The following is a 44,776-nucleotide window of genomic DNA, read 5'->3' on the forward strand; positions in this document are numbered from 1 at the left end:
TGAGAAAGCGTTGCTGAAATCGTTGATGGCGCCAGAGATTTTAAGCGAGTCCAAGGTAGTTAGTTTTGAGGTCGTTGTGAGCCATGTTCATTTAAACCAGTTGGTTCGGGATACAGTATTCGGACCCGCCCATTACTTTGGGCTGGGACCATTCCGCTATGTACGCAATTTCCACCAGTTGGTTTTACCATTCAAGGATCAGGAGATTTTAGTTAAGCGAACCCCGACTGATGAGGAATTAAATACAGTTTTTGAAGATATTTGTTGGCAAGTTGAGAATTACTTCGCTGTATTCGATATTAATGGGTTTCGTAATGCCTTGAAAAAATCAATCGATAAGTTTGAACAATTACCGATTGAAAATGTTTTTAAAGACAAAAAACTAGTCACACAAGGAAAAAAAGAAGTCTTGGCGTTTGTAATGCAGGGACTGCACGCAAATGCAAGTTATCGGAATCTAAAGGTGTCATTAGGTATTAAGACACCGTTGGGCCAACTACAATTAACAAAATTCATGTTATCAAGGGATGCTGAGTTAATTGATGAATCACCGACGGGCTTGTTTCGGCGAATTCGGCGTCTAAAGGATTTGTAAACATATAGTTAATAAAAATAAAGGAAAACATTGTTAAATGTTTTCCTTTATTTTTATTGGCTGGTTATGGGATAATAAAAACGGCCCTTCCACATGACTGGAAGGGCCGACTATGTATGGCTCGATACCGGGCTCAAAAAGTAAAACTTGGCACAAGGCCTTGCTTGATTTTAACTTTCAGTGACAAATCAATAGAGTCAAGCGTGTCTACCTGACTTCTTAAGATTAACATGCTAGTTTTCAGAAAGCAAGGAGGAATAGATTATGGGATGGCGGACTATTATGGTCAGTCAACATGCCAAGATTTCATTAACCACAGGGAATATTGTGATTCAAACGGATCGAGACAGGTATCACACGCCAGTCAGGGATATCAATGTTTTGCTGATCCAAACGTTGCAGGCTGTCATTACGACGGCTGCAGTCGCGGCACTTGCGGAGGTGCATGCGCGAATCATCTTTACGGGGAAGGATGGGCAACCAACTTGTGAGACGACAGGCTGTTATCCAAGGGCCAGAACGGCAGCATTGATTGAATCACAAGTTAATTGGGATGAAACCAGGAAAAGTCATCTTTGGACAAAAGTTGTTTCAGCTAAACTGGCTAACCAGGTGAAAGTAGCTCAATTATGTGGGGTGGATCCGTCTGGGATGGCTAATGAAATTGATAAGTTGGAACTGAACGATGTCACCAATCGGGAGGCAGTTGTGGCTAGACAATACTTTCCACTGATCTTTGGTGACGGTTTTTCTAGATCTGATTTGGTCCCTATGAATGCGGCTCTAAATTATGGTTACGCGTTATTGTTATCATTGATTGATCGTTCGGTAGTCAGTCACGGCTATTTAACCTGCTTTGGTATTCACCATGATAATGCCGAGAATGGATTCAATTTAGGCTCAGATCTAATGGAACCCTTTCGACCAATTGTAGATTATTGGGTTGCGCAGCATAAGATTAATGATTTGACGCCAGATATCAAGTTAGGATTGGCTAGATTGCTGGATTTAGAAATGAATTTTGATGGCCGAACTGAAATCCTCAGCCATGTCATTGAAAAACAAGTGGGCCAGTGCTTGAATTACTTGAATGGAGAGACTGATCAGATTCAAATTAAAGTGGAGGTTCCAGATGAGGTATCGAGTGATGCGATTAATGATTATGTTTGATCTACCAATGATAAGTAGTAGAGACCGTCGTAACTATCGCCGTTTTCGTAAACACCTGATTCAGGAGGGCTTCTTGATGATGCAGTTTTCGATTTATGTTCGGGTTTGCTCAAACACGCAAAGTGCCAAAGCGATTGAAAGAAGAGTCGCAGCTTTGACTCCAGAAGCGGGTCTGGTTCAGTCCGTCATGCTGACGGAAAAGCAATATCAGGCTATGCACTTTATTTCTGGTGAACCTAGTACAGATATCTTAAACTCGGCAGAGAGGACCATTATGATATGAATTTAACCTATTATGGTTTTGAACCCTTTGAAGTGGCAGCCAGTAAGATCACGGTGATGGATGTTGGGACGCCGAAACTTTATCGAGATTTAATTTTGGGGCTTCGCGATGGTGCAGATACAATTTCTCTCAGCAACGAAGACTTTGAATCTGTTTTATTGAGCAAGAGTATCCAATGGTACGGTGATCCGATGCTAACGGTAGATTTGAATGGTTTGTTTCAACGTAAGCTTCAAGCCCAACTCGAAAAACTTGTGGATGATGCGCAAGTTGTTAAAATATCCGATGACATTCGGGCTTTGATGACGGAGGTATTGAGTGCGAGTTATATGATGGATGTCCCATTGGAGTTACCTGAGATTCCAGAACTGAAGAAGTTAATCAAGTTTAGTGGAATTCAGTTGTCACCAGAGGTTGGTAATGATGCCTATGGTATAATTGAGGCACTGATTAAGGTCGTCATTGAACTCGGCGACCATCGAATGATTGTTTTAACAAACGTTAGTCATTATCTCAGTGTCAACCAGCTGCAATCACTGGTGCGATTGATGGCTACGGTAGATTTGCCATTACTTCTAATCGAATTTTCAGATAGTCATCGAGTTGAGTATTTCCAGGGATGTGAGTATCACTACATTGATAGGGACTTCGTCCTCTGGTAGGTATATAACAATGAGATTGTCGTGTGGAAATAACGGTTTTAGTTCAGTGACAAATCAATAGAGTTAAGAACAATATTTGGGTCTAAGTAACCGAGTCCGTAGTTTTAGTTCAGTGACAAATCAATAGAGTTAAGAACTACCCAGACGCTATACGTGGCCACAGTCACGTTTTAGTTCAGTGACAAATCAATAGAGTTAAGAACGGTAATTTCGGAAACAAGGAAGGCAAAGCTGTTTTAGTTCAGTGACAAATCAATAGAGTTAAGAACCCGGTCGGGGATAACGTCGCCGTTCACTTGGTTTTAGTTCAGTGACAAATCAATAGAGTTAAGAACTTTCGGCGTTGGCTACTCCCATTCGGTTAAGTTTTAGTTCAGTGACAAATCAATAGAGTTAAGAACTAACTATCGCCAGAAGCTCTTGCAGCTTGTGTTTTAGTTCAGTGACAAATCAATAGAGTTAAGAACAAAACTATTAAGATACCCAGTTCTTACTGTGTTTTAGTTCAGTGACAAATCAATAGAGTTAAGAACTAAGAATGAACAAATTCGTTCAGCATTCGCGTTTTAGTTCAGTGACAAATCAATAGAGTTAAGAACTCGTTGGAGGTATCTTTAGCTGGATTTCTCGTTTTAGTTCAGTGACAAATCAATAGAGTTAAGAACTTGAAATAGAACGGATGCTAACCGAAGCCCGTTTTAGTTCAGTGACAAATCAATAGAGTTAAGAACTACCAGTCATGGTACCGGCGTTAAGCAACCGTTTTAGTTCAGTGACAAATCAATAGAGTTAAGAACTGTTTGTACTTGCTGTCATTGCGGGCGCGTGTTTTAGTTCAGTGACAAATCAATAGAGTTAAGAACCTAAGTACCGCACTCACGTTGTTAAGTCTGGTTTTAGTTCAGTGACAAATCAATAGAGTTAAGAACGGGCCAACGTGACCCCAAAACAAATTACGAGTTTTAGTTCAGTGACAAATCAATAGAGTTAAGAACGCAGGATGTAGGTGCTTTACCTCACTTTGCGTTTTAGTTCAGTGACAAATCAATAGAGTTAAGAACAGCGGCAATATCGGAATTGTCGTTATCACCGTTTTAGTTCAGTGACAAATCAATAGAGTTAAGAACAGCTGATGGAGCCTCAACCACAGTCGTAATGTTTTAGTTCAGTGACAAATCAATAGAGTTAAGAACTAAAGGTATGTAGCAAAATTTAAAGAAACTTGTTTTAGTTCAGTGACAAATCAATAGAGTTAAGAACCGTCCACGGCGCAGCCAGGAAGCCGCCGCAGTTTTAGTTCAGTGACAAATCAATAGAGTTAAGAACGAAGTCGCGAGGACTTGATCAGAAAATATAGTTTTAGTTCAGTGACGAATCAATAGAGTTAAGAACCCAAAACATAATCAAATTTAGTTTCAGGTTGTTTTAGTTCAGTGACAAATCAATAGAGTTAAGAACAGAATGAAGAGAAGAAACCTAGTGTTGATGGTTTTAGTTCAGTGACAAATCAATAGAGTTAAGAACCAGGTTAAGGCCGAGGCAATGCAGGCCATCGTTTTAGTTCAGTGACAAATCAATAGAGTTAAGAACTCGGGCAACGACAGCGTTACAACTTCATCTGTTTTAGTCCAGTGACAAATCAATAGAGTTAAGAACCCATGGGTATTACAGTTCACCTTTCTACATAGTTTTAGTTCAGTGACAAATCAATAGAGTTAAGAACTTAAGAGATGACATTGGAATCAGTAAGGAGGTTTTAGTTCAGTGACAAATCAATAGAGTTAAGAACACCGACAATGTGAATGATGGAGCGTTAGCTGTTTTAGTTCAGTGACAAATCAATAGAGTTAAGAACCAATGTCACCCGGTATCGTGACAAGGGGTTGTTTTAGTTCAGTGACAAATCAATAGAGTTAAGAACATGAGTTTAGTCATGCTTGGAAGTAGGCGAGTTTTAGTTCAGTGACAAATCAATAGAGTTAAGAACTATGCTTCTCCTCAGTCGATTCAGCCACAGGTTTTAGTTCAGTGACAAATCAATAGAGTTAAGAACAAGACATCTTTATATCGCGTCTCCTTATCCGTTTTAGTTCAGTGACAAATCAATAGAGTTAAGAACAACAAATGCCATTCATTGACGATCCTGACAGTTTTAGTTCAGTGACAAATCAATAGAGTTAAGAACAAGAGGTCTGGCAAGCAGATTCTTCAGCTGGTTTTAGTTCAGTGGCAAATTAATAGCGTTAATCTACTAGTGTTTCCCAATATGACGATCAAACAGGGGAGAAGCAAATTGAAAAAAGACAATGACAATTACCATGGTGCCTTCGAGGGAGACCATTTCGGTTGTTTCGCGTTTCTAGTAGTGGGCACCGTTGCCATTATTGCCGCCGTACTATGGTTCGGCATGGTGACTTATTAGTCAGATCAAAGCACTAGGCAGTTTACATAAACGGTAATCCAAGGAAGCTATTCTCACGACTAGCTTCCTTTTGTTTCCCCTCACCAATGCCAGTTACAATTAGACAGATAACTTACAATTTCATCATTTGAAGGATCATCGCGTAAAGGACCGATAATAGCCAAAGATCCAGGAGGTCAAATACGGAGGTGATCGTGATGGAAATATTGAAAGCTATCAGTGCAACGTTTTCCAATGCAGCAATCATGAGTTCAATTACGTCTACGATCTTTATTATTCTGTTAGGTTTCTTCTTGCGGCGCAAAGGGATTCTGGGCGATAATGTTGGTAAGATTTTAACCAACGTGGCCCTAACCGTGGCCATTCCTGCCTTGGCATTCAATTCGTTCATGCAACCCATGAACGGGGATGCTTTTCAACAAGGGATGGGTGTCTTAGTCTGGGGGATTGTGATCTACATTCTTCTCATTTTCGTCACGCCGTTCATGTACCAACGTTACGTGAAGGGTGAACGCGAAGTCTTAGCCATTCTGACTACCTTTGGGTCCACGACATTCTTTGGAATTCCCATTGTTGGTGCGGTCTATGGAGTCAAAGGGGTTATGTACAGTTCCATCTTCAACATTGGTTACCGGATCTTCCTGTATTCATATGCCTACATCAAGATGTCTGGTCTGAAGATGGCCGGCAAGAATATTAAGAAGATGTTCCTGAACCCCATTGTCATTGCGACCTTCTTAGGTCTGTTTATGTGGCTTGGTCAACACCTAGTTCCCCAAGTCACCGTGCCCGTGGCGGTCAACGGGGTTGAAACGGCTAAGATGGCCTCGGTGGCCTTCTATCGGATTGACCAAACGGCACTGTGGTTGTACAAGCCACTGAGCTACCTGGCCAACTTGGCCTCACCACTCGCTTGGTTAGCCATTGGGACCACGCTGGGGTCCATCTCGATTAAGGATGCTGCGGCCGACAAAACGCCATGGTATTATTCTCTTAACAAGGTCATTATCGTGCCCCTGATTAACCTGATACTCCTGATTCTCTTGGACATGACTGGCCTGTTATCTCTGAACTACATTGCGGTTGCCACCATCGTTGTCATGATGGCGACGCCAACGGCAGCGGTGGTTTCCGCCTATGCCATTAGCTTCGACCGGGATGCCGTTATGGCTTCGAATGCGTCATTCATCTCTACCATTTCCGCCGTGGTGATGATGCCAATCTGGATTGCCATCATGGAAGTTATCAGTAGCTTAGGCATGTTGAAATAAAGAAGGAGTGACAACCTATGGTTAAAATTGCAGCTTATGGCGTTCGGCCACTCGAACGTCCCTACTTTGACCGTTTGAATAAATATAATTATGACTTAATTTATATCGAAGACTTATTAACGCATGACAATGCCGATTTGGCGAAAGACGCGGATGCCGTGCTGGTACGGGGCAACTGCCTCGTAGATCGTGACAACCTGGAAAGGTTTGCCAGCTGGGGGATCAAGTATGTCTTCACCAGAACCGTGGGCTATAACCACATCGACCTGGTTGCCGCCGCAGACCTGGATATTGCGGTGGCCCGGGTCCCGGGTTACTCGCCATACGCGGTGGCCGAATTGGCCTTCACCCTAGGGATGACGCTGTTCCGTCATGTGAACCTAGCCATCAATGACACACGCCGTGGTGATTTCCGCGTAACCGACGGGATGTTTAGTCACGAGATTCATCGCTCAACCGTGGGGATCGTGGGAGCTGGCCGGATTGGATTTACCGAAGCTAAGCTGTACCAAGGACTTGGTGCGGATGTCTTGGCCTATGATCCGTATCCTTCGCCGGCCGCCAAGGAAGCGCTGGAATTAGTCGATCTCCCAACGTTGTTAGCGACTAGTGACATCGTCTCAATTCACGTGCCTTATTTTCCCGGGAAAAATGAAGACCTGATCGATGCCGACTTCGTCCATCGTATGAAGGATGGGGCGGTCTTGGTCAACACGGCTCGGGGCGAATTGGCCAACGTTCCGGCCATCTTGGCGGGCATCGACAGTGGTCATCTCAGTGGCTATGGCGCCGACGTCATTGTGGACGAAGCCACGATTCTTGGCAAACACTTTGACGATGTGGCCGATGTTCCTAGTGCGCCGGTCCGCGACCTCTTGGCTGCCAATCCACGGGTCCTGATCACGCCCCACATTGGGTCCTATACGGAACCCGCACTGGAAGATATGATCAGCATCAGTTACGACAATTTCAATGAAATATTAACCACGGGCAGCACCAAGAATGCGATTCACGCCTGACAAAATAGCGTTCCGACAAGTTAACCGTCGGAACGCTATTTTTAATGGTTGTTAGTCGTCGTCTTTATCACGGTGAGTGTCTTTAATCGTGGTGGAGCCGGACACGCTGGTAATTTCGTAACTCAAGTTAGCAGAATTATCATGGCTGGTGTCCTTCATGTTGGCGGTGTACCGCAATGTTTGGATGTGATGGGTATCTTCGAGTTCGAAGTCGTACTCAACATCGAAGGTTACCACGCTGGTGCCATTTGGACCGGGCTTGATAGCTGCGATAGAAGTTGTCATCTCGGTACCGTAGATATCGTCGTCATCATAGTAACCAGAAGCCATCTTTTGGAGTTGATTGTAGAAACTACCCGTCGAGCCTTCGGAGAAGAAGTCGGACATGTCGTCCCCGTTGTCGTCGGTTTCGTCATCGTTCCCGTTGGCGACGGCCTGGACCGTTTCAAACAGGTTGGAATAGAAGTCATCGGCATCGCTATTACTGATCAAGTTCGGGAACTTCAGGTCGATGTTATTACCGTCATCGTTCTTTTGTAATTGGACGGCGTTGGACACGGCCTTGCCGGCGCTGGAAGTGTAGTGAGCGGAAACGGACATGTCGGAAGACCAAGGTTCATCCTTCAATTTGTAAGTCCCGGAATTGTCGACCGTTCCAATCTTCTTGCCGTTCAGGTAGATGTCGGAGCCGGGCACGGTGTTCAGGTTGGCGGAAATCGTGGTCAAGTCCAAGTCATAGGACTTACTACTGGTAATGTGGTAGTCACCACTGTTGACCAGGTTATGCTTGCCAATCTTGCCACTAGCCTTCAGGTGATATTGGCCAGGAGCCAAGGCGCTCAGCCGCTTAGAGTAGTTGTCGGACGTCGCCGTGGCGATTTGCTTGTTATCCAAGGTGATCTTGTTACCGGTATGATTGGTCGTGACGGTTGGGTATACTGGGCTCACGATGATTTGGTACTTCGGGAAGAATAGCATGTGCCGACCGTTCGTCCGGAAACTAAAGTTCCCATTATCGCTGCGACCGGAGGCGGCCAATTGGTCCTTCAGGCTGCTAAGGTCGCCGGCGTGGGCGCTGTAGTAACGGTTAATTGGCAAGAGTGAGCTCTTGGTAATCTTGAGATCGGGGCTGGAACTAGTGAAATCATTGGTCATATTCTGACCCTTTTGGATGTCCGTGATGGCCCGATCTAAAGTGACCTGCCGGGAATAGTGGTGAAAGCCCCAAACAAAGAAGATGATCAGGAGTAAAACGACCACGCCGATACTGGTCCACTTGCGCCGGTTCTTCTTAGATGCGGGTGATTGATTCTTGCCGCCTCGTAAGCGCTCACGCAGGGATGGCTTAGTCGTCGTTTGGTTGGTGGTAGGGGTTGGGGTAGTCGGTTGGACGGGAGCCGCTTGGCTACCGTCTAATTGGTACCCACAGTTAGGGCAAAAGGTATCACTAGCTGATAATGAATGCCCACAATTAGGGCAAAAATGGCTTTGGCCGCCGGGTTGATTATCGGCAGGCGCGGCAAAATGGGATAAGTGCATGTAGATTCCTCCAAGGATTATAGCTGATTATTAGGAACAAAGGCTTCACCGGTCAAGAATAGTTGTCCCGGTTGGGCTGGCTGCGGTTCAACACTGACACGAGCAACGCCAGCGTAATGTTTAGCTAACATGAGACCGTAAAGACGCTTCATGAGGTCTTCCCAGACAGGCTTCATGCCAGACTGAGCAGAGACACTACTTTCGGCGAAAACTAACCCAGCACTCCGGTAGCCGGTAGGGATGGTGTCAGATTTCGTGATCATGAAATCTTTCGTTTCGGCGAGCTCTTCGGGCGTCAGTTCCAAGTCGAAGAGGGGAAAGCTCTTGTCGGCGGCATAAGGCGTGAAAATGTAATCGTCATCGGTGGTTAGGGTCGTCCCACATTGGAGACAGAAGTTGGCATCTGCCGTGTTTTGGTGGCCGCACTTAGAACAGATGCGGTAGATATTTTGCTTCATAGGTCAAGTTCCTTTCTATTATGCCGGGTCGAATTTGCCCGTGTCGGTATTATATTCTGAGTAAACGTTGTGAATGTCATCGTAACGGTAAGTGCCAAAGAGAGAGTGATCGTTAGCATTGTCGTAGACCTTCACTTGGTAAACGTCGGTGTAGGGTTCGGAGACCTTGAAGTCAAAGTCATCCTCGGGATAATCGAATTCATCAGACACCGCATCGATGGCGTCTTGCTGATCGTCATCGACATCGTCTTGATCAGTATAATCCGAGGCCTTCGTATTATCACCGGTGGGTTGTTGAATCTGACTGTTGTTAGTGGCATTATCGTTGTTGCTGTCGCTGTCGTTGCTACTGGACTTCTCGGCCTTGAGCGACTTGGCAATCAAATCAATCTGGCGGTCATTGTCGCCATTAGAGATCAGGTTCACGGACTGGGAAGCCTTGGAACGACTCCCCGACAGTTTGAATTTGTAATGACCAGGGAAGAGTGGACCAGCCTTGTAGACATAATGGTCACTCTTTGAGGTCACGAGGTCAACGCCATTGGCAACGATCGTCGCGTTGTCTACGTTGGTGGCCACCGTAGGATGCAACGTGGTGACGCGTAACTTGTAGATTGGGAAGATTAGGAAGTTGTGGCCGTCGGTAACCAACTTGAAGATCTGATCCGTGGTTTCGCCGGATTGTTTGAGGCTGGCCTTCATGCTATCGATGTACTTCGGGTGAGTCCGGGCATATGTCAGAAATGGTTGGACGGTATCCCCATCAATTTTTAAATTGGGGTTGTCGCTCAGTAGGACCTTAGCTAAATCGTCACTTTGATTACCGGTAATCATGTCAGCCATATTATCGATTTGCTTATCCTTGCCAGCCTGTTTGTTGTAAAAAGACAGGGCTAGGATCAGGACGATTACGCCAGCAATGGCGATGACGCTCCAGATAATTCGCTTGAACCAGCGACCTTTTTTAGCGGGTTTACCCGTTTTCTTCTTGCGGAACTTTAACAGTTTCCGGCGGTTTCCCTTGCCGTTGCGACGCCGGTGTGGCTCAGCCGTTTCAGGCGTCGCGTCGGGTGCCACCGTGGACTGGGCCTGACGAAGATCGTAGCCACAGTGATCACAAAATGTACTTCCGGGGGTCACGGGTTGGTGACAATTGGGACATTCTTTCATTAGGTTCACTCCTCGAGGTGAGGTGGACGTAAAAAAGCTTCGACCGCACATCCTAAATGAACTGCTGGCGGCTGAAGCTGGTCTGATCAGATGACACTTTAATTATGTATGATGGTTAATGGCAATCGCGTAACGGATTGACATCCAGCACTCTACCTCAGTATTAAGTTTTAACTATGCCATCATTATACGCTAATACTCGATAAGTGGCCTAACAATTTTTAACTGATTATTTGACAAAAGGTGAGCATGACAGGATCTGTTGCTTCCTCGACTGTCCGTTTATACATTCTTTGGAGTCGGGGAATATGTTGGCGGAAGATTTTCGTTCGTTCTAGTGGTAGATTAGTGGTGATTTTCGTTCGCTGCGGTGCCCTTTGCGGGCTGGAACGTGGTGAACATGACTTCAAGCCCAAAGGCGGTTTTGAAGGTCAGCTCTGCCTAAGCGGAGTAGCCCGCTCCCCTAAGGCAGTTCCACGGCCGAGCCCCGGGCACCTCCGCTCACTAACGCCGGCCATTTTGTCGATATCAACTGGGTGGCAACTGTTCCTGGTCGCAGTGGTGCTAGTCTTGGTGGTATTAGGCGACAGCGGTAAATGACCTTGAGATAGTGATGGGTCCCGTTCTTCTGGCGGATTTGTCAGATGATGGAAATCCATTTTGACGACAAGTATCCAGTTTGATGAATGTTTGGCCATACATAAAAAGTACCAGCTCTTCTCTATAGAAGAAGCTGGTACTTGGTATTTGATTGGCATAGGTTTACTTGGTTGTTTTCTTTGGTTTGATGGGCTAAGTGATTGGCAATCTTTCCTGGATCTCAGTGACCGAAGGGACCCGGGATCCAACTGTGGGACCACCTTAGGCGAGTGGGTTTCTCGGTTTAGGTAGAACCGATTCTAGAGACCGCTCTTTGGCTCTAGATCGTGTTTACCGCGTTTCGGCCCATCAAGGGTCCCACAGGAAACGCCAGTTTTCACAGTTTAGGCTTTGGATCGGATTTTGATTTTGACCCTGCGGGTCGAAGAGATAGAAAACCTACTTCTTGTTGAAGTATTGTTGAACAGTGGCCAACATGTCGGCCGTCTGTTGATTTAACAGAGGTGGTAGGTCATCCAGTGGGAAGTATTTTAGATCAAGCGTTTCGTCGGTGGCTGACGCTAAGGTGTGACCACCGACGGGCTTGACCAAGTATAGTCGTGAAATCACTTGCGTGACGTCACCGTTAGGATACTCCGTGAAGCCTTGGTCGAAGAGGCCGAGTGGCTTGACGATTTCAACGTCTAGGCCGGCGTCCTCCTTATATTCACGAATCATAGCGGCATCATAGGTTTCACCATATTCAAGATAACCGCCTGGGAGACTCCAATTGTGGGTGTCCGTTCGAAGGTTCAGTAAGACCTCGTGATGCTCGTTGGCGACAATTCCGGCCGCAGCGTTTAGGATTAAAGGCTTATGGCCGACGAGTTCGCGAATTTCTTTAATATAATTTGCCATGACTAGCAGACCTACTTTCTGATTAAATTTCCTCCAGTATAGCGCACTCTGAGTGGAAATAGGTGATGAAAAAGACGTTCAGTCACCCGGAATAAGTGGTAAAACTGAATGGTAGATGTTATTGATCCCCAACATCGTTATCTAAATGAATGATTACCTACTCGGGTGAGTTAGGTTGGGTAACAAATAGAGGGGCCTCATCACTTATCCTAATAGGTATCGGGTATGATGGACTCGATAGCAGGTTGGTCCAACGGGCGTGCTAACGCGAATAAAACCTACAGGAGGCTAAAAAGGGTAACTCATCCGGAAAATCCGAGGATGTTGGTCGGAATGATCATTACTTATACTATATATGTAAGCGGTTACTTATTGAACGGATGATGATTAAAAACTGGGGGAGGTTTTTGTTATGAATAAATTACAGGTGTGGAAACAAAGATTCTTCTACGGGGCAACCGACATGGCCGGCAACTTAATTTGGCAAATTGTTGGTCTTTATCTGTTGTTCTATTACACGACGGTCATGGGCATTTCACCGGCCTTTGTGGGAACGCTATTCTTAGTTGTTCGGTTCATCGATGCTTTTGACGGGGTGGTTTATGGGTTCTTAATTGACCACACGCACTCGAAGTTTGGGAAATCACGGCCATACTTTATCTGGTTCGGGATTCCCCTTGGGATTTTAACCATGCTACTATTCTTCAATCCGGCCTTTGGCGGGAACAAGACGGTTCAATTAGTATGGGTCGCCATTATTTACACACTGTTTAGCTTAGTCTATTCTGGGGCCAACACCCCGATCACGGCTATCTTACCTAGCTTGACTTCTGACCCTGACGAACGGACGAACCTCGCCAGTGCCCGGATGGTGATGACTAATATTGGGACGGCCGTTATCGGAGCAATTTCCTTACCAATGGTCGCGTTCTTAGGTGGTAAGAACGCCGAACGTGGTTGGTCGATTTGGGGCATAATCATTGGAATTGCAATCATCATCCTCTTCTTCGGTGCCTTCATGAATCTCCGTGAAACGAACACCGTTGCGGCTGATGAAGCAGCTGACGATGATGCCAATATCAAGGGTCACCTGTCCGTAAAGGAATCGTTAAAAGGGGCGGTTAAGAACAAGCCATGGGTCATCTTGAGTGTCAGCTTCATCCTGTTGCAAACGTTCTGGGTGATTCGGATGCAAACGGCCGTTTACTACTTGACCTATGTTTATCGCCGGACGGACATGATCGGTTTGTTCAATGGCCTGGTGATTGTTGCCGTTATCGGAAACTTATCCGTTCCATTCCTGAGTAAGCTTATGAAACACCGTAAAGTGATGGAACTGGCCATGGTGACGTTCGCCATTGGTGAAGCCATTATGCCAGTCGGAATGCTCACGAAGAATTTGGTCTTCCTCTTCGCCGGCAACATTATCGCGACGATTGCCATGGGGGCTGCCTTCTCAATTGCCTTCGTCATGATTGCCGATACGGTTGAATATGCACGGACTGAAATGCATATTGACGAACCCGGTATCTTGTCTTCTGTGCCAATGGTTGGTGCCAAGCTTGGCATGGGCTTCGGGGGAGCGCTGTCTGGCTGGATTCTTTCCTGGGGTGGTTTTAAAGCAGCACTTAAAGTGCAAGCACCCAAAGCCGTTACGGCCATCAGCACTAGTTTTATCTGGTTACCAATTATCTTAGCCTTAGCAATTGTCGTCATTCTGCATTTCTACAACTTGGATGAAGATGTGGTTGCTGCTGACAAGGCGGCACAAACGCCAGGAAAATTGGCGGCTGTGACGGCGGACGATGATAAGACACTGAAGGCAGATTAGGTTAAGGTCGACGCGGCCTTGGGGAGTAACACAGTGGGCTAGTAGTCGACCAACGTTAGCGAGGTAGTCTAGCACTAACGTTATGAACAATTACTAAAGAGGGGGGTAATTGACATGTTGAATGACACGACAACTAAGCAATCTTTGGGGTATGCCGATGAGTTGAAACGGTTGCAACACATGCCAGTCACGGCTAAGGTAGATGGCATTAAGCAATGGATTAAGGACCGTGATCCGCGGCATACTTTTGAACCATTGGTTTGGGACACGGTCGCTGAAATTGAGCCGGATCCGCAATTACCAACGGATCTGTTCAGCCTACGACAAGGAACCGAAACGGCGGGGCAAAAGGATTTAACGTCCACACCGATGAAGATTGAAATGCAACAAATTGTGGCGATGAATCGGCGGGTTCGGGTGATTCGAATTGCCCGGATGGACCATTTGACGGCGGAAAAGGCCCTGATCTACTTCCATGGGGGGGCCTACTATGGTGGCACCCCGGAAGATGTCTTGCTGGCGCTGAAGTTTGTGGCCGAACAAGCCAACTGTGTGGTCTACAATGTTGACTATGCGTTGGCACCAGAACAACCCTATCCGGCAGGGATTTTGGATGGGCTGGCTGTGGTCGCGGCGATGGCCCCAAACTATCACCACTTAGCCTTGGGTGGAGACTCTGCGGGGGGGTCGATTGCCTTAGCCGTTAGCCAACTCTGTAAGTCGATGGGGATCTGTACGATCGATAGTCATTTGCTGTTTTACCCAACGCTGATTCAAGGCTCCGATCTCGAGGGGCCGCTGTGGGACGATCGTCAAATAGAGGTGGTTCCCAGTCAACGGGATGCCCTCCATCGCAGTTATCAACTCTTTGAACAACTGGATACAATTATGAGTGGATACTATGTGGCCGATCAACCTTTCGACCTTACCTCGCCGCTGCTATCACCCTTGTTAGCAGACCCGCGGGTATTTAAGAATGTGACGGTTCTGGTTGGCGAATACGATCCGTTCCGGCTCCAAGACGAGGCCTTTATCCAACAAATCGGGCGGGCTACGGGAACCGGAAATTATATTCGCTATGGCGGAATTAGTCACGCCTTCCTGAATTTTACCGGGAACGTCCCGGCGGTGGAAGACGCCCTAGCAATGGGAGCCCGATTGATTTAACAGTGTAGCGAATTATGGGGGGATTAATGTGACTATCAAGAATTATCATTTAACATTACGGGACGTGGCGAGTCACGACGCCGAGTACCTGGAAACCGTCTTTTCTCTGGCCAATGGGCATTTTGGGGTCCGTGCTAACGACCCTATCATGGGTAATCCTATTACGGGCACGTTGATTAACGGCTTCTATGAAACTTCCCCCATCACTTATGGTGAAGCGGGGATTGGTTACGCGCAGCATCATCAGACGATTTTGAATTTGCCCGATCTGCGCCACCTAACCATTTTGACCGAACATGGACACCGGTTTACCAAGAGCCGACGGACCACGGCCAATCTAGACTTGACCTCTGGCCTCTTGACGGAAAAGTATACGTTGGAAACGATGCAGGGCGAAAGTATTTATCTGGGCGTCCAGTCGGTGATTGGCCAGGGTCAGCAGAACTTCTGGGCGGTCAGCTACACGATTACGCCAGAAAATTATCAGGGTATTCTGGTGGTTAGCAAGTCGATTGCGGTTCCGGCCGAGGCCGAGGAGCTGAAGTCGGCTGATCCCCGGAAGTCGCGGATCGCCGGATTACCGGAATGTGAGAGTGACTTCATTACGCAGGATCTGCAGCGCTATCACGTGAAGACGCGGCGGACGCAAGAATCTGTGACCATGTATCTTGGCAGTCTGACGCCCAACTGCAGTCTGTTGCGGCAGCCGGTCGACCTGAGTGATGGCCGGCCGCACGTGCTTGAATACGAAGTATACGTGGGTGATGTCGGCGAGCAAAACACGATTGATCCCGCCGCCACGTTCCTCGTTAATTCCTGGGTGGGCTTACAAAAGGACAGCCGTGATTTCTGGGATGACGTTTGGGATCGTAGTGAAGTCACCGTTTCAGGCAACGATGAACTGAATCTGGCCATCTATTACAACGTCTTTCAACTGAATCAGGCGGCTGGTCGGGATGGCCGCACCAACATTGCCGCTAAGGGTCTGAGTGGTTCTGGCTATGAAGGGCACTACTTCTGGGATACGGAAATGTATATGTTGCCGTACTTTATTTACACCAATCAACCGATGGCCCGGCAGCTCCTGTTTTACCGGTTTCAGACGCTACCACAAGCGCGGATGCGGGCACGAGCGTTGGGAGTCGACAATGGCGCCCTGTTTGCCTGGCGGACAATTAATGGTGAGGAAGCCTCGCCATACTTCCCAGCGGGCACCGCTCAATATCACATTGATGCCGATATTGCCTATGCGGTCGGGCGTTACTATGAAATTACCCGTGACCTCGACTTTATCATTCAATGTGGCTTTGAAATGGTGTTGGAAACGGCCCGCTTTTGGGAAAACTTCGGGTCTTGGAACCAGGTAGATACGACTTCACGATTCGAATTCCACACGGTAACCGGCCCCGATGAATACACGGCGCTGGTCAATAACAATTACTACACGAACCGATTGGCTAAGCATAATTTTAACTTAGTCGTTAGTCTGGCCCATGAGATTTTGGCGGATGATCCTAACGGGTTGGAACCGTTTGGCCTCTCCGAAGCGGACCTGGATGTCTTCAGCAATCTCGCCGATCACGTCTACCTGCCATACAGTCGTGAGCTGCGTATCAATGAACAGGACGATAGTTTCCTGAATAAACCCCGGTGGCCGCTGTCCAAGTCAACGCCAGAAAACTTTCCACTGTTACTGCACTACCATCCGTTGACCATCTATCGTTACCAGGTATCCAAGCAAGCCGATACCTTGCTGGCGGATTACCTGTTTCCGGAAGACCTCAGCCTAGATCAACTGAAACGTGAGTATCGTTACTATGAAGGGGTCACCACGCATGACTCCTCACTGTCGCGGTCAATTTTCAGTATTCTGGCCGCGCGGATGGACGACCCCGAAAAGGCTTACCGGTACTTCATGGATACAGCCCGGATGGATCTGGTCAATCTGCAGAAGAATACCGCCGACGGCCTCCATTTGGCTAACCTAGGTGGGAGCTGGCTAGCGTTAGTGGCCGGATTCTCGGGTTTCTACGTTCAGGATGAAGTGGTCCACTTCAATAATCATCTGCCACAGGAAATTTCCGAATTGACGTATCGAATGAAGATTGCTGAGAGCGTCTTGGAAATCTCCTTAACGGCGACGACCACTAATGTGACGGTGATTAGTGGGCCAATTCCAACCTATGGCGTCAGCGTCAATGGTGAAATGATTTCGCTGGTCAAGGTCAGTTAACGGCTTTTGATGAACGGCTTGAAAATGATTGGTCTATATGCTAAATTGGATGTGTAGTTTGAACGATGTCAATTATATTAAAGCTATCCTGTGAGATACTATAAAATTGGTATAGCTACACGAGCGTCCCTATTTGGAGGAGTCATGGTAATTGACGGCGACAGGGGATGCCGTTAAACCGCCGTCCGAGTTAACGACGTGAATCAGGGGTTCAAAGTTAACTGAATTTTGATTAAGGGCACCATCGTCGATCATGCGTGACGATGGTGCCCTTTTTGGTTTGACCTAGCCAACCAGTTTAAGCCCGATGGTGGCGCCTAAGATGACGACGACCCAGACCAGCTTGCGCCAGCTGCGTGATTCGTTGAAGAATAGCATGCCAGTGATGACGCCACCGGCAGCACCGATACCGGTCCAGATGGCGTAGGCGGTTCCCATAGGAAGTGTTTGCAAGGCCAATTCCAGACCGCCAAAGCTGATACCAAAGGCGCCGATCATCATCGCCCAGTGCCACCAACGATGTTGATGTAAGGCCAAGTTCATGAAGGTCACGCCTAACATTTCGCTGAGTCCAGCGAAAATTAACCAAAGCCAAGCCATGATTAGTCAGCTCCTTTCGTTGTGAATTGCAGACCGACCACACCGACGATGAGCGCTAAGATCAAGCCAATCTTTATCAGGTTAACGGACTCGTTGAAGACTAGCATCCCAACGGCGGTGGTTCCGAGGGTCCCTAGGCCAACGAAGACGGCGTAGGCGGTCCCGGTGGGGATGACCCGACCAGCCCGAATCAAAAAGTAAAAGCTTAAATAAACCGCAATGGCCGTGACCGTCCAGCTGAACGGAGAGTCGGCGTGTTTGAAACCGACCACCCAAGTGACCTCGAAAAGGGCACCTAACAAGACGTTTAACCAGTGTTTGAACATTTTAGTTCCTCCTTAAGTTGTTTTCTGCTAAGCTTTCCGGCGATTGGTAGGTCGGGCTCATTGGTTTTGAATTAGTAAAAGCAGATCAGCCATTCAGAAGTCTGGTAACGCTACAGCAATGGTGGTACTTGATGATTCTTAGCTAATCCTCTTATATTGCTTATCCGGAAGCGCCAAAAAGCCCGGGAGATTTTGTCGATAATGACAGAATCTCCCGGGCTTTTGTCCCTCCGTGGCCACGACGGTTAGTCGCAGGTTCTCTCTTGGACCTGGCCCTTGCGGCGGAACCCTAGAGAACTTTTTCTTCAGTTGGCTTGCAGTCCTGGTAGTCTAGCACATTCTAAAATCATTGGCAAGATTCGGGAAAGTGATTATGAAAACCAATTGTAAGCGCTTGCGGGATCGATGATTTCAGCTATAAAAAGCTGAATAAGTGATGGTTTTCACGAAAAATGAAATCGATTGTATTCGGATGACACTTGGATTTTGAGCCGTTTTCTGAAAAAAGTGGTCGCGAAAAACCCCTTATTTTGCTGGGAGGCGATGATATACTTTAAACGTTTTCAAGATGACTGAACCGAGATCGTCAAGCAGATGCCGCGGGTCCAACCCCGGCCAATAGATGGAGGTAACGAGTATGCAACTCGGAAGCATTGAAGCTGGTGGAACCAAGTTCGTTTGTGCAGTCGGTAACGAAGATTATCGGGTGCTCGACGAAGAACATATTCCAACCACAACACCAGAGGAAACTCTGAGTAAAACCATTGCTTATTTTAAAAAGTTTCCGGACGTGAAGGCGATTGCCATTTCGTCCTTTGGGCCGATTGAACTGCGGCGTAACTCGCCAAAGTACGGCTACATTACCAATACACCTAAGCCGGGTTGGTCAAACACCGATTTCGTTGGCCGGCTGAAGCAAGATCTGGATGTCCCCATGTTTTGGACAACCGATGTGAATGGCTCGGCATATGGCGAGTATGTCATGTCCACGTTGTTTAACGAAAATGTGGGGTCGCTGGTCTACTTCACCATTGGAACTGGGGTCGGCGCAGGTGCCATTATCAACGGGAACTTCGTTGGTAGCATGGGTCACCCCGAAATGGGACACGTGCGATTGAAACGGCACCCCGATGATCTAGATTTCAAAGGGATTTGCCCATTCCATGGGGACTGCCTAGAAGGTTTGGTCAGTGGGCCAACGTTTGATGCCCGGCTGGGTAAGCCAGGTAAGGACGTTCCACTGACGGATCACGTTTGGGATATTTTAGCGTACTACGTGGCCCAAGCAGCCTTGCAAGAGACTCTGATGTTGCGGCCAGACAAGATTGTCTTTGGTGGCGGTGTCGTTAGTGAAGCCTTCCTCGTGAAGGTTCGGGCTGAGTTTGCCAAATTATTAAATGACTATGTTGAGGTTGGCAACCTGGATGAATACATTGTCATGCCGGCCGTTAAGGACAATGGGTCGGCAACCGTCGGCGATTTCGCGATGGCCTTGATTGAATATAACAAGTAAGAGAGGAAGATTTAATTTATGAAAGCCTTAGTTTTAACTGGAAAAGAAAAGATGGAGATTCAGAACGTTGCGACCCCAGAGGTTAAGCCTAACGAAGTGTTAGTTAACACCGCCTATGCTGGGATTTGTGGGACCGACCGGGCATTGTACGCGGGACTTCCAGGTTCAGCGAACGCTGTCCCTCCAATTATCTTAGGCCATGAAAACTCCGGGATTGTGGCGGCGATTGGTAGCGATGTCACCAACGTCAAGGTTGGCGACCGTGTGACCGTAGACCCTAACATTTACTGTGGCCAATGCAAATATTGCCGGACTGACCGTCCAGAACTTTGTGACAACTTATCAGCCGTTGGGGTTACCCGTGATGGTGGCTTAGCCGAATCCTTCACCGCTCCTTCATCCGTCGTTTACCCTATTCCAGACAGTGTTTCATTGAAGTCGGCCGCAACGACTGAACCCATCTCATGTGCCGTTCATGGGATTAAGTTATTAGACTTAACCCCTTACCAAAAGGCTTTGGTTATCGGTGATGGCTTCATGGGTCAACTCTTCGTTCAACTCTTACAAGCTAAGGGAGTTCACCAAGTTGATTTTGCCGGGATCGTTGATGAGAAGTTAGCCTTCAACAAGGAACACTTTGGTGTTACGAATACTTACAACACTAAGCGTGACAGCATTCCTGCCGACTACGATGTGGTTATCGAAGCGGTTGGTTTACCACAAACGCAAGAACAAGCCGTTGAAGCTACTCGTAAGGGTGCCCAAGTGCTGATGTTTGGTGTTGGGAAGCCGGACCAAACCTTCTCAATGAATACTTACGAAGTTTACCAAAAGCAATTAAAAATCCAAGGGGCCTTTATCAATCCATACGCCTTCGAAGATGCCATTGCCTTGTTAGCTAGCGGTCAATTGGACGTTGAATCTCTAATCAGTCATGAAGTCAGCCTAGAACAAGTTGAAGACGTTCTGACGGGTAAGGTCGAACATGTCAGCAAGGCTGTTGTAAAAGTTTCCGACTAAGTAAAGGTGGTTGAGGATTGTGAGAGTGGAACCAGCAAGTAACTTTGATGCTGACGCACCAAAGGCAGAAACGAGTCAGCGAACGATTTCAATGTCTAAGGCGATTGGTTACTTTGCCTTGTCGCTCGTGATTAACTCGGCGGGGAATGTCTTGACCCTGGTGACCAGCGCTAAGATTCATCCCTCATTTCTGGGGGCCGCTTACTGGTCAGCCGCTGAAGCTAACCTCGGAACGGCGTTTCATTGGAATTTATTCTGGGCCTTTTTGATTATGGGGTTCCTGACCTCGGTCTTGAACGCGGTCTTGATTCGTCACTGGGATTGGAAGCGGATTGCTGGCAATATGGTATTTATGGTGCCATTCTCTGCTCTGATTCAGGTGTTTGAAGACTTCTTTGATGGCAAATATCCGGCGCTCTTTGGGGGATTGCCAGATGCCCACAGCTTGGGCATGATCATCTTGTATATTGGCCTGAACTTCTTAGGGGTCGCCTTCATCGCGGTAGCTATTTCCATTTATCAACGGGTTAACTTAGTCTTACATCCAGCCGACGATCTGATGCAGATTCTGCGGTTCCGTTATTGCCATGGGAATGCAGCCCTGGCGATGTGGTTCTCTTACATTCCACCAACTGTGATGGCGATCGTTGCCATCATCATCACCCGTCAATTTAGCAACTTTGGGTTGGGAACGGTCTTTGCTTTTCTCGCCCAAGGGGGTATCACGGGAATTGCCGATCGGGTGATCTTCCCGCGGCTGAAGCACCAAGCGGTCGACGTCGGCAAATAGGTTTTGATTTTGGAGGTCGGGAGGTTCAGGCTTGCGGGCTTGGCCGCCTGACCGGTCGTCAAATATGGGCTGGAACGCGGTGAACGCGGTTATGGGCCACAGAGCGGTCCCATAATCCGGTTCTGCCTAATCCGAGAATAACGCTCGGCTAAGGCAGTGCCACGGCTGAGCCCATATTTGACTTCCCTTTCAGGCTGGTATTGTGTTTAGAACTATTCAGTAAGAATTAATGAAGTTACGAGCGTTTAGAGCCGTGAGGGCGGCTTTGGGAGGGTTCGGCCATGAAATTTCTCTTAGCCGAGTGATTTACTCGGGTTAGAGAAAGGTCAGTCTTTGAGACGTGGTTTGCGGCTCAAAGCTGTGCCCATGGCGTTCCAGCCCTCCCAGAGCAACCGGTAAGGCGCCAGGCCCGTAAACATAAAAAGGAGCCAGTAAAAATGTCTGTAAGTGATTTTATTACCGGGATTCAACATGTCGGGATTCCTACGGCGGATTTGGATGCAACGATGGCCTTCTACGAAAGCTTAGGCTTTGAACGGGCCGGTCTATTTCCTAACGGCGACAACCGTTGTGCCTTCATGCGGTTAGGTAACTTGACGATTGAGACCTGGGAAGGCGACGCGACCAACCCAACTGCCGGGGCAATTAATCATATTTCTTTGAACACCACCGACGTTGATAAGGCCTTCGCTGCCGCCAAGGCGCAACGGTTGAACATGGTTAACGACGAAATCCAATCAATCCCATCATTCTGGGACAAGGGGATTCGGTTCTTTAACATTCTTGGACCGAACCACGAAACCATTGAATTCTGCGAAATCTTAAAGTAAGTGTGGGCAAAAGCCGACTGTGAGAATCTTCTCACAGTCGGCTTTTTTTATGGTTTCAGTTGGCGTAATTGCGTTCTGAGTTGTTCCTGCTTGGTCTCGTCGATGACGGCAAAGTTAAATCGGAACGTTTGGCGGTCGGCACCATAGATTGGACCAGGTTTGACAAGAATGTGCTTGGCTAAAAGGTGGTTAAATATTTCCTGATCGCGTTGGGTGACCCAGAAGAACAGGCCACCATTAGGGCTGGCAAATTGCCAATCGGGCCGGACCTCATGAAAAATAGTAGCAACGGCTTCACGACGAGCTGCTAAGGCCAGGGTCAATTTATGAATCTCGGAATTAAAGGATGGGTTAGTGAGGGCGAGGTTGGCCATGACCTGCGCCAGCATACTGGGTACAATGTCCAGTTTCTTTTGGACCTGAAGCAGTCGTTGGCCGATGGCTTGTGGCGCCACGATCCAGCCAATCCGAGTACTAGAACCCAATAACTTTGAGAGGGAGCTGATATAGATGACGTTAGCCGGCGCCAACGATTTGAACGTCGGGACCTCGTCGCTCTTATTGACCAGCCAGCCAAACACATCATCCTCAACAATTGGAACCTGGTACTGCTGGCAGAGGGTCAGAATCTTTTGCCGTTGCCGGAGACTGACGATTTCACCGGTCGGGTTTTGGAAGGTTGGATTTAGGAGTAGGAGTTTGATCCGGTGCTTCAGGATCAGGTCCTCCAGGACGCCCAAATCAAGCTTACCGTGTTTTAACGGCACCGTGTAGGTTCGGACACCGACCGCCTGGAAGATCGCACTGGCGTTGAAATACGAAGGCTGGGCATAGGCCACAGCGTCTCCCACCTGAAGCAAACTGCGTAGGATTAATAGGAGCGATTGCTGAGCCCCGCCGGCAATGATTAGGGATTGGCGGGTTAATTTGAATTGGTTGCGGGCCTTATGGACGTTGCTGATTGTTTGGATGAGGGGGAGGTAACCCGCATCTTGTTCCTGGTGCTGCGCCAACAAGAAATTCTGCCAGTCCATTTGTAATGACCCCAGCTTAGGAATTAAGTCCATGGGTAATTCATTTACGGCGGCATCGATGAGGTGACCGTTGTCGAGGGCGCGCGCCTGTAGTAGCTGTCCCTGATAGGCCTGGTAGTTATTGGAGGCAGTGGTTTCAAGAAAAGTCGTCCAGTTAACTTTGTTGGTCGCGTTGTCCAGGTGAGGCAAGGACGAAACGAAGGTCCCACTGCCGGTCCGCTTCACCACTAGGCCGACGGAGGCCAACTCCAACAACGCCCGACTGACCGTCGAACGGTCAACCTTGAGGGCCTCGGCCAGTTCGCGCTCTGCTGGTAAACGTTGACCGGGCAAGAGTTTATCTTCTTGAATTAAGTGCCGAATAAGTTGCGTAATGGCTAAATATTTTGGCTTAATATCTGGTAAGTCGGCGTACCAATCAATCATATGTAGGTCTCCTTTACGGGTTTACTTAAGTATAGTAATTGGCTGGATTAAAAACAAGCCAATTGGCGGTTGTGATCGCTTCCACGAAGGACAATAATTGACAGTATCAGGAGGAGATCTCATGGAAAACGTCTTAACCATCGCTGGTTCGGATAGTTTGGCCGGCGGTGGTATTCAGGCTGACCTAAAAACATTTGAAGAACTCAATGTTTTTGGTGTCAGTGTGTTAACCAGCGTGGCGAGCATCTTGCCCAGCGGGGTCAGTTTGTATCAAATAGATTCAGCTATTATTAAGCAACAACTCGATTCAATCTTGACCCAATTGCCGGTGCACTTTGCTAAAACGGGTTTACTTGGTGATTTACCTGCCTTGGAGACCGTTTGTGCTGAGTTGGCCGATCATCCACTCAAGCTGGTGGTTGATCCCGTCCTGGTGTTCAAGGAGGGTGATACGCAGTTACAGTCGGATTACCTTAAAGCCATGCAACAACGGTTATTACCACTTGGATTTGTGACAACGCCAAATCTTGACGAAGCCGGCCAATTAAGCGGTTTGGGCAAGATTACGACGAAGGCTGAGATGGTCACGGCGGCAAAGGCCATTCAAGCCTTTGGGTGTCCCAATGTGGTCATCAAGGGTGGTAATCGGCTGCCGGGCGACACGGCGGTTGACTATTTGCGGTATGGTGAACAAGATTTTTGGTTTGAGAGTCCTAAGATTCACCAGTCAACGACTGATGGTGCGGGATGTACCTTCTCCGCCGCCATCACGGGTCAGTTGGCTAACGGTCGGTCGTTACCTGACGCGGTTAACGATGCCAAGCGGTTCGTCCACTTAGGCATTGAACATGGCGTCGTGATTAGTCCACAGCTTGGGAGCGTGTGGCAAGGCGCTAGCCGCCAATAGGAGGGAAACCCAATGAAACACGATGCATTGAAGACGAATACGTTAGCAGCGGTGATGATCGCCTTAACGGTGGCGTTGTCGTTACTGGTACGGATTCCAATTGCTGGCACCAACGGATTTGTTACTTTATGTGAAGTCGGTATTTATACCAGTGCAATTTTATTTGGTAATCCAGTCGGTGTCATGGTGGGGGCTGGTAGTGGTTTCTTAATTGATATTCTTGCTGGTTACCCAGTGTGGTGCCTCTTCTCGTTAGTCATTCATGGTACTCAAGGTTTCGCTGTCGCTTACCTGACACCAGAAAATGATAAGTCTTTAAAGGCGACCATCTTCCCATTGATCGTCGGAAGCGCTATCATGGTAGTTGGTTATTGTTTGGCGACTGCCTTTCTATACGGTTGGCCGGCCGGTATAGCATCAATTACAAGTAATTTATTTCAAGTTGGATTCGGGATGGTCGTGGCGGTCTTACTCGTTAAGAGCCTCGTTAAATTCAAGCCCAGTCTGACGTAAGGAGAGTGTGCATCATGATGGATATTGATATTGAAAAGTTGAAAGCAGATTTGAACGTTATCGTTCAAGATGTGTTGGACGCAGCAAAATTACACAAGGGGGACCTTTTCGTCCTCGGTTGTTCTACTAGTGAAGTAGTTGGCGGGCGAATTGGTAAGAATTCTAACCTAGATGTCGGTGAAGCAATTATCCAGACGATCATTGCCAAGCTGAAGCCAGAAGGAATTCACTTAGCCGTTCAAGGTTGCGAACACATCAACCGGAGTGTTGTGGTTGAACGTGAAGTAGCTGAAAAGAAGGGCTTCGAAATTGTCAACGTCGTTCCAGCCTTACATGCTGGTGGTGCTGGTTCAATTGCCGCTTTCAAGAACTTTGACGATCCCGTTGAAGTTGAACACATTGTTGCCCAAGCCGGGCTCGATATCGGTGATACCTTCATTGGGATGCACGTTAAGTTCGTTCAAGTTCCCGTTCGTCCTTCCATCAAGGAATTGGGTGGCGCCCACGTGACAGCTTTACGTTCACGGGCGAAGTACGTTGGTGGCCCACGGGCAAACTACGACCCAATCAAATAAATTTAATCGAGCTAACAGCTCAAATAAAAAGTCGCGACCATGTCGCGACTTTTTTGGCTCTACGATCATTGGTGTTGAGGGGTTTCCCATCAACGCCAATTTTTATATTAAAAGGACACATCACCATTGTGCCTGCACCAATCGACCAAAATCAGCAGAAAGCGAGAATGAGTGAGATGTTCCAGTACCAGTTTACTCGAAATTTACTGTAAATTAAAGATGATAATTTATCAAATTTTGCAGTTAAAGGTACAGGGAACGCTTTAAAGAAAATTTTTAATCTGGCCTATCAAATCGCCAAGTACCCAGATTGTGGGTGTTCTAAGATCATTCACAATGGAACTAAGAGCGCATTCCAGATATTTCGGGAAAGCCCGACTGGGGGGGACTATGATTAAGTTTGATTTAGATTTTAGGATTAAAGTCGTCCCAGCGATGAACTAATGCCTACCGGTCAATCACCGTGGTGGCCAGGCGAATCTCTTTAGGCGGGGTGGCCGGGTCTTGGATGCGGTTCAACAGATGCTCAACGGCCAGTTGGCCTAGTTGATTCACTGGTTGACGGGCGGTGACGATCGGTTGTTCCAGTAGATCGAACCATGACTGATCGTCGAAACCTCCCAGGTAAAGGTGGGGCAGCTTCAGTTCGGGGAGTTTGCGTAGAACGGCCGCCATGATGGTGTTATCCGCCACAAAGAGCCCGTCACACTTTTGGTTAATCAGGATCTGCCGGGTCATCTGTTCAACATTGCTGTTGTCTGTCCGGGCGGTAGCCTCGATGGCCGCCTCCTGTGGTAGTTCGTCGGCAGCTAGGGCTTGATGGTACCCTTGAAGTCGTTCGTGGGCCGTGAAGGGGACGGCGCTGTTAATGATTCCGATGCGTCGAGCACCTTGCTTAATTAAATGGGTCACGACATCGCGAGTCCCTTGGACGTTATCGACCAGAATCCGGTCCAGGCCGGCTTGACTACTATTGAGCGGGGTCCGGTCAACGAAAACGGTTGGCATACCGCCTAAGAGTTCCCGATAATCGGTATCACCCTCAGCGCTGGCGATAATCAGCCCATCCACGCGTTTTTCCAACATCAGGTTGAGCGCTCGGCTTTCCTTGTCAGGTCGTTCATCGGTGTTGACGATGACGACATCGTAACCGGCCTGCTCACTGGCATCTTCAATTGCCCGAATGAACTGGGTGAAGAAGTCGTTGAGAATATCCGGAATAATCACCCCCAGGGTGTGGGACTGTTGCATACGAATACTACGAGCCAGCCCGTTAGGATGGTAACCGAGATCGTTGGCAATATTCTGAATTTTTTGTTGGGTGTCGCGTTTGACTTGATCACTGTGGTTCAGTGCGCGAGACACCGTGGCCTCGGAGACGCCAGCAGCTTTTGCAACATCTTTAATAGTAATGGTGGTCGACATGGTGGCCCTCCTTTCGCAAGCAAACGCCGTTTAAATTGTGAATTAATATACATTTATGTTAGCCGTTTGCCGTCCCTGGTGTCAACTAATCTTCTCGTATCATAAGCGTTTTCATAAAAGGGGTTGCATTTTGACCGTTGTGAATGCTAAACTTAGTTCTGTTGAGTCATGATGACTTAATTATTGGGCTATAGCCAAGCGGTAAGGCAACGGGTTTTGATCCCGTCATGCGTTGGTTCGAATCCAGCTAGCCCAATCAGAGGTTTACGAGTCCCCGTCCTAGTGATGGGGACTTTTTAGTTGTTTGCGATTCTTTAGGGACTCTTAAAGATCGGTGGTGGGCCTAGTAGAACACTCGTCGAGCGGTTATTGACCGGCGCCGTTTAGCCGAAGAATGGTGTCAGCCGGGTGATTTTCATTTATACTGATCAGATAAATTAAGTGAATGGAGTGACTAACAAGTGGAAGAGACGGATTTTCCCGCGCACGAGCAACTCTTATTTGGGAGTGCCTTGACCATGATTGCGGGGGCACTGGACGCCTACTCCTATCTGGAACATGGTGAAATTTTTGCTGGCCTCCAAACGGGGAACTTAATCTTGCTGGGCATTCATTTGGGTCGGCTAGAATTTAGCACGGTGGGTCATTATTTAGCGTCGATCTTGGCTTTTGCCGTGGGGACGATGTTAGCCAGAGGACTGCAACATCTACTAGAGAATCGGTCGGTGAGTCAACAATACATTGTGTTGTGGTATGAGTTAGCCTTGTTGGTCTTCGTCATGTTCTCGACCAACCGTCTGCCAGATATTGTCATTACCACCTTGTTGTCCTTGGCGGCTGCAGCGGAATTACAGGAATTCCGGCGAATTAAGGGAGCCCCCTTCACGCCATTGATGATGACGGGTAATCTCCGTAAGGCTTCTGCTTCCTTGTATGACGGTGTCCGTTATCATGACCACAAGGCGGGTAGTCAGGCCATTGATACCTTTACGGTGTTAGGAAGTTTTGCGGTTGGGGCCATTCTGGTGGGATTGTTCAGCAAAATTCTGGCCGGATTTGCGCTGATTGTGCCAATTATCATTATTATCGGGTTAATTACCTGGCTCTACCGAACACATCACCAACGTCGCTGGAAGCATTAGGCAATCTTTAAATAGCGAAATTAAAAAGGGAGACGACACTATCTTTTGTCAGATAATGTTGTCTCCCTTTAAACTAGTTAATTATTGAAGAATGACTCGGAAGCAATATCGTCGATCTGGGCCGGAGACGCCAGTCATGCTCCAGAGTCTATTTAGTCGCATCGAATTGATAGGCGGCGTTATAGAATGGCACGCGGTAGGCCCGGTAGGCGTAGGCCTTGGAGGCCGCACTCTTCATGGTAACGTTGAAGACCTGCTTGCCGGACTGATTGACCTCAATGATGTTGCTCTCTTTACCGCCGTTCTTGAAGCCAAAGTCGATGAGGACGTTATCGTTGGTTAGTTTTTGGGCATAACCAATAACGGGCGTGAAGTTGGTCTTTCCTAAGGACTGACCATAGGCCCAGGTTTGTTTAATGGTCATCTTCTGGGTATCGACGTGGTATTGAACGGCTTGCGAATACCTACCTGAAGTTTTTTTATTACCGTTGGTCACGGCAATGTTGTTGTCGTAGAGCATGAAGTCTTCACTGTTGGCACTATGCTTGTCGTCATTGTTCAAGAGATAGAGGCCGTGCTGACCACCGGTAATCGTGGTGCCTTTGGCTGGCTTCAGCAGGTATTTCCGGTAGGCGGACGGCCAGCTGGATTTTTGCTTACCGGTGTAAATCCACTTGATGTGGTCGGTCTGGTAGTCGAGCTTCATGATCAGATCCTGGTTCCGACTGGAAATGACAATGGAATCGTCATTCTTATCGTAATCCACGGCATTTTGATGGAGCCAATCAATCTTACCGTCGAGCCCTTTCTGATAATGCGACCACATGGACTTCGGCAAGAGCTTCTTCATATCGATAACCTTCACAATTTTTCCGGTCTTGTGAGAAACCTCAATCATGGTATCTTCCTTATACTTGGAGCCATCGGATACGGTGGCGAGGAAGTTATGATTCGGTAATTCAACCAGGTCATGGTGAATGACCGTGGTTTCCTTATTGGACTTCGCAGCCGCCTTAGAAACACTGCTGCTGTCGGAACTACTGGTGTTATCGGAGAAGGAATACTCCTGATAGACGCGGCCTAAGTAGTCGGTTTCTAGGAGGTCGTTGTAGACGTCCGAATTTACGTCTCTCTTCGACAGCATCATGATGTGGCCGTTGGACCATTGTTCGATGGTGTGTTGCGAGTAGTTGGTATCGTACCAGCGAACTTCACCGTCGGCATCGATGGCAAAAGGTTGTTTCGTGGTGCGATTCATAATGGTTAATTTGTTTTTACCAATTTCCATCTGGTCTTTGTCATTCTTGGTGACGGTGATGGTGGCATCCTCGATATATTTCGGCAAAGACCCGGTGGTCATCGTTAAAGTTTTAGTGGTGGTTTTCCCATTCTTAGTGATCGTCGTAATCTTAACGGTGTTGTTGGTGTCGGCGTATAAACCAACGACCGGCACTTGGTGTGACTTGGTGTAGCCCCCCTTGACTGTGTTGGTGAGAGACGTCTTGTCCGTCTTACCAACGACGGTGTAGGTGACCTTGACGGACTCATTGGTTTTAAAGGTGACCAGCGCCGTTAATGGTGAGGCGTTGTAGGGGTTAATTTTGACGTAGGGGCTGGCCAGTGTGTAGCGATCACTTTCGGCTGCCGCCTTGTACTGAGCGGTCAACGCCTGCTGACTGTCTTGACGAGTCGTAATGATCTTTGTATCTAGATTCTTCTTAATTTGGTCGGTGGTTAGCGCCACCTTGTTGTTCTTGATGCCATAGTCGGATGCGGAAGTCTTGTTTGAGCTCGAGCAACCGGCTAGACCAATGGTTAGGACTGCCAGAGACGCAACGGCGACCACAGCCATCCGAGGGTGTTTGAATTGCAAATAAGCCATCTCCTTCTTAAGTTGTGCCCAAAAGGGGGAGACTGGTCCCCCCCGGCCAATCTCACCCCCCAAAAAAATATGTAACACTTACAATATAGCAGTCGTATAAATTAGTTCTGTTAACGAATTCTAACGAATTGTTGAATCGTTTGTGAAGATAATATGAAGACGATCAAACTCGTTATAATAAAGGAAATGACTGGTGGACGGTGGCTGGTAGACGGTGGCTGGTAGATTGGTAAATCTCTTTCTGCTATCATTTAAGCTAACTAGCATGGATAACCCGGGAAATATGACCAGAAGACTTGCTCATGACGCGACGTCATTTGATAGAACAGTCGTAGGAGGTGAAAACCATGTCAACGTACACGACAGGAGAGTTAGCCAAACAGTTTGGTATTTCGGTACGAACGCTGCAATACTACGATCGACAGGGGCTATTGCCGGCGACGATTGGACCAAACGGAAGGCGACAGTATTCTCAGACGGACGCTCAGCAGTTACAACTGATCCTATTACTTAAAGGAATGGGATTAAAGCTGGCAGTAATTAAAGAAATTTTGACGAGTAAACGAGGGACCGAAATCTTAGACCTGATGCTGGACCAACAAGTGGTGCTATTGAAACAAGCACAAACCGCGACAGAGGAAAAGTTGAAAACAATTCGTAAAGTTCGTGCTAGCTTGGTGGGGGCGGCTAGTCTACCTATCAAAACAATCCAGGACATGGAACAAATTATGAAGGATCGGCAACGATTACGGCAATTACACGTCCGGCTAATAGGTGGCGGATTGCTGATGGATGTGATTGAGGTGGCAGGGTTCATTGCCTCCTGGAAAACGGAAAATTGGTGGATATTTGGCACAACGATGGGCATTGCGGTAATCGTGGCTGGTTGGCTGGTTTGGCACTACTTCCAAAGTGTTTGCTATGTCTGTCCCAATTGTCAAACGGTGTTTCAGCCCCGGTTCTGGACGGCATTTTGGGCGGGACATAGTCCCAAGACGCGGAAGCTAACCTGTCCAAACTGCCATCAAACCGGTTACTGTGTTGAAGTCATCGCAAAAGTTAAATGAAAACAAAATAGGCTCCCTGTTAAAAAACAGGGGGCCTATTTCTATGCTAATTGATGTAGTTGAAACGTGCGCCAAAAGTCAGCTGGCTTTTTAGTAACTGAGCGCCCGGTAAGCATCGTGTTTCCGATGCTTGTTGAGATTCTTGAGGGTCATACTCGTTTTCTTCTTGGTCCAAGGATCGTTGTAGTAAGCTCGAGTGGCACTGTATCCGGTTAAGGTGATGGCGTGATTAACGAAACCATCGACACCGGCGACCCAGATAACCACGGGGTGACCCTTGTTAATTTGCTTCTTCATTTTGTTGAAGGAAGCGCCGGTCATGTTCTTGGCGGAACCGACGTGTTTCTTAACGGTCTTTAGTAGGCCCTTGGGATAGATCCACCAGCCGGACTTGGCATAGGGACTCCCAACGAAGCCCTTGTTAGGATTCGAACTACGAGGCATTTCCTTTGCCAGCGACATTTTTGTCACCTTGGCACCGGCGTATTTGAGCATCATGGTTGTGGCGGTAATCTCGCAGCCTGTTGGTAGTTGTGGCCGTTGAGCAATCAGCGGCACACTTAGCATGCGGTAACTTTTCACGGTTCCATTGCGGTGAATCCAACCGGTATGCTTATGGTTGTAGGTGAATTTCAACCAGAGACCATCCGCCATCGTCTGTTCACGGGTAATGTGGACCTTTCGGTTGGCGTAGTGCCGACCCGTTGAAATTGCGGACCAGTTCGCCGCGGAGGACTTGGCACCACCGGACTTGTAGACCTTGTAGTTGTGACGCTTGTTACTGTTGATCTTGGTGTAGTAGGTCACCTTCTTGGTCCTGATGACCTTACGATAGACCCGCTTAGGTTTAGGCTTCGGGGTCGGCTTAGGCTTGGTCGTCGATGATTCGCTGGACGAAGACGTCAAAGCCGAATTGGCAGAACTGGTGACAGTTGCTGTGGACGAAGTGGACGTTGCGGATGCGGTACTATCCGCTGTGGATGTTGCCGTCGCGGCGTGGGCAATTCCCATGGGGGTCACGGTCATCAGTAGGCCAAGACCGAGTGTGACGAATAGGCGTTTCATTTTGAGTGGCCACCTTTATATGTATAGATTTAGTTTCGTTGGCGGATAATTTGCCTAAAAACTGGTTATGCCCCTTATTGTACGCCACTCGAATGTTTTGGACAATCCCAAAAAGCACCGCTACAAAACCAATCGTAACGGCGCTTTTAAGCGTTCTTCAGTTAAATGACTTGAGCGCCGAGCACGTTAACAAAGTGTTTGAGGGCCCATTCGTGGCCGGCTGGATCAAAGCTGGCCACGGCATCTTGGTGAATGACGAGTTGGTAGCCTAGATTGTAGGCATCAACGGCAGTGTGAAGGACGCAGATATCCGTGCAGACTCCCGCTAAGTGTAGGGTGTCGACGTGACGTTCGCGCAGTCGCAGGTCCAGATCGGTGCCTGCAAAGGCGCTGTAGCGGGTCTTGTCGAATTGGCTAACGGTCGCATCAGCCTGATGCTGGTCGAACCAAGTTGCTAAGGGGCCAAAGAGTTGCCGTCCCCAGGAACCACGAACGTTGTGTGGTGGAAATAACTTGGTTTCGGGATGGTAGGGGTCATTAGGAGTGTGGACATCCGTTGGCAGATAAATCCAGTCCCCGTCTGCCAACATTTCGTCCGCCAAATTGACAATGGTTGCAGCAAGCTTCTGACCGGCTTCCCCGCAGGTTAACGCGCCCTGGTCCGCGACAAAGTCATTGGTATAATCGATGATCAACAGTGCTTGATGATTGAGCATGAATGAATCCCCCTCAGTAATAATTAGAATAAGTATGCTGAGCTCGCCCGGTAAAGTCAACGAAACGTCTCATTTGTTTATTTATAAATGACGCTTCACCGCCATTGGTTGATTCGTTGAATAACTATTGCCTGAAAATGCGATAAAATGGGTATTTTGAAGGGGGTCATCCATTGACAATCATTGGTTAAATTAGTATATTGTTAGCGACTTGATGAGAACGAAAATTTACCCAAAATAAGATGAGCGAATGGAGGGCAATTGAAATGCAGCATCGACGGCGAGTAAGCCTGACGCTGATCGTGTTAGGTGTGATATTAGGAGGACTCGGCTGGTGGCACCATGGTGGTCAAGCGGTAGCTTGGGACCATGAGGCGCATGCCTTACGAGTTGCGCGCAGCGTGAATCATCACGTGAACCTCACGGCGTATCAAAACATTGAAATTGCTAGTCCGGTGCCGGTCACCGTTAAGGCGGGGGATACCAACCAGGTGACCGTTCGTTATTTAAAGGGAACCAAGACGCGACCACAGATTGGTGTGGAAGGGTCCACGCTAAAGGTGACCTGTGGCCAGGTGAAGGCCAAGTCAGCGACACTGTTGGGTGGAAGAGCGAGTGTCGGAGCAGCGGTGGCCAACTCGAGTGGAGTTCTCGTCACGGTACCCAAGGGAGTCCAACTCAATCGCGTAACCGTGGCGGCGAAGAGTGGGTCGGTTTCGCTCCAAGGCCTTAAGCTGAAGCGTGTGATCGTAGCAGATAGTGCTGATCTGACACTTCAAGGGCTAACCGTTACGAGTCAATTACAGGTTCACGCGACCACGGGGGATGTCTGGTTAGATGATATCCATGCCAACAATTTGGCCGTGCAGACCCGACAAGGTGATATTGGCTTAACCAATGTTCAGACTACCGCAACGAGGACGAGATTAGTCGCCGCTGATGGTGATATTAGCGTGGCCGGCGCCAAACTCGGTCCGAGCCAGGTGACCGTGCTTAAGGGTGATATCCGCTTGATGGATAACCAGGTCGATGGGCAACTGAGTGCAACTTCACAGGATGGCGATATCCGGGCCCGATTACATTCATCGACGGGGGTCAGCATTGCGGCCGCTAAAGGTCAGGTGAAGGTAAATGATCAAGTACGTTCACGCAAGCTTCATTGGCGAGCGGATGCCAAGAGTCAGTTGAACATCAAGGCTCTTGATGGTGATGTGAGTGTGGTTAATCAGTAATTAGTGTAGCCGGGGGCTCGTTTTCATAACGGGCCCCTGGCGTGATCACAGGGACTTTTGCTGGTAACACTGAGTAAACGTGGTAGAATATAGAGATTGTGAAAACTACGGGATTTATAAAATTATATTGATAGAGGAGATTTTAACTGTGCCTGATTCGAATTACTGGCAGAATATCGCTGACCACGCCAAGGCCGAGAACCGGCCGTTCTTTAGTCTAGCCCCCATGGAAGCCGTCACCAATGCTATCTTCCGTCGGGTAGTTGCGCGGGCGGCCGCGCCGGATGTGTTCTTCACGGAATTTACCAATGCAATTAGTGTGACGCATCCTAAGGCAAAATTTTCCGTGCAGGGCCGGCTATACGTCGCACCGGAAGAGGCGCACATGCCGGTTGTCCAATTGTGGGGCAATGATCGGGAAGCCTTTGAACGTGCCGCCGAAAACGTCAAGGAACGCGGTTATGAAGCCATTGATTTGAATATGGGATGTCCAGATTCGACGGTTATCAAGAATCATGGTGGGAGCGACTTGATTCGTAATTTCGATAGCGCGGCCGCAGTTATTGCCGGTGCTAAAACGGCAGGACTCCCGGTTAGCGTTAAGACGCGACTGGGGTACAGCCGATTGGACGAGTGGCATGATTGGCTAACCTTCCTATTAGAACAGGATATTCCGCTGTTAACGATTCACCTGCGGACTAAGAAGGAAATGAGTCGGGTGCCGGCGCATTATGAACTGATTGATGATATCGTAAAGCTACGGGATGCGGTTGCACCGGATACGCTGTTACAGTTAAATGGTGATATCGAGAACTATCAAGAGGGGCTGGCCTTAGCGCAAGCTCACCCAGGGGTTGACGGCATCATGATCGGTCGGGGCATTTTTACCACGCCGTTTGCGTTCGAGGCAGACCCCAAGGAACATGATTTGCATGAGTTGATGGACCTGCTGAAGTATCAACTGGATCTGTACGATGACTTTGCAGAGCGGTTTCAAACGGCCCACTTTGCAGCGTTGAAACGGTTCTTCAAGATTTACGTTCGCAACCAGCGGAATGCGGCGGGCTTGCGGAACGCAATGATGGAGGCGCACTCCACCGATGAAGTTCGAGAAATCTTAGAAAAGTCGAACTTTGAAGAAGAAAATGAATAGAACGAACTAAGAGCTGCGATGACGTCGTGGCTCTTTTTTGATTGGTTTGGATTTACCGACCAAGGGTCGTCATAGGTGGATAGGGGTGAGGCAGGTTATATCGATGATATTAATAAGTGGCCTTCTCGAACACTGACGCTGAAATTTCTAGTCAATGGAGGTGACCTGCCCAAATGCCGTTGAAACGTGTTAAATTAGAGCCAAGACCTCGAAGGAGGAGAAGACGGATGAAAATGATTAAGTTAACCGAAACCATTACCGGCAACGTCGCCCGATCGGTGAATCCAATTGGGCGCAAGCTCCGGGTCGACTTGGGAGCCAACCAAGTCCAGAGTGCCGGCATGTACGATGGAGCCAAAAATGCCCTAATTTTAGGTGGTGCTTCAGGATATGGTCTGGCTAGTCGGATGGTCGTGGCTTTTGCGCAGGGAGCCAACACGTTCTCGGTTGGTTATGAGCGGGCGCCTCAAGGAGCGTCATTAGGAAGCGCTGGTTGGTGGAATCAAGTCTATGTGAAGCAGGCCGCGGAGGCCCAGGGACTCCGAGCGGTGAATTTGAATGCCGATGCTTTCTTAGCGGCAACCAAGCAGCAAGTGATTGACCGGTTACGACGGGAAAATTGGCAGCCGTTGGACCTAATTGTTTACGCGATTGCGGCGCCGAAACGGGTCAATCCGGCCGATCCCACGGAGGTCTGGCGGTCGGCAATTAAACCGATTGGTCAATCCGTGACCGACGAGACATTAGACTTGGAGCATGAACGACTGGTACTGCGGACGCTGGCTCCGGCCACGCCCGCGGAAATCGCGGCGACCGTTCACGTCATGGGTGGTGAAGACTGGGAATTGTGGCTGCACGCGCTTAAGGCGGCCGGGGGCTTAGCGCCTAATTGTAAGACAATCCTGTTTTCTTATGAGGGGCCCGAAGCGACCGCCCCGATCTACCATGATGGCACCCTGGGGCGGGCCAAACGAGCGGCCGAGGCCAGCGCCAAACGACTGCAGAAGCTGTTAGCACCGACCGGTGGCGAAGCTTTGATTAGCGTCAACCGGTCGGTGACCACCCGGGCTTCAATGGTGATCCCCGGCTTTGCGCGCTATTGCATGGCGCTCTATCAGGTGGAGCAGGCGGCTGGCGGGCATGAACGTTCGTTGGAACACATCGATCGGTTGTTCCGCCAAATGGTTTATGGGCAACATCGTCGCCTAGACGATCAGGGCCGCTTGCGACCCGATGCCCAGGAACTGGCACCCAGTATCCAAGCCCAAGTCAATCAGTTATTGGCTGAAATGACGGCGGATAGCTTCTCGACTAATTGGCCGGGGTATCAACAATTGCGGCGAGAGTTTCGTGAACTCAGTGGTTTTGGCGTGCCCGGAATTCGTGATGAAATGCCAGCCATGATGCTTGATAAGTTGGTTTTTTAGACAGTTCGTTTAATTATGAGCAAATGGTTCACGGGATATTTTATCAACAATCGGGATTAATCGTTAGGGAATTGGTGGCATAAGTGATATTATATTTAGCAGTTTCTAGTTTGCTGACTACTCGCGAACTAGCTGATTTTATAAACAGTTAGGAGAACCCACCAATTATGACCCCAAATATTCAAATTATTTACGCTAGTCAATCCGGCCGTAACCAAGCCATTGCTGGCCATCTACAAGCACAGTTAGCCTCTAAGGCACAAACTGTCATTACCGAAATTTCCCAGGCGGATGCCTTCGAATTATCCCAGAGCGATGCCATTATCGTGGTTAGTTACACCTTCCATGACGGCGATCTGCCCGATGAAGCCCAAGACTTTTTTGAGGATTTGAAGGACGTTGACCTGGATCGGACCAAGTTTGCCGTCTTAGGTTCTAGCTCCAAGACTCATTTGCACTTTGGCCGGGCAGTTGATTATCTCACTATCCAATTGAACTCAAGTAATGGCGAACAAGTCGCTGATTCCGTTAAGATCGACCGGGATGCAGACGATGATGATTGGGCCCGAGTTGACCAATTGGCCCAACGGGTATTAACCAGCTTAGCTTAGACCAAGGATGGAGTGAGAGAACCATGTATTTACGTAAAGCCAAAGCAGATGAATTAGATCTCATCTGTGACATTATTGAAGACGGTAAGCAGCAACTGGCCGATGCCGGGATTGACCAGTGGCAGAATGATTATCCCAACCGCGAGGTCATCAAGGCCGACATCGCGGCGGGTCGGGCAGTGATCTACAACAGTGACGACCACGAGACGTTAGGGGTTGCCGCCGTGATGACGGCGCCTGATTCCTCATATGATACGTTACAAGGGGAATGGTTGAAGCAAACGGATAAGTTTGTGACGATTCACCGAGTCGCCATCTTCTCCCATCACCAAGGGAAGGGCTATGCGTCGCAACTCTTCCGGGACCTCTTTGATTATGTGGCCGATAACCATCCCGACTGCGAGAGTATCCGTATCGATACCCATAAGGACAACGGGAAGATGCAGCACTTAATTGAAAAGTTTGGTTTCGAACGCGTGGGTAAAATTGTTGGGGTTTACCATCCCGCCGATGTTTGCTACGTTTACGAGAAATTAATTTAAATGAATTGTGGGAGAGCCTGAGACAAAACCTCAGGCTCTTTTATTATGCTGTCTTAATGGCCGAGAGTGGGTGCAAAAAGCTTAACGCTGATAGCTCGCCAAGCTAAAATCAGAATTATTTGGTTAGCGGTCTTAAGGCGGGTCGGTTAACCACCGTTGGTCCCACGCGCTCTTTTTGCTGTATGCAGTGATTGAATAATCATTGTGGTTGCGGCATAATTAGAGCCAACGGGTTAAGAAGATCGTAAATAAAGGTTGCTTATTACCGACAGATCAGGTAACATTTTCTCATTAAGTTTTAATTATTAAACCGAAAGAAGGAATTAGATTGCAGAGAAGACTAAGCGCTCGCCAAATGCAGATGATCGCATTGGGTGGGACTATCGGCGTCGGATTATTTATGGGGTCTGGTTCCACCATCAAGTGGACGGGACCTTCCGTCCTCATTGCGTATATCATTTCTGGTGTTTTCTTATATTTAATTATGCGGGCCCTGGGCGAGATGCTTTACGTCCATCCAACTACCGGGTCCTTTTCAACCTTTGCGTCCGAGTACATGCACCCCGTCTTTGGTTATCTGACGGCGTGGAGTAACATTTTCCAATTTATTGTTGTTGGGATGAGTGAAATGATTGCGCTTGGTGGTTATTTCCGTTTCTGGTGGCCCAACTTGCCAGACTGGATTCCGGGGTTGGTTGCGATCCTCTTTCTATGTACAGCTAACTTGATTTCCGTACGGATGTTTGGTGAGCTGGAGTTTTGGTTTGCCCTGATTAAAGTCGTCACGATTGTCTTAATGATTATTGCTGGCCTCGGGGTCATTCTCTTTGGTTTCGGCAATGGCGGTCACGCCGTAGGAATCAGTAATCTTTGGACGAATGGGGGATTCTTTACCGGCGGGGCCAAGGGATTTATCTATGCGTTAGCAATTGTTTTAGCCTCCTATCAGGGGATTGAGTTGATTGGGGTGACGGCCGGTGAAGCCCAGAACCCGCAGCACACCTTGGTGGCCGCTATTCGGTCGACCGTGGCCCGGATCTTGATTTTCTATGTTGGGGCAATCTTCGTGATTGTCAGCATTTATCCGTGGGACAAATTGAACCAACTGGGTTCGCCGTTTGTTCAAACCTTCGCGAAGGTGGGGATTACGGCGGCCGCCTCGATTATTAATTTTGTTGTGATTACGGCGGCCTTGTCCGGATCAAACTCCGGGATCTACAGTGCCAGTCGGATGGCCTTCACGTTGGCTGAAAAGGGGCAGCTCCCCAAGAAAGTCACGCTGTTGAACCGCCACGGTGTGCCATTTTACTCCGTCATTGCGATTTCCTTAGGAATTGCCATTGGGATCGTGTTAAATGTGGTTCTGCCAATGTTCTTTAAAGATGCCAGCCAAATCTTTGTCATGGTTTACAGTTCCAGTGTGCTTCCCGGAATGATTCCCTGGTTCGTGATCTTAATTAGTGAAATTGAGTTTCGTAAGCAGCATCCAGAAGAGATGGTCGATCATCCATTTAAGATGCCGTTCGCGCCATATTCTAACTACGTGACGTTGGTCTTTTTGGCCATCACGTTAATTTTCATGTTTTTGAATCCCGAGACCCGGATTTCCATTTTGGTCGGGGTCGTTTTCCTGGGCATCATGACGGCCCGGTACTTCCATAAATATCACAAAAAGACAACGATTTCTGAGTAAAGAAAAGAGGCAACGAAGATGAGTCGTCCAGGCAAGTTTGCCAAGTCGAGTCGGGTCAAACAGCTCCGACAATTTCGGCGGCGGAAGCAACAACAAGCGAGTCGGGCCATTACCTGGGAACAGGTCGAAGACTTTTTGCTCGCGCGATATCACCTGGTCCAAGGAAGTCGCCTTCCACAAACGGTGGATGCCACGATTCAGCGGTTCTTTAGCGAGTGGTTACGAACCGCCATGCAAGCGGGAGAGGACCAGATTCAATGGGACGTGACGGCGATCAGTACGGCCACGCTTAAACGAATTGGTAATCAGGTTCCCTGGCAGTTCTACGCGGTGCTTTGGCAACAAACGGCGCGTTGGCAGAAATTCCTGTTTCGCGAGGGCTCGGTAGTGCCCTTGGCTGAACGCCGGCAAATTATTCAACCGCTGGATCAGCCCGCCTGGGCGCAATTGATTGCGAACCAATTGGCAGTCAACTTGCTAACTGCCACGGCAGTTCCAGTCACTGATCAGCAACGCGAGCAACTCATTAAGAGCCTCCTGCAAGGGGACCAGTTACAGTGGACGGCTGTCGCAGCTCTGTTCAGCCCCTTGGGATTTCAGGTGAATGAACAAGCTGATTCGGCCACTAAAAAGTGGTTGAATGCGTTGTTGGCCTTAACCATCGCGCCTGACCACGATTAATTGACTAGATACGAAAGACTGGCGAAAAGCTGGTCTTTTTTTTCGTAACCAGTTATTATTTTATCTGAATCAAGCAAAGGGATTTTGACTAGGATTGCTTAGAATGATGGTCGGCGAATGAGTGGCCGACACGGAATAACTTGGTTGGTTAGCTAACGGGTGGTTCAACCATTACCAGAGCTACTCGTTTACTCTAAAGCTGGTAATCATTAGATTATTTTAGAGGAGTGAGTAAGATGACTCGCAGATTAAAGATTTCTCTGTTGAGTAGTTTAGCTGTTCTAACATTAGGCGTTGGCTTGACCGCAGCACTTCCAGCAGCTGCGGATACAACTGACACCTCGAGTTCAACTAGCTCAAGCAGCAGTAGTTCGGCCTCAACGACCCAAAGTACGACAACTACTGCGGAATTTGATACCGATCCTAACGCAGCGATTTCGCTTGATTCTGCGCCAAACATCAGCTTTGGTAAGAATGTAACCCCTAACACAAAAATCAATGGTAGTTATCCGGCGCTTTCGGCAGATAACCCCGTTGAAGTGTCTAACCCAGGGTTAGGCAGTGGCTGGAGTGTTCAATTGAAGAACAGTCCATTCACTGATGCCACGGGCAACACACTCGGTGGTGCCGTTCTTTCGTTAGGTTCGCCTGACATTGCTGCTGGCAACACAGGCAACCCTTCCGCAGCACCAACCCCTGGCGCAGCGACTAAGCTTGATGGCACGGGAACCAATCAAATTGTCTTCTCGGCTGCGGCTAAGGGTGGTCTAGGTGTTTGGACCGCTGATTACAGTCTTGGTGACATTAACCTGGCGGTACCCGCTGGGCAAATGGGCGGGGTTTACACGTCAACGTTGACGTGGCAATTGAGCGATACACCACAATAGGCCACTGAGCAAGGTTAGTAATCGTTAATTTTTCTGACGACTGATTGGGGGAGTCGGTAATGAAACGAGGACTGAAATTTCTATTGGCATTGGGGTTTGCCATGATGAGTCTAGCTGGCCAGATACCAACGGCTGCGGCTAATAGTGTTGGTTACACGGTGCGGGCGATGTTACCTAGCAATCAAGATGATCCAACGGTGAATTACTTTGCCTTGCGGACCAAGCCGAATGCGCGGCAACGCTTGACGATCGTGATTAACAACACGAGTAGCACGAGGCAAAAGTATTGGGTGAATGTGAACCAAGCGGTGACCAATGATAACGGGGTCATCGACTATAGTCAGACAAACCCTAAGTTGGACCCGTCGCTGAAGGTGGGTATCAAAGACATCTTCACGAAGGCCTCCAACCAAAAGGTAACGGTTCCAGCTAATACCCAAAAACGCGTGGCATTGACGTATCGGATGCCAGCGAAGAAGTTGCGGGGTATTATTCTGGGTGGGGTCTACGTTGAACAGGTACCGCCTAAGGCTCACAATTCTGGGTCGGCGATCACGTTGAACAATGCCTTTTCCTACGCAATTGGGATTCGGTTACGGGAAAACACGAAGACCATTGCCCCGAATTTACGGTTACACCAGATTCAAGCGGTGCAGGTCAACCGGCGTAATTTGGTGACGGCCAACCTGCAAAACTCGCAGCCCGGGATTATGCAAAAACTCACGGTTAATGCGCGAGTGACTAATGCGGGGTCGACGCAAACCCTCATCCGGCAACAACAATCCGGTATGGGGATGGCTCCCAACAGTAACTTTAACTTTGGTATTCCGTGGGGGAACCAGAATCTCCCGTCCGGTCGCTACACACTTTATCTGTCGGCGAAGGCGGGCGCCCAGAAATGGCAGTTCAAACGCAACTTCACCATTCAGGGTACAACGGTTCGGCGGCTTAACAAGACTGTTTTGACGCCAACCAAGCAACCTAACTACTGGCTGTACGCCTTGTTAGGATTACTGATTGCGATGTTGTTAGCCGTTATTGGCTACCTACTCTATCGTGATCGTCACGAAAAATTAACGAAATAGGAGGGATGCAAGTTGTTCAAACGGTGGTTGAGCGCTAGCTTGATTCTGTTGGCCGTTTGTCTAAGGAGTAATGAAATAACAGCTCGTGCTGATTATTCTGACGCTTTAGCAACTGCGCCACAAGGTATTTTAATCAACAAGACCAATCCATTTCTCACGGTAGACACGACTGATAAGAGTTCGACCTCCATTGTGAATGGAAAAAATTCTGAAGCACCAGGTACTCAAATTGTCAGGTTGCACGAAAAGCCCTATGAGTTTGGGGCGATTTGGTCGACCGACTCAGGTTATATGGATTTGAAGAAGGTCCAGAAGTTTTCAATGTGGGTATACTTGGGAAGCCAAGAGAGCCCAGTTAGTAGCGGAATGGCCTTCGTCTTACAGAACGATCCGGCAGGCTTAGGGGCGCTGGCTAAATCGCCAGCTGGTAAGAAGACTAAACTGCCCAGCGAAACGTTGGGTGTGTGGGCTGCTGACAACTTGGCACATCAAGGCTCGAAGGTTCATCTGGCCGAAACGGCCATTCAAAATAGTTGGGCCTTGGAGTTTGATACGCGGCATAATGGTATGGATGGCGCCAGTGCGGCTGGACAAGGTCAGTCTTTTGACTTGAATGCGGCCCCCGTGCACATTGCTTCCAATTATCCCGCGCAGTCAACGACGTATATTCAACATGCAACCGATAAGGGCTTCCTAGGTGGTCTCCTGAGTCGGACGGACTACCATTACTCGATGGACCACAAAGGGGTGTTGGTAGATCCAAAGAACCCGGACTTCTTAGCCACGGGAAAGTGGCATCACTTGTCATTACGTTGGGACCCCAGGACGGAGCAGATGACCTATACGTTTGATGACCGTGACCCTAAGACCAACAATCCTTTGCCAGGGCTGCGACAAACGGTGCGAATCGATCCGAAGAAGATCGATCCAGCGTGGCCGCATTCGGCTAATGAACCGGCTAAAGTTCGTTGGGGCTTTACCTCCGCAACTGGCGCTGCGCATGACGAAAACCTCGTCATCTTTGAAAACATTCCTGGTTTGATTGTCGTCGACACTTATGGTGAAATCATTGATGTCGAACGCAAGCAAGCCCTGGCACCACGGGATCAGGTTGTTAGTGGGGATGAACTACAGGTGGCGTATCATTTGAATTACAAGAGTGGTCGGCAAACGTGGGCCGACATCCGTGCGAAGTTACGATTGCCCGATGGCATTAATTATGAGCGGGCAGAGATCCTATACGGTAACGGCAAGAAGCAAGTGCTGTCGCTGGATGAGATGACCGATCGTCAGATCATGATTCGTTTGGATCAAGAGCTTAGCGATGTTAATGACACGGCGATGATTAATTTCTATGGCAAGGCTATGGAGGTTAAGGAGACTAAGATGGTCCCATCTGTTGGGAGTTCGTTCACCTCGACCGCTCGAGTAGCCTCGATCGCAACCACTCAGTTTCGGATTAATCCACACGCCGACGTGGACTTACAGATCATCAGTCCAAATTCGGTTTCGCTTGAGGCCAATCAGGACACGACGGTGCTCGGTAAGGTGGTCGTCACGTGTAATGGCGACATGGGCATGAACCTGCGGACCAAGGTGAAGGCTGCCCTAAACGACAAGCCTTTGGATGATCTGCCGGTAAGTGCCGATGGCTTGATTCGATTACCCCTTAAGGCTAGTCAGTTGAAGCCTGGTAACAATGTCTTATCTCTGCGAGCCGTTACGAGCCACGGAGATGCCTCGCAACGGGTGAAGGTTAACATCAAGGTTGCCGGTGAACTCAAGTTTGCCATGGTATCCCCTAAGGAGAATTTTCAGTCAGGGACGCTGTCTGGTACCCCCCAATTGATTAAGCGTGCCGGGAGATGGAAACTCGCCATTCAGGACACTCGTGGTAAGGATAAACAATGGTCGTTGTCGGCCCAAGCTACGCCCCTGACGGTCGACCGCCAACCGGCGGCCGGACGAGTGGTTTACGTTGACGGTGACCGGCGTCTGACATTGAGCAACACGCCAACGCGGGTGTTAACCCGTTCGTGCGATGAGAAGATTAACGATGGGAAGTACGAGGTGACGGACGACTGGAAGGCCGATACCGGCGTCCTCCTGGAGTTAAACGGTGGTTCGAAAGCTGGCAATTATGAAACCAAGATTACCTGGTCGCTGCAGGATGCCCCTCAATAATAAATCAGGCCGGAAGCGGCGTGGTTTAAAGGTGGTGAGCAAACCGCTATGGCGGCTCAGTCTCTGAATAGCTTTACGAAAAAAGACGATCGTCAAGTTGACGACCGCCTTTTTTAGGTTTAAGTGATTATTT

Annotated in this window: 39 protein-coding genes, 1 tRNA gene, 1 CRISPR repeat array and 1 riboswitch (1 of these 42 cut by a window edge); of the genes, 29 read left to right on the top strand and 11 right to left on the bottom strand. The window is 48.5% G+C overall.

Features of this window, described 5'->3' with window-relative positions:
* The 6 genes from cas9 to LSE01S_RS04140 form a co-directional block, all read left to right on the top strand.
* Nucleotides 1–595 carry the 3' end of a type II CRISPR RNA-guided endonuclease Cas9 gene (gene cas9, locus LSE01S_RS04115; protein WP_061776362.1) on the top strand. The gene continues 3,443 nt to the left of window position 1, outside the view, so only the last 595 of its 4,038 coding nucleotides appear in the window; the start codon falls outside the window, past its left edge; its stop codon occupies nucleotides 593–595.
* Between the two features lie 264 nt (nucleotides 596–859).
* Nucleotides 860–1,765, top strand: coding sequence for a type II CRISPR-associated endonuclease Cas1 (cas1, locus tag LSE01S_RS04120; protein WP_061776363.1), 906 nt, complete (start codon nucleotides 860–862; stop codon nucleotides 1,763–1,765).
* Entirely contained in the window at nucleotides 1,743–2,048 is a 306-nt protein-coding gene (cas2, locus tag LSE01S_RS04125) for a CRISPR-associated endonuclease Cas2 (RefSeq protein WP_082622338.1), read from the top strand. Before cas1 ends, cas2 begins: the two co-directional genes overlap by 23 nt.
* Nucleotides 2,045–2,710: a type II-A CRISPR-associated protein Csn2 gene (gene csn2, locus LSE01S_RS04130; RefSeq protein WP_061776365.1), complete on the top strand. Its 666-nt coding sequence runs from the start codon at nucleotides 2,045–2,047 to the stop codon at nucleotides 2,708–2,710. The genes cas2 and csn2 overlap by 4 nt, the downstream gene beginning before the upstream one ends.
* 35 nt (nucleotides 2,711–2,745) lie before the next feature.
* Nucleotides 2,746–4,961: a CRISPR direct-repeat array (repeat unit 36 nt; unit sequence GTTTTAGTTCAGTGACAAATCAATAGAGTTAAGAAC).
* A 368-nt stretch (nucleotides 4,962–5,329) separates the two neighbouring features.
* Nucleotides 5,330–6,403 carry an AEC family transporter gene (locus tag LSE01S_RS04135; protein WP_061776397.1) on the top strand — a complete coding sequence of 358 codons (1,074 nt, stop codon included), beginning with the start codon at nucleotides 5,330–5,332 and terminating at the stop codon, nucleotides 6,401–6,403.
* Nucleotides 6,404–6,420: 17 nt separating this feature from the next.
* The gene (locus tag LSE01S_RS04140; RefSeq protein ID WP_061776366.1) at nucleotides 6,421–7,422 is read left to right on the top strand and encodes an NAD(P)-dependent oxidoreductase; all 1,002 of its coding nucleotides are present in this window, start codon (nucleotides 6,421–6,423) and stop codon (nucleotides 7,420–7,422) included.
* Nucleotides 7,423–7,473: 51 nt separating this feature from the next.
* Here LSE01S_RS04140 and LSE01S_RS04145 read toward each other — a convergent pair whose 3' ends face one another.
* The 4 genes from LSE01S_RS04145 to LSE01S_RS04160 form a co-directional block, all read right to left on the bottom strand.
* Entirely contained in the window at nucleotides 7,474–8,961 is a 1,488-nt protein-coding gene (locus tag LSE01S_RS04145; RefSeq protein ID WP_061776367.1) for a zinc ribbon domain-containing protein, read from the bottom strand.
* Between the two features lie 17 nt (nucleotides 8,962–8,978).
* Complete coding sequence (locus LSE01S_RS04150) at nucleotides 8,979–9,419, bottom strand: zinc ribbon domain-containing protein (protein WP_061776368.1); 441 nt, start codon at nucleotides 9,417–9,419, stop codon at nucleotides 8,979–8,981.
* 18 nt (nucleotides 9,420–9,437) lie between these two features.
* The gene (locus LSE01S_RS04155) at nucleotides 9,438–10,589 is read right to left on the bottom strand and encodes a TcaA second domain-containing protein (RefSeq protein ID WP_061776369.1); all 1,152 of its coding nucleotides are present in this window, start codon (nucleotides 10,587–10,589) and stop codon (nucleotides 9,438–9,440) included.
* A gap of 1,038 nt (nucleotides 10,590–11,627) precedes the next feature.
* A complete protein-coding gene (locus tag LSE01S_RS04160; RefSeq protein ID WP_061776370.1) occupies nucleotides 11,628–12,086 on the bottom strand; it encodes an NUDIX hydrolase in 459 nt (152 codons plus the stop codon).
* 412 nt (nucleotides 12,087–12,498) lie between these two features.
* Here LSE01S_RS04160 and LSE01S_RS04165 point away from each other — a divergent pair, with 412 nt between their 5' ends.
* The 3 genes from LSE01S_RS04165 to LSE01S_RS04175 all read left to right on the top strand — a co-directional run bounded on the left by LSE01S_RS04165 (nucleotide 12,499) and on the right by LSE01S_RS04175 (nucleotide 17,317).
* Complete coding sequence (locus tag LSE01S_RS04165) at nucleotides 12,499–13,917, top strand: MFS transporter (protein ID WP_061776371.1); 1,419 nt, start codon at nucleotides 12,499–12,501, stop codon at nucleotides 13,915–13,917.
* A 114-nt stretch (nucleotides 13,918–14,031) separates the two neighbouring features.
* Nucleotides 14,032–15,084 carry an alpha/beta hydrolase fold domain-containing protein gene (locus tag LSE01S_RS04170; protein ID WP_061776372.1) on the top strand — a complete coding sequence of 351 codons (1,053 nt, stop codon included), beginning with the start codon at nucleotides 14,032–14,034 and terminating at the stop codon, nucleotides 15,082–15,084.
* Between the two features lie 28 nt (nucleotides 15,085–15,112).
* Nucleotides 15,113–17,317, top strand: a complete 2,205-nt coding sequence (locus LSE01S_RS04175; RefSeq protein WP_061776373.1) for a glycoside hydrolase family 65 protein — start codon at nucleotides 15,113–15,115, stop codon at nucleotides 17,315–17,317.
* 285 nt (nucleotides 17,318–17,602) lie between these two features.
* Here the strand turns inward: LSE01S_RS04175 and LSE01S_RS04180 are convergent, their stop codons facing one another.
* Complete coding sequence (locus LSE01S_RS04180) at nucleotides 17,603–17,917, bottom strand: DMT family transporter (RefSeq protein WP_061776374.1); 315 nt, start codon at nucleotides 17,915–17,917, stop codon at nucleotides 17,603–17,605.
* Nucleotides 17,918–17,919: 2 nt separating this feature from the next.
* Nucleotides 17,920–18,243 (bottom strand): DMT family transporter, encoded by a 324-nt coding sequence (locus LSE01S_RS04185; RefSeq protein ID WP_061776375.1) that lies wholly within the window; start codon nucleotides 18,241–18,243, stop codon nucleotides 17,920–17,922.
* Between the two features lie 209 nt (nucleotides 18,244–18,452).
* Nucleotides 18,453–18,547: riboswitch (guanidine-I (ykkC/yxkD leader) on the bottom strand.
* 333 nt (nucleotides 18,548–18,880) lie between these two features.
* On the opposite strand from LSE01S_RS04185, the gene scrK reads away from it, so the two are divergent.
* The 4 genes from scrK to LSE01S_RS04205 all read left to right on the top strand — a co-directional run bounded on the left by scrK (nucleotide 18,881) and on the right by LSE01S_RS04205 (nucleotide 22,396).
* Nucleotides 18,881–19,756 carry a fructokinase ScrK gene (scrK, locus tag LSE01S_RS04190; RefSeq protein ID WP_061776376.1) on the top strand — a complete coding sequence of 292 codons (876 nt, stop codon included), beginning with the start codon at nucleotides 18,881–18,883 and terminating at the stop codon, nucleotides 19,754–19,756.
* Between the two features lie 18 nt (nucleotides 19,757–19,774).
* Nucleotides 19,775–20,776 carry a zinc-dependent alcohol dehydrogenase family protein gene (locus tag LSE01S_RS04195; protein ID WP_061776377.1) on the top strand — a complete coding sequence of 334 codons (1,002 nt, stop codon included), beginning with the start codon at nucleotides 19,775–19,777 and terminating at the stop codon, nucleotides 20,774–20,776.
* A gap of 91 nt (nucleotides 20,777–20,867) precedes the next feature.
* Nucleotides 20,868–21,566, top strand: a complete 699-nt coding sequence (locus LSE01S_RS04200; RefSeq protein WP_061776398.1) for a DUF6198 family protein — start codon at nucleotides 20,868–20,870, stop codon at nucleotides 21,564–21,566.
* Nucleotides 21,567–22,003: 437 nt separating this feature from the next.
* On the top strand, nucleotides 22,004–22,396 hold the full coding sequence (locus LSE01S_RS04205) for a VOC family protein (RefSeq protein ID WP_061776378.1): 393 nt from the start codon (nucleotides 22,004–22,006) through the stop codon (nucleotides 22,394–22,396).
* Nucleotides 22,397–22,443: 47 nt separating this feature from the next.
* Here the strand turns inward: LSE01S_RS04205 and LSE01S_RS04210 are convergent, their stop codons facing one another.
* The gene (locus tag LSE01S_RS04210) at nucleotides 22,444–23,856 is read right to left on the bottom strand and encodes an aminotransferase-like domain-containing protein (RefSeq protein ID WP_061776379.1); all 1,413 of its coding nucleotides are present in this window, start codon (nucleotides 23,854–23,856) and stop codon (nucleotides 22,444–22,446) included.
* Nucleotides 23,857–23,977: 121 nt separating this feature from the next.
* Between LSE01S_RS04210 and thiD the strand changes: the two genes are divergently transcribed.
* From thiD to LSE01S_RS04225, 3 genes are read left to right on the top strand one after another with little or no spacing between them, the layout of a single operon-like run.
* Nucleotides 23,978–24,763 (top strand): bifunctional hydroxymethylpyrimidine kinase/phosphomethylpyrimidine kinase, encoded by a 786-nt coding sequence (thiD, locus tag LSE01S_RS04215; RefSeq protein ID WP_061776380.1) that lies wholly within the window; start codon nucleotides 23,978–23,980, stop codon nucleotides 24,761–24,763.
* 12 nt (nucleotides 24,764–24,775) lie between these two features.
* Nucleotides 24,776–25,276 (top strand): ECF transporter S component, encoded by a 501-nt coding sequence (locus LSE01S_RS04220; protein ID WP_061776381.1) that lies wholly within the window; start codon nucleotides 24,776–24,778, stop codon nucleotides 25,274–25,276.
* A gap of 17 nt (nucleotides 25,277–25,293) precedes the next feature.
* Nucleotides 25,294–25,851 (top strand): TIGR01440 family protein, encoded by a 558-nt coding sequence (locus LSE01S_RS04225; protein WP_061776399.1) that lies wholly within the window; start codon nucleotides 25,294–25,296, stop codon nucleotides 25,849–25,851.
* 447 nt (nucleotides 25,852–26,298) lie between these two features.
* On the opposite strand, the gene LSE01S_RS04230 is transcribed toward LSE01S_RS04225, so the two are convergent.
* Nucleotides 26,299–27,276, bottom strand: coding sequence for a LacI family DNA-binding transcriptional regulator (locus tag LSE01S_RS04230; RefSeq protein WP_061776382.1), 978 nt, complete (start codon nucleotides 27,274–27,276; stop codon nucleotides 26,299–26,301).
* A gap of 184 nt (nucleotides 27,277–27,460) precedes the next feature.
* On the opposite strand from LSE01S_RS04230, the gene LSE01S_RS04235 reads away from it, so the two are divergent.
* Together LSE01S_RS04235 and LSE01S_RS04240 are read left to right on the top strand one after the other, a co-directional pair.
* A tRNA-Gln gene (locus LSE01S_RS04235) sits at nucleotides 27,461–27,532 on the top strand.
* 205 nt (nucleotides 27,533–27,737) lie between these two features.
* Complete coding sequence (locus LSE01S_RS04240) at nucleotides 27,738–28,418, top strand: YoaK family protein (protein ID WP_061776383.1); 681 nt, start codon at nucleotides 27,738–27,740, stop codon at nucleotides 28,416–28,418.
* A gap of 148 nt (nucleotides 28,419–28,566) precedes the next feature.
* Here LSE01S_RS04240 and LSE01S_RS04245 read toward each other — a convergent pair whose 3' ends face one another.
* Nucleotides 28,567–30,300 carry an aryl-sulfate sulfotransferase gene (locus tag LSE01S_RS04245; protein ID WP_156470469.1) on the bottom strand — a complete coding sequence of 578 codons (1,734 nt, stop codon included), beginning with the start codon at nucleotides 30,298–30,300 and terminating at the stop codon, nucleotides 28,567–28,569.
* A gap of 347 nt (nucleotides 30,301–30,647) precedes the next feature.
* Between LSE01S_RS04245 and LSE01S_RS04250 the strand changes: the two genes are divergently transcribed.
* Nucleotides 30,648–31,367, top strand: a complete 720-nt coding sequence (locus LSE01S_RS04250; RefSeq protein WP_061776384.1) for a MerR family transcriptional regulator — start codon at nucleotides 30,648–30,650, stop codon at nucleotides 31,365–31,367.
* 90 nt (nucleotides 31,368–31,457) lie between these two features.
* Here LSE01S_RS04250 and LSE01S_RS04255 read toward each other — a convergent pair whose 3' ends face one another.
* Together LSE01S_RS04255 and LSE01S_RS04260 are read right to left on the bottom strand one after the other, a co-directional pair.
* Nucleotides 31,458–32,432, bottom strand: a complete 975-nt coding sequence (locus LSE01S_RS04255; protein WP_061776385.1) for a C39 family peptidase — start codon at nucleotides 32,430–32,432, stop codon at nucleotides 31,458–31,460.
* A gap of 161 nt (nucleotides 32,433–32,593) precedes the next feature.
* Nucleotides 32,594–33,148, bottom strand: a complete 555-nt coding sequence (locus tag LSE01S_RS04260; protein WP_061776386.1) for a cysteine hydrolase family protein — start codon at nucleotides 33,146–33,148, stop codon at nucleotides 32,594–32,596.
* Between the two features lie 266 nt (nucleotides 33,149–33,414).
* Between LSE01S_RS04260 and LSE01S_RS04265 the strand changes: the two genes are divergently transcribed.
* From LSE01S_RS04265 to LSE01S_RS04310, 10 genes are all read left to right on the top strand, one after another.
* Nucleotides 33,415–34,380, top strand: coding sequence for a DUF4097 family beta strand repeat-containing protein (locus LSE01S_RS04265; protein WP_061776387.1), 966 nt, complete (start codon nucleotides 33,415–33,417; stop codon nucleotides 34,378–34,380).
* A 148-nt stretch (nucleotides 34,381–34,528) separates the two neighbouring features.
* Nucleotides 34,529–35,533 (top strand): tRNA dihydrouridine synthase, encoded by a 1,005-nt coding sequence (locus tag LSE01S_RS04270; protein WP_061776388.1) that lies wholly within the window; start codon nucleotides 34,529–34,531, stop codon nucleotides 35,531–35,533.
* Nucleotides 35,534–35,760: 227 nt separating this feature from the next.
* Nucleotides 35,761–36,960, top strand: a complete 1,200-nt coding sequence (gene fabV / locus LSE01S_RS04275) for an enoyl-[acyl-carrier-protein] reductase FabV (protein WP_082622342.1) — start codon at nucleotides 35,761–35,763, stop codon at nucleotides 36,958–36,960.
* Nucleotides 36,961–37,127: 167 nt separating this feature from the next.
* On the top strand, nucleotides 37,128–37,571 hold the full coding sequence (locus LSE01S_RS04280) for a flavodoxin domain-containing protein (protein ID WP_061776389.1): 444 nt from the start codon (nucleotides 37,128–37,130) through the stop codon (nucleotides 37,569–37,571).
* 23 nt (nucleotides 37,572–37,594) lie between these two features.
* Nucleotides 37,595–38,113, top strand: coding sequence for a GNAT family N-acetyltransferase (locus LSE01S_RS04285; protein ID WP_061776390.1), 519 nt, complete (start codon nucleotides 37,595–37,597; stop codon nucleotides 38,111–38,113).
* Between the two features lie 328 nt (nucleotides 38,114–38,441).
* Nucleotides 38,442–39,806: an amino acid permease gene (locus LSE01S_RS04290; RefSeq protein ID WP_061776391.1), complete on the top strand. Its 1,365-nt coding sequence runs from the start codon at nucleotides 38,442–38,444 to the stop codon at nucleotides 39,804–39,806.
* Between the two features lie 18 nt (nucleotides 39,807–39,824).
* Entirely contained in the window at nucleotides 39,825–40,487 is a 663-nt protein-coding gene (locus tag LSE01S_RS04295) for a hypothetical protein (protein ID WP_061776392.1), read from the top strand.
* 236 nt (nucleotides 40,488–40,723) lie between these two features.
* Complete coding sequence (locus LSE01S_RS04300; protein WP_061776393.1) at nucleotides 40,724–41,374, top strand: WxL domain-containing protein; 651 nt, start codon at nucleotides 40,724–40,726, stop codon at nucleotides 41,372–41,374.
* A gap of 59 nt (nucleotides 41,375–41,433) precedes the next feature.
* Nucleotides 41,434–42,459 carry a WxLIP family cell surface protein gene (locus tag LSE01S_RS04305; protein ID WP_235808298.1) on the top strand — a complete coding sequence of 342 codons (1,026 nt, stop codon included), beginning with the start codon at nucleotides 41,434–41,436 and terminating at the stop codon, nucleotides 42,457–42,459.
* A gap of 12 nt (nucleotides 42,460–42,471) precedes the next feature.
* On the top strand, nucleotides 42,472–44,643 hold the full coding sequence (locus tag LSE01S_RS04310) for an L-type lectin family protein (RefSeq protein ID WP_061776394.1): 2,172 nt from the start codon (nucleotides 42,472–42,474) through the stop codon (nucleotides 44,641–44,643).
* Nucleotides 44,644–44,776: the final 133 nt, after the last annotated feature.

Origin of the sequence: Levilactobacillus senmaizukei DSM 21775 = NBRC 103853 (genome assembly GCF_001592085.1) — a bacterium.
Lineage (GTDB): Bacteria > Bacillota > Bacilli > Lactobacillales > Lactobacillaceae > Levilactobacillus > Levilactobacillus senmaizukei.

Bases quoted from the DNA above. Each gene is read 5' to 3' on its own strand.
- cas1 (WP_061776363.1), top strand. From the start codon at position 860: ATGGGATGGCGGACTATTATGGTCAGTCAACATGCCAAGATTTCATTA.
- cas2 (WP_082622338.1), top strand. From the start codon at position 1,743: ATGCGATTAATGATTATGTTTGATCTACCAATGATAAGTAGTAGAGAC.
- csn2 (WP_061776365.1), top strand. From the start codon at position 2,045: ATGAATTTAACCTATTATGGTTTTGAACCCTTTGAAGTGGCAGCCAGT.
- LSE01S_RS04135 (WP_061776397.1), top strand. From the start codon at position 5,330: ATGGAAATATTGAAAGCTATCAGTGCAACGTTTTCCAATGCAGCAATC.
- LSE01S_RS04140 (WP_061776366.1), top strand. From the start codon at position 6,421: ATGGTTAAAATTGCAGCTTATGGCGTTCGGCCACTCGAACGTCCCTAC.
- LSE01S_RS04145 (WP_061776367.1), bottom strand. From the start codon at position 8,961: ATGCACTTATCCCATTTTGCCGCGCCTGCCGATAATCAACCCGGCGGC.
- LSE01S_RS04150 (WP_061776368.1), bottom strand. From the start codon at position 9,419: ATGAAGCAAAATATCTACCGCATCTGTTCTAAGTGCGGCCACCAAAAC.
- LSE01S_RS04155 (WP_061776369.1), bottom strand. From the start codon at position 10,589: ATGAAAGAATGTCCCAATTGTCACCAACCCGTGACCCCCGGAAGTACA.
- LSE01S_RS04160 (WP_061776370.1), bottom strand. From the start codon at position 12,086: ATGGCAAATTATATTAAAGAAATTCGCGAACTCGTCGGCCATAAGCCT.
- LSE01S_RS04165 (WP_061776371.1), top strand. From the start codon at position 12,499: ATGAATAAATTACAGGTGTGGAAACAAAGATTCTTCTACGGGGCAACC.
- LSE01S_RS04170 (WP_061776372.1), top strand. From the start codon at position 14,032: ATGTTGAATGACACGACAACTAAGCAATCTTTGGGGTATGCCGATGAG.
- LSE01S_RS04180 (WP_061776374.1), bottom strand. From the start codon at position 17,917: ATGGCTTGGCTTTGGTTAATTTTCGCTGGACTCAGCGAAATGTTAGGC.
- LSE01S_RS04185 (WP_061776375.1), bottom strand. From the start codon at position 18,243: ATGTTCAAACACTGGTTAAACGTCTTGTTAGGTGCCCTTTTCGAGGTC.
- scrK (WP_061776376.1), top strand. From the start codon at position 18,881: ATGCAACTCGGAAGCATTGAAGCTGGTGGAACCAAGTTCGTTTGTGCA.
- LSE01S_RS04195 (WP_061776377.1), top strand. From the start codon at position 19,775: ATGAAAGCCTTAGTTTTAACTGGAAAAGAAAAGATGGAGATTCAGAAC.
- LSE01S_RS04200 (WP_061776398.1), top strand. From the start codon at position 20,868: ATGTCTAAGGCGATTGGTTACTTTGCCTTGTCGCTCGTGATTAACTCG.
- LSE01S_RS04205 (WP_061776378.1), top strand. From the start codon at position 22,004: ATGTCTGTAAGTGATTTTATTACCGGGATTCAACATGTCGGGATTCCT.
- LSE01S_RS04210 (WP_061776379.1), bottom strand. From the start codon at position 23,856: ATGATTGATTGGTACGCCGACTTACCAGATATTAAGCCAAAATATTTA.
- thiD (WP_061776380.1), top strand. From the start codon at position 23,978: ATGGAAAACGTCTTAACCATCGCTGGTTCGGATAGTTTGGCCGGCGGT.
- LSE01S_RS04220 (WP_061776381.1), top strand. From the start codon at position 24,776: ATGAAACACGATGCATTGAAGACGAATACGTTAGCAGCGGTGATGATC.
- LSE01S_RS04225 (WP_061776399.1), top strand. From the start codon at position 25,294: ATGGATATTGATATTGAAAAGTTGAAAGCAGATTTGAACGTTATCGTT.
- LSE01S_RS04230 (WP_061776382.1), bottom strand. From the start codon at position 27,276: ATGTCGACCACCATTACTATTAAAGATGTTGCAAAAGCTGCTGGCGTC.
- LSE01S_RS04245 (WP_156470469.1), bottom strand. From the start codon at position 30,300: ATGGCTTATTTGCAATTCAAACACCCTCGGATGGCTGTGGTCGCCGTT.
- LSE01S_RS04250 (WP_061776384.1), top strand. From the start codon at position 30,648: ATGTCAACGTACACGACAGGAGAGTTAGCCAAACAGTTTGGTATTTCG.
- LSE01S_RS04255 (WP_061776385.1), bottom strand. From the start codon at position 32,432: ATGAAACGCCTATTCGTCACACTCGGTCTTGGCCTACTGATGACCGTG.
- LSE01S_RS04260 (WP_061776386.1), bottom strand. From the start codon at position 33,148: ATGCTCAATCATCAAGCACTGTTGATCATCGATTATACCAATGACTTT.
- LSE01S_RS04265 (WP_061776387.1), top strand. From the start codon at position 33,415: ATGCAGCATCGACGGCGAGTAAGCCTGACGCTGATCGTGTTAGGTGTG.
- fabV (WP_082622342.1), top strand. From the start codon at position 35,761: ATGAAAATGATTAAGTTAACCGAAACCATTACCGGCAACGTCGCCCGA.
- LSE01S_RS04280 (WP_061776389.1), top strand. From the start codon at position 37,128: ATGACCCCAAATATTCAAATTATTTACGCTAGTCAATCCGGCCGTAAC.
- LSE01S_RS04285 (WP_061776390.1), top strand. From the start codon at position 37,595: ATGTATTTACGTAAAGCCAAAGCAGATGAATTAGATCTCATCTGTGAC.
- LSE01S_RS04295 (WP_061776392.1), top strand. From the start codon at position 39,825: ATGAGTCGTCCAGGCAAGTTTGCCAAGTCGAGTCGGGTCAAACAGCTC.
- LSE01S_RS04300 (WP_061776393.1), top strand. From the start codon at position 40,724: ATGACTCGCAGATTAAAGATTTCTCTGTTGAGTAGTTTAGCTGTTCTA.
- LSE01S_RS04305 (WP_235808298.1), top strand. From the start codon at position 41,434: ATGAAACGAGGACTGAAATTTCTATTGGCATTGGGGTTTGCCATGATG.